The 57,671-nt window shown below is 40.7% G+C and carries 55 protein-coding genes and 1 other annotated feature (1 of these 56 running past the window's edge); of the genes, 35 read left to right on the forward strand and 20 right to left on the reverse strand.

Translation table 11 applies throughout. The features are described 5' to 3' along the window. Positions 1 to 210, forward strand: a 210-nt coding sequence (locus Q0E08_RS04720; RefSeq protein WP_294777510.1) for an SCP2 sterol-binding domain-containing protein, incomplete at its 5' end; no start/stop codon positions are given. Between the two features lie 505 nt (positions 211 to 715). On the opposite strand, the gene Q0E08_RS04725 is transcribed toward Q0E08_RS04720, so the two are convergent. The 7 genes from Q0E08_RS04725 to Q0E08_RS04755 all read right to left on the reverse strand — a co-directional run bounded on the left by Q0E08_RS04725 (position 716) and on the right by Q0E08_RS04755 (position 9,100). Further along, positions 716 to 1,516 carry a hypothetical protein gene (locus Q0E08_RS04725; protein WP_294777512.1) on the reverse strand — a complete coding sequence of 267 codons (801 nt, stop codon included), beginning with the start codon at positions 1,514 to 1,516 and terminating at the stop codon, positions 716 to 718. Positions 1,517 to 1,566: 50 nt separating this feature from the next. Next, on the reverse strand, positions 1,567 to 2,577 hold the full coding sequence (locus tag Q0E08_RS04730; RefSeq protein ID WP_177665539.1) for a transketolase family protein: 1,011 nt from the start codon (positions 2,575 to 2,577) through the stop codon (positions 1,567 to 1,569). 3 nt (positions 2,578 to 2,580) lie between these two features. Beyond that, positions 2,581 to 3,474: a transketolase gene (locus tag Q0E08_RS04735; protein ID WP_294777515.1), complete on the reverse strand. Its 894-nt coding sequence runs from the start codon at positions 3,472 to 3,474 to the stop codon at positions 2,581 to 2,583. A 47-nt stretch (positions 3,475 to 3,521) separates the two neighbouring features. Continuing rightward, positions 3,522 to 4,793, reverse strand: coding sequence for an aminotransferase class III-fold pyridoxal phosphate-dependent enzyme (locus Q0E08_RS04740; protein WP_294777517.1), 1,272 nt, complete (start codon positions 4,791 to 4,793; stop codon positions 3,522 to 3,524). Between the two features lie 15 nt (positions 4,794 to 4,808). After that, the gene (locus Q0E08_RS04745; protein ID WP_294777519.1) at positions 4,809 to 5,573 is read right to left on the reverse strand and encodes a hypothetical protein; all 765 of its coding nucleotides are present in this window, start codon (positions 5,571 to 5,573) and stop codon (positions 4,809 to 4,811) included. A 170-nt stretch (positions 5,574 to 5,743) separates the two neighbouring features. Then, on the reverse strand, positions 5,744 to 7,207 hold the full coding sequence (gene purF / locus Q0E08_RS04750; protein ID WP_294777521.1) for an amidophosphoribosyltransferase: 1,464 nt from the start codon (positions 7,205 to 7,207) through the stop codon (positions 5,744 to 5,746). Between the two features lie 177 nt (positions 7,208 to 7,384). Further along, entirely contained in the window at positions 7,385 to 9,100 is a 1,716-nt protein-coding gene (locus Q0E08_RS04755) for a phospho-sugar mutase (RefSeq protein WP_294777523.1), read from the reverse strand. Positions 9,101 to 9,224: 124 nt separating this feature from the next. Here Q0E08_RS04755 and Q0E08_RS04760 point away from each other — a divergent pair, with 124 nt between their 5' ends. Continuing rightward, entirely contained in the window at positions 9,225 to 10,229 is a 1,005-nt protein-coding gene (locus Q0E08_RS04760; RefSeq protein WP_294777525.1) for an acyltransferase family protein, read from the forward strand. A 3-nt stretch (positions 10,230 to 10,232) separates the two neighbouring features. Continuing rightward, the gene (locus Q0E08_RS04765; protein WP_294777528.1) at positions 10,233 to 11,759 is read left to right on the forward strand and encodes a YifB family Mg chelatase-like AAA ATPase; all 1,527 of its coding nucleotides are present in this window, start codon (positions 10,233 to 10,235) and stop codon (positions 11,757 to 11,759) included. Between the two features lie 30 nt (positions 11,760 to 11,789). Here Q0E08_RS04765 and Q0E08_RS04770 read toward each other — a convergent pair whose 3' ends face one another. Then, positions 11,790 to 12,686, reverse strand: a complete 897-nt coding sequence (locus Q0E08_RS04770; RefSeq protein WP_294777530.1) for a PHP domain-containing protein — start codon at positions 12,684 to 12,686, stop codon at positions 11,790 to 11,792. A 61-nt stretch (positions 12,687 to 12,747) separates the two neighbouring features. Next, complete coding sequence (locus Q0E08_RS04775; RefSeq protein ID WP_294777532.1) at positions 12,748 to 13,602, reverse strand: ABC transporter substrate-binding protein; 855 nt, start codon at positions 13,600 to 13,602, stop codon at positions 12,748 to 12,750. A gap of 172 nt (positions 13,603 to 13,774) precedes the next feature. Between Q0E08_RS04775 and ilvA the strand changes: the two genes are divergently transcribed. Both ilvA and Q0E08_RS04785 read left to right on the forward strand, forming a co-directional pair. Beyond that, positions 13,775 to 14,974, forward strand: a complete 1,200-nt coding sequence (gene ilvA / locus Q0E08_RS04780) for a threonine ammonia-lyase (protein WP_294777534.1) — start codon at positions 13,775 to 13,777, stop codon at positions 14,972 to 14,974. Between the two features lie 18 nt (positions 14,975 to 14,992). Further along, positions 14,993 to 15,364: a RidA family protein gene (locus tag Q0E08_RS04785; protein ID WP_177665560.1), complete on the forward strand. Its 372-nt coding sequence runs from the start codon at positions 14,993 to 14,995 to the stop codon at positions 15,362 to 15,364. 70 nt (positions 15,365 to 15,434) lie between these two features. Here Q0E08_RS04785 and Q0E08_RS04790 read toward each other — a convergent pair whose 3' ends face one another. Then, positions 15,435 to 15,671, reverse strand: a complete 237-nt coding sequence (locus Q0E08_RS04790) for a helix-turn-helix domain-containing protein (RefSeq protein ID WP_177665562.1) — start codon at positions 15,669 to 15,671, stop codon at positions 15,435 to 15,437. A gap of 117 nt (positions 15,672 to 15,788) precedes the next feature. Here Q0E08_RS04790 and Q0E08_RS04795 point away from each other — a divergent pair, with 117 nt between their 5' ends. Continuing rightward, complete coding sequence (locus Q0E08_RS04795; protein ID WP_294777537.1) at positions 15,789 to 16,391, forward strand: DUF5067 domain-containing protein; 603 nt, start codon at positions 15,789 to 15,791, stop codon at positions 16,389 to 16,391. Positions 16,392 to 16,435: 44 nt separating this feature from the next. Here the strand turns inward: Q0E08_RS04795 and Q0E08_RS04800 are convergent, their stop codons facing one another. The 5 genes from Q0E08_RS04800 to Q0E08_RS04820 are packed head-to-tail and all read right to left on the reverse strand — an operon-like array spanning position 16,436 to position 20,931. Beyond that, the gene (locus tag Q0E08_RS04800; protein WP_294777539.1) at positions 16,436 to 16,876 is read right to left on the reverse strand and encodes a hypothetical protein; all 441 of its coding nucleotides are present in this window, start codon (positions 16,874 to 16,876) and stop codon (positions 16,436 to 16,438) included. Further along, positions 16,873 to 17,955, reverse strand: a complete 1,083-nt coding sequence (locus tag Q0E08_RS04805; RefSeq protein WP_294777541.1) for an iron-containing alcohol dehydrogenase — start codon at positions 17,953 to 17,955, stop codon at positions 16,873 to 16,875. The genes Q0E08_RS04800 and Q0E08_RS04805 overlap by 4 nt, the downstream gene beginning before the upstream one ends. After that, positions 17,945 to 18,718, reverse strand: a complete 774-nt coding sequence (locus Q0E08_RS04810; protein WP_294777543.1) for a 5-deoxy-glucuronate isomerase — start codon at positions 18,716 to 18,718, stop codon at positions 17,945 to 17,947. The genes Q0E08_RS04805 and Q0E08_RS04810 overlap by 11 nt, the downstream gene beginning before the upstream one ends. A 58-nt stretch (positions 18,719 to 18,776) precedes the next feature. Continuing rightward, positions 18,777 to 19,634: a carboxylating nicotinate-nucleotide diphosphorylase gene (gene nadC / locus Q0E08_RS04815; protein ID WP_294777545.1), complete on the reverse strand. Its 858-nt coding sequence runs from the start codon at positions 19,632 to 19,634 to the stop codon at positions 18,777 to 18,779. After that, positions 19,606 to 20,931 (reverse strand): L-aspartate oxidase, encoded by a 1,326-nt coding sequence (locus tag Q0E08_RS04820; protein ID WP_294777547.1) that lies wholly within the window; start codon positions 20,929 to 20,931, stop codon positions 19,606 to 19,608. Before Q0E08_RS04820 ends, nadC begins: the two co-directional genes overlap by 29 nt. Before the next feature lie 200 nt (positions 20,932 to 21,131). Between Q0E08_RS04820 and Q0E08_RS04825 the strand changes: the two genes are divergently transcribed. Then, the gene (locus Q0E08_RS04825) at positions 21,132 to 22,013 is read left to right on the forward strand and encodes a LysR family transcriptional regulator (RefSeq protein WP_078768534.1); all 882 of its coding nucleotides are present in this window, start codon (positions 21,132 to 21,134) and stop codon (positions 22,011 to 22,013) included. A gap of 167 nt (positions 22,014 to 22,180) precedes the next feature. Continuing rightward, on the forward strand, positions 22,181 to 23,197 hold the full coding sequence (locus Q0E08_RS04830; protein ID WP_294777549.1) for an ABC transporter substrate-binding protein: 1,017 nt from the start codon (positions 22,181 to 22,183) through the stop codon (positions 23,195 to 23,197). A 46-nt stretch (positions 23,198 to 23,243) separates the two neighbouring features. On the opposite strand, the gene Q0E08_RS04835 is transcribed toward Q0E08_RS04830, so the two are convergent. The 3 genes from Q0E08_RS04835 to Q0E08_RS04845 form a co-directional block, all read right to left on the reverse strand. Next, positions 23,244 to 24,257, reverse strand: a complete 1,014-nt coding sequence (locus Q0E08_RS04835) for a hypothetical protein (protein ID WP_294777551.1) — start codon at positions 24,255 to 24,257, stop codon at positions 23,244 to 23,246. Next, positions 24,247 to 24,726 (reverse strand): RNA polymerase sigma factor, encoded by a 480-nt coding sequence (locus Q0E08_RS04840; protein ID WP_294777552.1) that lies wholly within the window; start codon positions 24,724 to 24,726, stop codon positions 24,247 to 24,249. The genes Q0E08_RS04835 and Q0E08_RS04840 overlap by 11 nt, the downstream gene beginning before the upstream one ends. Positions 24,727 to 24,987: 261 nt before the next feature. Then, the gene (locus Q0E08_RS04845; protein WP_294777554.1) at positions 24,988 to 26,301 is read right to left on the reverse strand and encodes a polysaccharide deacetylase family protein; all 1,314 of its coding nucleotides are present in this window, start codon (positions 26,299 to 26,301) and stop codon (positions 24,988 to 24,990) included. A 239-nt stretch (positions 26,302 to 26,540) separates the two neighbouring features. Here Q0E08_RS04845 and Q0E08_RS04850 point away from each other — a divergent pair, with 239 nt between their 5' ends. The 10 genes from Q0E08_RS04850 to hypE are packed head-to-tail and all read left to right on the forward strand — an operon-like array spanning position 26,541 to position 36,273. Then, entirely contained in the window at positions 26,541 to 28,520 is a 1,980-nt protein-coding gene (locus tag Q0E08_RS04850) for an NADH-quinone oxidoreductase subunit L (protein ID WP_294777556.1), read from the forward strand. After that, positions 28,520 to 29,413, forward strand: a complete 894-nt coding sequence (locus Q0E08_RS04855; protein ID WP_294777558.1) for a respiratory chain complex I subunit 1 family protein — start codon at positions 28,520 to 28,522, stop codon at positions 29,411 to 29,413. Before Q0E08_RS04850 ends, Q0E08_RS04855 begins: the two co-directional genes overlap by 1 nt. Beyond that, on the forward strand, positions 29,414 to 29,878 hold the full coding sequence (locus Q0E08_RS04860; RefSeq protein ID WP_294777560.1) for an NADH-quinone oxidoreductase subunit B family protein: 465 nt from the start codon (positions 29,414 to 29,416) through the stop codon (positions 29,876 to 29,878). It begins immediately after the preceding gene. Then, a complete protein-coding gene (locus Q0E08_RS04865; protein ID WP_294777562.1) occupies positions 29,871 to 30,257 on the forward strand; it encodes an NADH-quinone oxidoreductase subunit C in 387 nt (128 codons plus the stop codon). The genes Q0E08_RS04860 and Q0E08_RS04865 overlap by 8 nt, the downstream gene beginning before the upstream one ends. Further along, positions 30,250 to 31,329 (forward strand): nickel-dependent hydrogenase large subunit, encoded by a 1,080-nt coding sequence (locus tag Q0E08_RS04870; RefSeq protein ID WP_294777564.1) that lies wholly within the window; start codon positions 30,250 to 30,252, stop codon positions 31,327 to 31,329. The genes Q0E08_RS04865 and Q0E08_RS04870 overlap by 8 nt, the downstream gene beginning before the upstream one ends. A gap of 13 nt (positions 31,330 to 31,342) precedes the next feature. Then, positions 31,343 to 31,966, forward strand: coding sequence for a 4Fe-4S binding protein (locus Q0E08_RS04875; protein ID WP_294777566.1), 624 nt, complete (start codon positions 31,343 to 31,345; stop codon positions 31,964 to 31,966). A gap of 3 nt (positions 31,967 to 31,969) precedes the next feature. Further along, positions 31,970 to 34,036, forward strand: a complete 2,067-nt coding sequence (hypF, locus tag Q0E08_RS04880; RefSeq protein ID WP_294777747.1) for a carbamoyltransferase HypF — start codon at positions 31,970 to 31,972, stop codon at positions 34,034 to 34,036. A gap of 2 nt (positions 34,037 to 34,038) precedes the next feature. Next, positions 34,039 to 34,257, forward strand: a complete 219-nt coding sequence (locus Q0E08_RS04885; protein ID WP_276973556.1) for a HypC/HybG/HupF family hydrogenase formation chaperone — start codon at positions 34,039 to 34,041, stop codon at positions 34,255 to 34,257. Then, positions 34,254 to 35,291 carry a hydrogenase formation protein HypD gene (hypD, locus tag Q0E08_RS04890; protein WP_294777571.1) on the forward strand — a complete coding sequence of 346 codons (1,038 nt, stop codon included), beginning with the start codon at positions 34,254 to 34,256 and terminating at the stop codon, positions 35,289 to 35,291. The genes Q0E08_RS04885 and hypD overlap by 4 nt, the downstream gene beginning before the upstream one ends. Positions 35,292 to 35,295: 4 nt before the next feature. Further along, complete coding sequence (gene hypE, locus Q0E08_RS04895) at positions 35,296 to 36,273, forward strand: hydrogenase expression/formation protein HypE (RefSeq protein WP_294777572.1); 978 nt, start codon at positions 35,296 to 35,298, stop codon at positions 36,271 to 36,273. A gap of 72 nt (positions 36,274 to 36,345) precedes the next feature. Here the strand turns inward: hypE and Q0E08_RS04900 are convergent, their stop codons facing one another. Continuing rightward, a complete protein-coding gene (locus Q0E08_RS04900; protein WP_294777573.1) occupies positions 36,346 to 37,626 on the reverse strand; it encodes an O-acetylhomoserine aminocarboxypropyltransferase/cysteine synthase family protein in 1,281 nt (426 codons plus the stop codon). A 276-nt stretch (positions 37,627 to 37,902) separates the two neighbouring features. Between Q0E08_RS04900 and larB the strand changes: the two genes are divergently transcribed. Both larB and larC read left to right on the forward strand, forming a co-directional pair. Continuing rightward, entirely contained in the window at positions 37,903 to 38,652 is a 750-nt protein-coding gene (gene larB, locus Q0E08_RS04905) for a nickel pincer cofactor biosynthesis protein LarB (protein ID WP_294777574.1), read from the forward strand. Positions 38,653 to 38,655: 3 nt separating this feature from the next. Beyond that, positions 38,656 to 39,780 (forward strand): nickel pincer cofactor biosynthesis protein LarC, encoded by a 1,125-nt coding sequence (larC, locus tag Q0E08_RS04910; protein WP_294777575.1) that lies wholly within the window; start codon positions 38,656 to 38,658, stop codon positions 39,778 to 39,780. Positions 39,781 to 39,825: 45 nt separating this feature from the next. On the opposite strand, the gene thrS is transcribed toward larC, so the two are convergent. Next, positions 39,826 to 41,766, reverse strand: a complete 1,941-nt coding sequence (gene thrS / locus Q0E08_RS04915; RefSeq protein ID WP_294777749.1) for a threonine--tRNA ligase — start codon at positions 41,764 to 41,766, stop codon at positions 39,826 to 39,828. A 35-nt stretch (positions 41,767 to 41,801) separates the two neighbouring features. Next, positions 41,802 to 42,000 (reverse strand) — a binding site (T-box leader). A gap of 247 nt (positions 42,001 to 42,247) precedes the next feature. Here thrS and rny point away from each other — a divergent pair. The 15 genes from rny to Q0E08_RS04990 form a co-directional block, all read left to right on the forward strand. Next, positions 42,248 to 43,804: a ribonuclease Y gene (rny, locus tag Q0E08_RS04920; RefSeq protein WP_294777576.1), complete on the forward strand. Its 1,557-nt coding sequence runs from the start codon at positions 42,248 to 42,250 to the stop codon at positions 43,802 to 43,804. Between the two features lie 72 nt (positions 43,805 to 43,876). After that, positions 43,877 to 44,167, forward strand: coding sequence for a Dabb family protein (locus Q0E08_RS04925; RefSeq protein ID WP_294777577.1), 291 nt, complete (start codon positions 43,877 to 43,879; stop codon positions 44,165 to 44,167). Positions 44,168 to 44,225: 58 nt separating this feature from the next. Beyond that, positions 44,226 to 44,909: a response regulator transcription factor gene (locus Q0E08_RS04930; RefSeq protein ID WP_294777578.1), complete on the forward strand. Its 684-nt coding sequence runs from the start codon at positions 44,226 to 44,228 to the stop codon at positions 44,907 to 44,909. Then, complete coding sequence (locus Q0E08_RS04935) at positions 44,893 to 45,996, forward strand: HAMP domain-containing sensor histidine kinase (protein ID WP_294777580.1); 1,104 nt, start codon at positions 44,893 to 44,895, stop codon at positions 45,994 to 45,996. The genes Q0E08_RS04930 and Q0E08_RS04935 overlap by 17 nt, the downstream gene beginning before the upstream one ends. Before the next feature lie 176 nt (positions 45,997 to 46,172). Further along, positions 46,173 to 47,015, forward strand: coding sequence for a YveK family protein (locus Q0E08_RS04940; RefSeq protein ID WP_294777582.1), 843 nt, complete (start codon positions 46,173 to 46,175; stop codon positions 47,013 to 47,015). Then, positions 47,015 to 47,773 (forward strand): CpsD/CapB family tyrosine-protein kinase, encoded by a 759-nt coding sequence (locus tag Q0E08_RS04945; RefSeq protein WP_294777584.1) that lies wholly within the window; start codon positions 47,015 to 47,017, stop codon positions 47,771 to 47,773. Before Q0E08_RS04940 ends, Q0E08_RS04945 begins: the two co-directional genes overlap by 1 nt. Positions 47,774 to 47,794: 21 nt before the next feature. Beyond that, a complete protein-coding gene (locus Q0E08_RS04950) occupies positions 47,795 to 49,318 on the forward strand; it encodes a sugar transferase (protein WP_294777586.1) in 1,524 nt (507 codons plus the stop codon). A gap of 3 nt (positions 49,319 to 49,321) precedes the next feature. Beyond that, complete coding sequence (locus tag Q0E08_RS04955; protein WP_294777588.1) at positions 49,322 to 50,446, forward strand: glycosyltransferase family 4 protein; 1,125 nt, start codon at positions 49,322 to 49,324, stop codon at positions 50,444 to 50,446. Between the two features lie 12 nt (positions 50,447 to 50,458). Beyond that, complete coding sequence (locus Q0E08_RS04960) at positions 50,459 to 51,628, forward strand: radical SAM protein (protein WP_294777590.1); 1,170 nt, start codon at positions 50,459 to 50,461, stop codon at positions 51,626 to 51,628. A 27-nt stretch (positions 51,629 to 51,655) separates the two neighbouring features. After that, entirely contained in the window at positions 51,656 to 52,873 is a 1,218-nt protein-coding gene (locus Q0E08_RS04965; protein WP_294777592.1) for a nucleotide sugar dehydrogenase, read from the forward strand. Positions 52,874 to 52,881: 8 nt separating this feature from the next. Beyond that, entirely contained in the window at positions 52,882 to 54,039 is a 1,158-nt protein-coding gene (locus Q0E08_RS04970) for a glycosyltransferase family 4 protein (RefSeq protein ID WP_294777594.1), read from the forward strand. Next, on the forward strand, positions 54,020 to 55,222 hold the full coding sequence (locus Q0E08_RS04975; protein ID WP_294777596.1) for a glycosyltransferase family 4 protein: 1,203 nt from the start codon (positions 54,020 to 54,022) through the stop codon (positions 55,220 to 55,222). The genes Q0E08_RS04970 and Q0E08_RS04975 overlap by 20 nt, the downstream gene beginning before the upstream one ends. 16 nt (positions 55,223 to 55,238) lie before the next feature. After that, positions 55,239 to 56,447 carry a hypothetical protein gene (locus tag Q0E08_RS04980; RefSeq protein WP_294777597.1) on the forward strand — a complete coding sequence of 403 codons (1,209 nt, stop codon included), beginning with the start codon at positions 55,239 to 55,241 and terminating at the stop codon, positions 56,445 to 56,447. 1 nt (position 56,448) lies between these two features. Then, complete coding sequence (locus tag Q0E08_RS04985) at positions 56,449 to 57,036, forward strand: DapH/DapD/GlmU-related protein (RefSeq protein WP_294777599.1); 588 nt, start codon at positions 56,449 to 56,451, stop codon at positions 57,034 to 57,036. Positions 57,037 to 57,038: 2 nt separating this feature from the next. Then, on the forward strand, positions 57,039 to 57,671 hold the beginning of the coding sequence (locus Q0E08_RS04990; protein WP_294777601.1) for a flippase. It continues 813 nt past the right edge of the window; only the first 633 of its 1,446 coding nucleotides appear in the window; it begins with the start codon at positions 57,039 to 57,041; its stop codon lies off the right edge, out of view.

Consider the following 57,671-nt stretch of genomic DNA (forward strand, 5'->3'; position numbering starts at 1 on the left):
GGCATTTTTTACATAGAAATAAAAGACGGTCAGGTACATGTTGAGCCTTATGAATATTATGACAGAAATGCTATTATCCACATCAACGGTACAAACTGGATTAAGCTCATCAACGGCAAACTCAATCCTGTTGTAGCATTCACAACCGGCAAGCTCTCTGTTGACGGCGATGTAAATGCGGCACTTGAGATGACAAAGTTCTTGGGCTAAAATAAAAATTATATAAACCTACTAAGGCTCCAAATATAAATCAATAAACCGACCAAGGCTCCCCTTTTAATGTCATAAAGGGGAGCTGTCGCACTTTATGTGCGACTGAGGGGTTAAAAGGACTGCGACTGAGGGGTTAACATCGTAGGGGAAGATATTATCTTCCCGTATTCCCGCAGGCGAACACAGTTCGCCCCTACGGTTTTTTAAGCGATAATTTGACACTACATTCTGCAAACCACATCGAAAAATCGATGTGGTTTTTCGATTGTAACACTTCCGTGCGATTTTCATAGTATGAGTTAGAAAACACGAAAGGAGGTCGCACAATGGGTTGTTGCAATAACGGATGCGGTAACTGCAATTGGATTGTTATCCTTATCATCATCCTTCTTTTATGTGGCGGTTTCAACAACAACGACTGCGGTTGCGGTTGTAACTAACGGCTGAGTACACAAAGAGGCTACGGAAAACCGTAGCCTCGATTTTTGTTTTATAATTTGTGTTATGAAGCAAGTGCTCCGACAAGCATCATATAGTCGCCGATTTGAACGCCGAACTCAGGGCCGCCGTCCATAATGAGTTGCTTTTCAGCAGTCATCTTGAACATATCGCCTGTGCCGAGAAGAATCATAAGAGCAGATTTTGGGCAGTCGAACTTCATATTGAAGAACGGCTTTGCTCTCTTGTACTCGCCTCTGCCGGCTCTTGACTTGCCTGCCTTGATACGAATATACGCTGTACATTCAGGATGGCCGATAACCTCCCATTGATAGCAACGGTCAGGTGATTTAAGCGCCCATTCGTGAATGTCGGGATGTCCGAGCTTATTAAGCTGTGAAATACCCGATGAAAGCAAGTAGAAATAAAGCTTGCAAAGAAGAATTGCGGTTGGTTCATCAACGCTGTCAGGGTCCTTGATGCCCAAAAGTGATGACATCTTGAGGAGAACCTGCATAAATTTCAAGAACTTGCCGAAATTCTTAATTCTCAAAGCAGGGAGAAGGTTTGCAACCTTGCCCTTCATAAATTCATTCATCTTTTCCATTGACGGAAAAGCAAGCTCTGCATCAATATTCTTCTGTCCGAGATATTCACCGAGCTTAACAGTCCATTCACCGTTTTCAATAATAAAGTGAACAGCCTCTTTATCTTCCGCATTTACCTTTGCGGAAACCTGATATATTGCATCCACGCCCTCAAACTTCTTTTTAAGTTCCGGAACATCGTTTGCAATAGTCTTTAAGAGTGGCATTGCGCCCGCCATAAAGACTTTATTTGTGTAGCGAACTTCATCGCTTGGCATAATAATACACTCCTTTCGGTTAGATAACAATTGAGATTGGTGAAAATTCCTTAGAACTCATCATCCCAAGCATCGTCTGCCTCAAAGTCAGCGTGCATCATTTCCTGAATTGTTTCCGCGATACCGTTTGCATCAATCTTTGCCATAGCAAGAAGGTCTTCCTGCAAGCCGATTGTTGAGAATGCGTCTTGGTGACCGAGCATTTTGAATGCACAAGCCTTACCCGAAGAAGCAACAACTTCTGCAACAGCTGAGCCCAAACCGCCCATAACTTCGTGGTCCTCAACAGTGATAATACGGCGAGTATCCGAAATAGCCGAAAGTACAGCTTCTTTATCAATAGGCTTGATTGTGTGCATATTAAGAACACGAACCGAAAGACCGCCGTCTGATGCAGCGATACGAGCAGCCTGCATAGCCTCGAATACGCAAGAACCGCAAGCAATAACAGTAATATCTGTACCGTCATTCATAACAGAAGCCTTATCCCAAACGAAGTTGCACTCCTCAGGGCTCTTATAAATAACCTGGTCGAAACCTCTGTTGATACGGATATAAACAGGGCCTTCAATATCATAAGCAGCCTTAACCGCATTGTATGTTTCCGCACCGTCACAAGGGCAAATAACAGTCATATGAGGCAAAGTTCTCATACAAGCCATATCAATAAGTGCATGGTGAGTTGAACCTGCCTGACCGAATGATGTACCTGCGTGAGTTGCAATCATCTTTACAGGAACATTTTGATAGCAAATGTCTGTATGGATTTGGTCAAGAGATCTTGCTGCGGTGAAAATAGCAAATGTTGAAGCAAAAGGAATCAATCCGTTTTTAGCCATACCTGCTGCTACACCGAACATATTTTGCTCTGCGATACCTACATTGAAGAATCTGTCCGGGAACTTTTCACCGAACATACCGATTTTTGTTGATTTTGCAAGGTCGGCTGTAAGAGCGACAACATCTTTATGTTCTTCACCGAGCTCACAAAGAGCGATACCGTAGCATTCTGCTGTTGACAGCTTTGTTGTATCTGTCATTGTATAGGACATACCACCCATATCTTACGCCTCCTTTTCTGCACGAGCACAACGCTCTGCCAAGTATTTATCAAGTGATGCATATGCTTTTGCGAGTTTTTCATCATCAAGTGAACCGTAGTGCCACTTGTAATCGTCCTGCATAAAGTCAACGCCTGCACCCTTAAAGGTGTCCATAATAATAGCGGTTGGCTTGTCGCCGCCGTCCTGATGATTCTTGATAGCGGCTTCAATAGCGTCGTTGAGTTCTTTCATATTGTGACCGTCAACACGGAAAACATTGAAGCCGAAAGCCTCGAACTTCTTATCAAGAGGTTCAACCTTCATTTCATCGTCAACACGACCGTCAATCATACACTTGTTGTTATCGGCAAAAACAACGACATTTGAAAGTTTGAACTGTGCGGCACTCATAGCAGCCTCCCAGTTTGAACCCTCGTTAAGCTCGCCGTCGCCGGTAAGAACATAGTTCATATAGTCAATGCCGTTTACTCTGCCTGCAAGTGCAAAACCTACTGCAAGAGAAAGACCGTGACCGAGTGAACCGGTTGAGCAGTCTACACCTTTAACCTTGTTGCAGTCCATATGCATACCGATTTTTGCACCGGTAAGGTTGAAGATTTTAAGCTCTTCTTCCGGCATAAAGCCAAGGTCAACAAGAACAGGAGCGTAGCCTACTGCACAGTGACCCTTTGAGAGAACAAAACGGTCTCTGTCCGGCATATCCGGATTTTGCGGGTCAATCTTCATAAAACGATGGTAGAGAATTGTCATACAATCCATTGCAGATAACGAGCCGCCTACATGTCCCGAGCCGCCCCATACGGCTGTTTGCAAGCAATAGCGTCTTAATCTGTCTGCCTTTTTTTCAAGGCGGAGCCATTCTTCTTTATCGAATGGCACATAATTTGCTGGCATAAAAATACCCCTTTCAAATTTTAATAAAATAATTTACTCCAAAAAAATTATTTAAGGCCTAATTCAGGATGTCTTGCGGCAACTACGCCGAAAGCATCTTCCGCAATGTCAACAGCGAGTTTGATATCGTCATCGGTAACTGCGGCATTCATAAAGTGGTTGTGGTGAGAAGCAAGGAACAAACCTCTGCTTACGCACTCGGCAATCCATTCCTGATGAAGCATAAGGCTGTCATCATTTGCGATACGAAGATAGAAAAGTGCAGGTTCACCCGAAACTTTAAGGTTGAAGCCGTGTTCCTTACCTGCGGCAACAAGGCCGTCGCAAAGAAGTGTGCCCTTTTCTCTGAACATCTTAGGTGTGTCAAGTCTCTTCATCTTAGGAATACAAGCAAGACAAGCGGCGAACGGCTCGGCACTCATCCAATAAGAACCTGTATATACAACAGAAGAAGCTGTATTTTTCATATGTTCCTGACCGCATACGGCAGACATATTGTAGCCGTTTGCAAGTGCTTTACAGAAGCAGATAAGGTCTGCCTTAAAGCCGTAGTAATGGTCGGAACCTGCAATATCAAGACGGAAGCCTGTACGAACATCATCGATGATAAGAACCATACCGTGATCGTCGCAGAACTTACGAACCTTTGCCCACTGTTCTTTGGTTGCAGTTGTGTTATCAAAGAAGTTACCGTGATCATAAGGCTGTGCGATAAGACCTGCAAAATCGCCGTTTGCTTCGTCATAAGCCTTTTGCATAGCGTCCATATCAAACCACGGAACAACAACATTGTTTTCTACTTCTTCAGGGAGAATGCCCGGATAGTCGGCTTTTTGTGCCCACTGGAAGTCACCGTGATAATATCCCTTGAAGAACATCATCTTCTTTTTGCCGGTATGTGCTCTTGCACACATTACAGAAAATGTTGTGGCATCCGAGCCGTTTTTCATAAAGAATGCCCAATCGGCTGTTGCAACAGTGTCCTTGAGAAGTTCGGCACACTCTACCATCTTATATGACGGAGAAGTTGTGCAGTTGCCCTGCTTGAGCTGTGCCATAGCGGCTGCGTCTACATCCTCATCACAATAGCCGAGAACATTCGGACCGTAAGCACACATAAAGTCAAGATACTTATTGCCGTCTACATCCCAAAAATATGTTCCCTTTGCATGATCGGACATCAAAGGCCATTTTGTAATCGGAAGGAACAAACCTTCAGACGGACCGAGGTGACCGTAAACACCTGAAGGAATTGCGTTGAGGGCTCTGTTGAACCACTCTTGTGATTTTTCGTGTTTGTATTCCGGATATTTACTCATTATGTCGTGTCCTCCTTAGCCCAAATATACAGCAACTCTGTCAAGAATTCTGTTGATATTGTCAATCATATTAATCATACCGGACATATAGATGTTGCCTGCACAAAGTTCTGCCATAGTTGATGCAGTACCGTTGAAAAGTGCGTTTGCAAGTTCTACAGTCTTAAATTCCATTACCGCTCTCGGAGTGTCCGGCTTTTCTTTGATAAGTTCAAGATGATGATCTCTTACTCTGACAGTTACATAGCAAGCGTCTGTAATGCCCATCTGAATGTCACCGTCAGGGATATATGATGCCGAAAGTCTGCTGATTGAATCAACATTACCCAAAGCACAAATTGCACCGCCGATTGTATACATTGTAAGGATGGTTGACTTTTTGAAAAATTCCTTATCCTTCAAATCTTCTTCGCTCGGCATAAGATACTTTGTTAAAATGTTTGTAAGTTTGGTAAACGGACCCATAAGGAATGACAAAACCTGAGCAATGTTCTTTGTAGGAACACCCGGTTTGCTGTCATCGATAAGGGCATTGAATTTTTCAGGGGATGCAAACTTCATTTTGCATGTACAACCGTAATCACCCTCTGTCATTTTACATCCGTCTTGGGTAAAATGATAAGTTACACAAGGACCGTCTGTTACATCAAAGCACAGAGAAACAGGCTTTTTGAGTCCTCGGCAAACTGCTTTTGCTTCGTCAACCATATCGCAAAGATTCTCTAATGTTGCGAGAACACCGTATGCGTTGACAAATGCCATTGATTTTGCTTCTTTCAAAACAATTCCTCCTTTAATCTGTTTGTCGTTGTTAAAAATTAACATACGAACGGCTAATATACAAGAAAATTATAGCATAAATTAATATATTAAGCAACACAATATATTAAATAAATGTAAACTGCCGCAATTTTATACATTTATCACAAAATATGCCATAACTTTTTGTATCAATCTAATACATCATAGTAATTTGAAAAATTATTCATTTTTTCCTCAAACTTTGATTTGCCCGAATTTTCAGGCGGTTTAACAGGATAATTACCTGTAAAGCATCCGTCGCAAAACTTAATATCCGCTTCTTTTGCAAGCTGCTTTGTGGCGTCTACCGAAAGGTATCCGAGAGAATCAACACCGATTTCCTTTGCAATTTCATCAACGGAGTCAAAACGGCAGGCAATGAGATTTTCCTCGCTGTCAACATCGGTACCGAAATAACAAGGGTGCTTGAACGGAGGTGACGAAACACGCATATGTACCTCTTTTGCCCCCGCTTCACGAAGCAAGCTGACAATTCTCGCACAGGTTGTACCTCTTACTATAGAGTCATCTATCATAATAACCCGTTTGCCTTCGATATTTTCCTTGATAACATTAAGTTTGATTCTTACAGCGTCCTCTCTTTGACCTTGTGACGGTTGAATAAACGACCTGCCGATATATCTGTTTTTAATAAATCCGATGCCGTAAGGGATACCGCTTGCGTTTGCATAGCCGAGTGCCGCATCAAGTCCGCTGTCGGGAACACCGATAACAATGTCGGCATCCACAGGATGTTCCTTTGCAAGAAACTCGCCCGCTCTCATTCTCGCTTTTTCAACCGATACGCCGTCAATAACGGAATCCGGTCGAGCAAAGTAAATATACTCAAAAACGCAAAGGCTTGTCTTTGATTTTTCAACATCGTTGCAATGAGTTTTATTCGAATGAACACCGTCGGTATCAACAACAACAATTTCGCCCGGAAGAACATCACGGACAAATCGAGCACCGATTGTGTCAAGTGCACACGATTCACTGCTGACACACCACGCACCATCGGCAGTTTTGCCTATGCAAAGCGGTCTGAAGCCGTTGGGGTCACGAAAAGCAATAAGCTTTGTGGCAGTCATAACTATGCAGGAATACGCACCCTTTATATCGTTCATAGTCTTTTCAACCGCTTCTTCGGTACTCTTTGAACTCAAACGATATTTTACAATAGTATAAGCAATACTTTCGGTATCGGAAGTGCCGTGGAATATTCCGCCTTTAAGCTCCACGGTTTTTCTTATATCATTGGCGTTAACGAGATTGCCGTTGTGTGCAAGTGCAAGATTACCCTTGATATGGCGAATAACAAGCGGTTGAATGTTGTTGTGATTTTTGCCGCCCGTAGTTGAATAACGCACATGACCGATAGCCATATTGCCCATTCCCAAAACTTCAAGTCTTTCCTTTGAAAAAACATCGGGAACAAGGCCGTCACCCTTGTAATGAGTGAACACGCCGTCATCATTGACGGCAATGCCGCAAGATTCCTGACCTCTGTGCTGAAGTGCATAAAGGGCAAGATATGTTGACTGAGCAACATAGGTTGTTTTGTTTTCAAATATACCGAAAACGCCGCATTCTTCGTGTAAATTGTCAAACATTAAATTTCCTCCTAATCAATTATAAACAAAATAATCGGATAGCCGCAAAGCTACCCAATTATCCCATTGTCAGTTTATAAACGCAAAGACACCGGCAGTAAGGCCGCTGAGTCCCATAAGCACTGCCAATATAATTGCTGTAATTTTTATCCAAGTTCTGTTCATTTGATTTTCCTCTTATTTCATAAATTCGCCCGCTGCCGCAACCATAGTATCGGCAAGTGCGTGTGCACTTTCCTTGCTTGTGCCGATTGCGGTGATATAAGCCTTGATTTTAGGCTCCGTGCCCGACGGTCGAACGATAACTTTGTTGCCGTTTACAAGGTCAAAGGCAAGAACATTTGATTTTGGCAAATCTATTGTTTTGGAAGGAGAACCGTCTGCAAATGTTACGGTTGAAGTTTTGTAATCCGAAACGGCGGTTACAGGCATACCGGCAATTTCTTTTGGTGAATCGCTGCGTAAAGTGCCCATAATTGATGCCATTTTGTCCATACCTGCCGCACCCTCAAAGGTGTAAGACTCAACAACATTTGCATAGTAGCCGAATTCCTCATAAAGAGAATTCATAACATCAACAAGGTTCATATTTTTTGTTTTGTAATAAGCCGCCATTTCGCAAATAAGCATTGAAGCGACAACTGCGTCCTTATCCCTTGCGTGAGTACCTGCAAGATAACCGTAGCTTTCCTCAAAGCCCATAACAAAGTCACTTGCTCTGCCCTCTTCCTCAAGGTTGGTGATAAGCTCGCCGATATACTTAAATCCGGTAAGAAGATTTTTAAATGTACAGTTATACTTTTTTGCGATAACTTCTGCAAGGTCGGTTGAAACAAAGGATTTAACAGCAATTGCCGACGACGGCAATGTGCCCTTTGCCTTACGCTCGGAAAGAATATAATTGAGGAGCATCGCACCTACTTCATTACCGCTCAAAAGGACAGGCTCGCCCTTGTCATCGGGAACCGCAATACCCACTCTGTCGCAATCCGGGTCGGTTGCAAGGAGCAAATCGGCGTTGATGGTTTTATTCATCTCAAGTCCGAGTTCAAACACCTGCTTGATTTCGGGATTTGGAAACGGACAAGTCGGGAAGTTACCGTCCGGATTTTCCTGCTCGGGAACAACATAAACATTTTTAACACCGATTCTGTCAAGGATTCGGCGAACCGGCTTGTTGCCCGTACCGTTAAGCGGAGTGTAAATAACCTTCAAATCCGCATTCTTTACAATATCGGGATTGATGCACTGCTTTTGAACCTCATCAAGGAACAATTCGATAACATCCTGACCGATATATTCAATCATACCGTCGGCAACAGCCTTGTCAAAATCAACTTTTTTGATACCGGTAAAATAATCTACCTTTTGAATAAATCCATATGTTTCGGCAGCTTCCTCATCGGTCATCTGATAGCCCTTTGGATTGTAGCACTTATATCCGTTGTACTTGGCCGGGTTATGCGAAGCTGTTAAAATAATACCGCTTGAGGTGTGGAAGTGACGAATTGCAAATGACAGGCAAGGAGTAGGTTCAAGTTCGTCATAAATATACACCTTAATTCCGTTTGCAGCCAAAACGCTTGCCGCTTCCCTGCTGAAATATTCGGACTTAATTCTGCTGTCGTAACCGATAGCCACAGACGGCGACTCGTAATGAGCGTTTAAAAAATCCGCAAGTCCCTGAGTTGCTCTGCCAACAGTGTAAATGTTCATTCTGTTTGTGCCTGCACCGATTACTCCACGAAGACCGGCAGTACCGAATTCGAGCGAACGATAAAATCTGTCCAATATTTCATCATCGTTGCCCTTAATGCTTTCAAGTTCGGCGGTAAGGTCAGGGTCACCCGTTGCCTTTTGCAACCATTCATTATATAAAGCGTTAATATCCATAGCAAACTCCTTTGTATATTTTGGTGTCAATAAAACATAATCCTATTTTAAACTTATTATTGGGTGTTGTCAATATTTCAAATATAATGTATAATAATTATTAACAAAATTTTTGGTGAAGAAAATGAAAAAGAGAATTGCACTGTGGGACAATCTTAAGTTCCTGTTAATTATATTTGTTGTAATCGGGCATTATACCCAACAATTCAGAGCGGATAACGAAATATTACAAAGAATTTATGTATTCATCTATTCGTTTCATATGCCGATTTTTATATTTGTTACGGGTTTGTTTTCAAAAAAAGCCGTGGACGAAAAAAACATTAAAAAAGCTTTGCCGTATCTTACCTGTTTTTTTACGACAACGCTGATACTTTTTATAACAAAAGCATTGCTCGGTTGGGCACCGGTTTTTGAATTGTTCAGTCCGTCGGGAATTTCGTGGTACCTGATGTCAATGTTCTTTATGTTTTTGATAACAATGCTCATAAAGGATTACAAGCCTCAATACATATTTGTGCTGTCGCTCATTATAGGGGTTATGTGCGGATTTGTACAAACAGAAAATCCCGACTTCTTCACTTGGATGAGAACGCTTACATTTTATCCGTTTTTCTGTTTGGGCTACATATCCGACCGAGAGAAAATCGAAAAAGCGACAAACAAGATAAGTATAAAAATCACGGCTGTAATATTTTTTGTTGCAATTTATCTGCTGATATATTTCTATCCAAAGCAAGCAAACAAAATCAGCAGATTAAATACGGCAAGGCACACATATTCGGAATTGGGCAGATTTGCACCATACGGATGGGAGCTGCGGCTTTTGACATACGCAATTTCATTTGCCGCAATATTTTTGCTTATAAGCCTTATTCCGAGGAAAAAAATCAAAGGCTTCACCTCTTTGGGTGAACGCACCCTCGGAATATATATGTTCCATTATGTAATCATATACACTGCCGTATATGTATTAAAGATTCAAAATATATTCAAATCAACATCCGACATCGGATTTGCGTATTTTATTATTTTGATTGCAATATTGACCGCATATATTTGCTCAAACAAAGGATGTAATTATATTGCACAAAAATTATTTTCGGCAAAAGACAAACTGAAAGGATAAATTATGTTTGCTAAAGTAAAAAGCGAAGGACTATTGGGAATAGAAAGCTACGATGTTGAGGTTGAAGCCGACCTCAGCTCGGGCATGCCGAGATTTGACCTTGTAGGTTTGCCCGATGCGGCAGTAAAGGAAAGCCGTGAGCGTGTAAGAGCCTCAATCAAAAACTGCGGCTTTGACTTCCCCGTTTCTCGAATAACGGTTAACATTGCACCTGCAGACATCAAAAAAGCGGGTGCTGTGTACGACTTGCCTATACTTGTTTCAATACTGAAAGCAAGCGGTCAAATCAAAGCAAACTTGGATGATTTTGCATTTATCGGCGAACTGTCGCTTGACGGTGAAATACGCAAAGCAAACGGTGTTTTGCCTATGGTACTTCGTGCAAAAGAAAAAAACATCGGTGCGATATTTGTGCCGTATCAAAACGCATTTGAAGCAAGCGTTGTAAAAGGTATTGATATTTATCCGGCAAAGAGCATAAAAGAGATTGTTGCACACCTTGATTTTGGCAAGCTCATTGAGCCTGTTTCTCACGATATAAACGATAACGATATGCTTAAAGAAGAACTTGATTTTGCCGATGTGCGAGGTCAGGAAGCCGCAAAAAGAGCTATTGAGATTGCCGCGGCAGGCTCACATAACCTGATTATGATCGGACCTCCGGGCACGGGTAAATCAATGCTTGCAAAACGCATAGGCTCAATTCTTCCCGATATGACATTTGATGAAAAGATTGAAACCACAACAATTTATTCCGTTGCCGGAATGTTGCCTGAAAATGTAAAATTAATATCAAAACGGCCGTTCAGAAGTCCGCATCACACAATATCGGCACAAGGACTCACGGGAGGCGGAACAAACCTTCGCCCGGGAGAAATTTCGCTTGCACACAACGGCGTGCTGTTTATGGACGAATTCCCGGAATTTGACAGGCGAACAAAAGAGTCGCTCCGTCAACCGCTTGAAGATTCAAAGGTGACAATCAGCCGTGCCGGAGGCTCAATCAGCTATCCTGCAAACCTGATGGTAATTGCCGCAATGAACCCTTGTCCGTGCGGCTATCTCGGTCATCCCACAACACCGTGCAGATGCTCGGATGCGGCAAAACGAAAATATCAAAACAAAATATCGGGTCCGCTCCTTGACAGAATGGACATACATATAGAAGTGCAAAATGTGGAATACGAAACCATATCAAGCAAGGAAAAGGCGGAAAGCTCGGCTGAAATCAAAAAACGCGTTAACAAAGCGAGAGCGATTCAGCAAAAGCGTTTTGAGGGAACAGGTATTACATGCAATGCAAAAATGACTCCTGCCGCAACGCAAAAATACTGTACAATGTCGCCGCAAGCCGATGCAATGATGAAAAACAGCTTTGAAAAGCTCGGAATGTCGGGCAGAGCGTACGACAAAATTTTGCGTGTAGCAAGAACTATTGCCGACCTTGACGGAAGCGAAAACATTGAGGTTCAGCACATTGCGGAAGCATTGCAATACCGTGCACTCGACCGTAAATACTGGAGCATATAATTAAAGACGGAGATTTGATTTCTCCGTCTTTTATAATAACCCCTTATTTTTGAATATTGACATAGTTTTGCTCATTTGTTCCTCAAAGAACTTCCGCTCAATTTCGGTAAATCCGTCAGGAGATATTTCACCGATATTTTGCACCTTGTTTGCACCGTGGAAGTCAGAGCCTGCCGTGAAGCAGATATTAAGGTTGCTGTACTTTTTGCACCTATCGACAATCAGTTTGCGAAAATCGGCATTTTGTTTATAATGCCACAATTCAACACCGACCGTATCGGTAAAGCCTGCCGCAATTTTTGCAATTTCGTCTGTTTCTTCGTCATCAAAAGCATATTCAACAAAATGAGCAATGCTCGGCATACCACCGCAAAGGGTAATTGCGGCTATACCTTCTTCGTATGTCATTTCCCGTCTTTTAGAAAAATACTTTGATTTTGTATTAATCAAAGTTTTAAACGCATCGCTCACAGACGAAGTTATGCCTTTATCGGTTAAATAGCGTGCAATATGAACACGGTTAACAAAGCCGTCACCGTTCAAAGTTGAAAGAAATTCGCCGTAATCAACATCAAAATCCACAGACAAATTGTCTACAATCTGCTTGATTTGAACTGTTTTAGACTCATTTTCTCTGTCCAAAAGAGAGAGAAGCGGAGCAAATTTTTTACCCGCAAAATCATCGTTAACATTAAAATACCCGAGCAGATGCAGTTTTTTACCGTTATGCTTTGTTGACAATTCAATCCCGGCAATTTTATGTGGCAATTCACAGGTCATTTCTTTTAAAACATCGACACTTTGAATATTATTATGGTCGGTTATTGCAACATATTCAAAATTATTTTTTCTTGCATATTCAACAATTTGCGGCACGGTAAAAGTACCGTCGGAGAATGTTGAGTGCATATGCATATCGATTTTCATAACATCACCGTATCATCAAAAAACTGCCTTGCATTATTATTTGCAAAGCAGTTTGTTTTTATTAATCATCACCGTCTGTTTGATAGTTAAATGACGAAGCATTGTAGCCGAAATACTTTTCAACAAGCGGAGTGAATTCATCGCCGTCGCCGTACTTTTCAGACTTCATTTCACGAATAGCCTCGTTGATTGAATCTTTCCATCCGCTGTTTTTTGCACAGGCAATAACATATTCGATTGTATCAAGTTCACCGTCTATAATATCATAAGTATTTGCCTTTGCACTGTCGGTAGGACAATAAGTAAGTTCATCAATAACAACGGCATCATACTTTGTACCTAAGCTTTTAGTTGATTCATCCAATGTTATAGTTTCAACGGATGCACATCTGTTATAAATCGCAGTGTTTTTTTCAAGTGCCGATTTGGCAACAGTACCTACAACGCCAACCTTTGCACCGTCAATATCATTATAAGTTTTTATATTACTGCCCTTCGGCACAATAGTGATAACTCTGTTTGAAATAATAGGGTCTGTATATGAATAATCTTTGTTGAATGTTCCGCTGTCTTTTGCAACCTTACCGAAAAGAAGACATGCGCTGTACTCTCTTTCGGAGCTGTCATAAAAACCGCCATCCTCTTCAAGGGTATAGCCATCGTTTACCTTTTCAAAACGGTAATTTTTAAGGTCGCCCTTTACACTGTCAAAAATTGCCTCCCACAAGTCAGCCTCAAAGCCGCTTGCTTTGCCGTTTTTAACATTAGTAATAAACGGTGACGCCTCACTTATATATCCGATAATCGCAGTGCCACTGCTGTATTTTTCCGCATTTTGATTTGAACAGCCGGAAAAACACATTGCAATAACGGCAACGGCACAAAGCACTGCACCGATTTTTTTGATAAATTTCATAGGAAAGCCTCCAATCGTATAAAACAATTTTATATTATATTCGCTCCAAAGTCAAGAAATAATGTTCTTTTTTACCTATGTTTTACACTCAACTTTCTTGACAACCAAAATAAAAGGTTTATAATAGATATATCTTATTTCTATTATAAACAGATTAGTAAGGGGAAATATCATGCTATCATTAGACAGAGTATACAAAGCCTCCACCGTTCTCAAAGAAATTATCAGAGAAACGGATTTGATTGCGGCACCTAAGCTTCACCAAGGTTGCAATGTTTACCTTAAAACAGAAAACCTTCAGGTTACGGGTTCATTCAAAATCAGAGGTTCATACTTCAAAATCAGCCAGCTAACGGAAGAAGAAAAGCAAAAAGGCGTTATCGCCTGCTCTGCCGGCAACCATGCACAGGGTGTTGCACTTGCGGCTACCAAAAACGGAATTAAATCAATCATCTGCTTGCCGGACGGTGCTCCTATCAGCAAGGTAGAAGCCACAAAAAGATACGGCGCAGAGGTTTGCCTTGTAAAAGGCGTGTATGACGACGCATACAACAAAGCACTTGAACTCAAAGACGAAAAGGGCCTTACATTTATTCATCCGTTTAACGACCCCGATGTTATTGCAGGTCAAGGCACAATCGGTCTTGAAATTCTCAACCAACTCCCTAATGCCGATGTTGTTGTTGTACCTATCGGCGGCGGCGGACTTATCAGCGGCATTGCCTACACAATCAAACAATTAAAGCCAAACTGCAAGGTATACGGCGTTCAGGCTGCCGGTGCTCCGTCTATGGAACACTCAATCGCAGACGGCGAGATTGAAACCCTCGACACGGTTAACACCATTGCCGACGGTATTGCCGTTAAAACTCCGGGCTCGCTTACATATGATATTTGCAACGAATATGTTGACGGAATCGTTACCGTATCCGATGACGAAATAGCACTTGCAATTCTTACACTTCTTGAACAGCAAAAGCTCATTGCCGAAGGTGCCGGTGCAGTTCCCGTTGCCGCTGTTATGAACGGCAAAATCCCTGATATTGACGGCAAAAATGTTGTTTGCGTTGTATCGGGCGGCAACATTGATGTTACCATTCTTTCAAGAGTCATCGAGCGTGGTCTTAAAATGGGCGGCAGAACAGCCGACATTGTTATTGCCCTTTCGGACAAGCCGGGTCAGCTTTCGGGCGTAAGCCAGATTGTTGCCGAGCAAGGCGCAAATGTTGTTTCCGTTAACTATGACTCAACCGACCTTGATATGAACATTACAGACTGCTATCTTAAAATCGGCGTTGAAACAAGAAACTTTGAGCACATTGTATCTGTTAAAAAAGCTCTTACAGACGCAGGCTTTAAGGTATTGGAATAATCAAAAGGAGATATTAATATGGAATATGTAGCAACAAACAACGCACCAAACGCTATCGGACCTTATTCACAGGCTGTAAAAGCAAACGGTTTACTTTTCACCTCGGGTCAAATCGCTATCAACCCTGCAACCAACACAGTTGAGGCAAAAACAATCGAGGAGCAAACAACTCAGGTTTGCGAAAATCTCAAGGCTGTTGTTGAAGCCGCAGGTACAGATATGAGCAAGGTTGTAAAGACGGTTTGCTTTTTGGCAGACATCAACGACTTTGGCGCTTTCAACGAGATTTACGGCAAGTACTTCACTTCAAAGCCGGCAAGAAGCTGTGTAGCAGTTAAAGACCTTCCAAAGGGCGTTCTTTGCGAGGTTGAACTCATCGCCGAATTATAAAATAAAACACTGTTAACCTAAATAGCCGTCCTAAGTTAAAATGCTTAGGACGGTTTTTATACTTTATACTTTATTTTATTCTTTTCTCAATTTCTATAACAATATCACTCATATTAATATCAAGTGCAGTAGCAATTCTGTAAAGGGTTTCAAGAGTAGGCTTTCTTTCACCTCGTTCAATCGCAGACAAATGTGTTCTTCCTATATCGGCAAGACCACTTAAAACCTCTTGCGAAATCCCTTTCTTTTTTCTAAATTCATGTATAACCTCACCAACGATTTTTGCATCAAGAGTAGGCACAAACATAAAATCACCTCATAATGATTTTATGATAATACTTAATAATTTATGAACACATATGTTGACATTTTGTATACTTATGTGTTAATATAAGCTTATAAAATAAAAGGAGGAGATTTGCTGATGGCAAACAACAATTTTCAACAACAAAACAATCCTGAAGTTCAGCAAGCAGTAAACGCAGCACTGAATGAAGAAAAGAAGAAGAAAAAGAAGAAGAAAAAACTTATTATTTTAGGTGTTATAATTGCTGTAATTATTGTAATTGCAGTTGCCGCTTCCGGTTCAGAATCAAATGATGACACGAACACTTCTTCAAACGAAAACACTACCGTATCATCCGTGAATGCCGAAAAGAAAGAAACTGATGAAAATACTATCGGCGACTTTAAATGTATTGTTAAAGGTGCAAAATTAACAAAAGATTGGGAAGGCAAAGACGCTGTGCTTATCACATACGAATTTACAAATAATTCTGACAGTCCGATAAGCTTTGACGGTGCACTTGACGACAAACTTTATCAAGACGGAATTGAACTTGAAAGTGCAATTTTAAGCAATGACGAAGAAGCGAAGCTGATTGACGCAGTGGATTTAAAACCGGGAATTACAAAGGAAGTAAAGAAAGCATATTCTTTGCGTAACAAAAAATCCGAAATCGAAGTGGAAATTCAAGAAGTATTCTCATTCAGCGATGATATGATTAAAACAACAATTAATCTTTAAACATTAAAAGGGGCTGTAAAAACAGTCCCTTTTAATATTATTTATTAATTTTGATGTATTAATGTGCCGTCTTTATCCCAAGAAACGGTTGAAATATCGTAGTAAACATTTTTACTGTCATCATAGTATATTGACATACTGCCGTCTTTAAGCGAAAGCTTGTTATCCTCATCATAATAGAGATAGCCTTGCTCGGTAACATAGCACTGAAGCCCGTTTAAGCGTTCGCCCGTTGACTGATTGACATAATCGGGCATATAATCCTCTGCCGTTTCAAGCTTATAGGCGTTGCCGTCTTTGTCATAAAACAGAACATCAAGCGTTGAAGAATAAGAATTGCCCTTAGCATCATAATACTTTTCCTGCGATGCCGTGGTTTGTGCCTTTGATATGCCGTCTTTTGTATCGGCTGATTTTGAGCACGCCGAAAAAACGGACAACAATGTTAAAATTGCAAGCAAAAGAGCACCGATTTTTTTCATCATCTCGCAAATACCTCTTTGTAAATATTCATTACATCGGCGGAGGTGAATTTTATCGGATTATTGCCGAGCCTTGTAACATCAACCTTTGATGTAAAAATCGGAATATTCTTGCTGTCGGTTTTAGGATAAGGGAGCTCAAATTCTTTGAGAATATTATTAAAAATCTCAAGACCTTCTCTTGCGTTCTTACCGCCGAGAAGTATGCCGATTTCGTCAAATCTGTCATACGCACCTGCGTACGCTTCCTCGCCGTTATTATCAAGCATATACTCCCAAATAACGGACAGACCCGAAGCCACGGAATGACCGTGAGAAGTGCCGCAGTTCATAGTGATACAATAGCACATTGCGTGAGCCGAAGTTGTGCCCGTGATGTTGATAGCCTTGCCGGCGTAATAAGAAGCCCAAAGCATGCCCTCATTGCCGTCTGCGGTGTTATTGATATATCCGTCCTTATTTGCCATAAATCCGAGTATGCCTTTTTTTGCATATTCACGGCTTTCATCGGTTGCTTTGACGCTCCAGTAGCTTTCGATTGAATGGCAAAGTGCATCAAGGCAGGTACACTTACGCTGATAAAGCGGAAGCGTTGACAAAAGGCTTGAATCAAGAATTACATAATCCGGCAAAAAGTCAAGATTTGCAACGCTGATTTTGTCCACCTCGTTTACATAGAAAACGGACGACTTTGTAGCCTCCGCACCCGTACCTGCGGTTGTAGGGATATAAAGCGACTTTATATCGTTATTTTTCATAGGTTCTTCAAGGCATTTTGACACATCATTTGTTGCCATAAGTCTAATCATTTTGGCACTGTCAATCGGTGAACCGCCGCCTGCACCTATGATAAAATCACACTTTTCGTCATTAAAAATCTTTGCGGCATCAACCATATCCTCAAATCTCGGATTAGGTCTGATACAGTCAAACACTACTATATTAAACTGTTTTAAATATTCAAAAATCTCTGTCTTTTGAAAGCTTTTGCCACAACAAACAAAAGGCTTTTTGACATTGTTTTGTTCAAAAACATCCTTTATTTGGCGGTAGCTTTCAAGCGCCTTACCTTTAGTCTGCATTTGCAAGCCACTCATATTCCGGAACATAAATTCTTGTTTTATCCCACGGGTCACCGTCAAGATGACGAATCATCCATACATAGTACATCTCAAATCCCGGTGCGGTAACCTGCTGGTGAGCGTTGCCGCCACGGATACAAAGGCAAGAGCCGTTTTGAGTTTTGTATGGTGTATCGCCCTCAAATCCTGCACCGAAGCCTTCCTCGTGGTCAAACTGATAGTAATAAACCTCGGGTTGCGGATGATGATGAGGCGGATATGACGACCATCTGCCCGGTTGATTGAAAACTTCGCCCATTACCATATTTGAATACGGTGCATTATCAAGGTCAAACATTGTAGACACGATTCTATGACCTGTGCCGTTCCATTGACCTTTGCCGAATTCCTGATAAAGGCAATTGTCGGGATTGTAAAACACAGGTGCCCAAGTTCTGTCGTTATCGGTCATTTGAACGATAACTTCGCTCTCCTTTTTTGCTGTTACAACAGCCTTTGTACCGTGCGAAAAGTGAACGGCATACGGAGTTTTTTGAAACGGATTTGCACGCTCGCAATCCTCGTTGATGCTGTCGCCCACCGTAAAATTAACGGCACCTTTGAGCAAAAGAATCGCACACTCGTTTTTGTCCTCATCAACAGTCAAGGTTTCGCCCTCGGCTAATTTTTTTACATAAATATCCATCAGCATTTCGCTGTTTTCGCCGTTCATTCGGCAAAGATATTTTTTACCTTCTTCATTATACTTAGGATTGTAAAGCATAATAGCACCCCTTTAAATATCGGAGCGGGCAAGCCCGTCCCCTACAATTTTAATTAACTCATTCAATCGTTGTTAAGTTTTTAAGGCTGACATCCATAATCATTGCAGAGTGAGTAAGTGCACCGCAAGAAACAAAATCAACGCCGATTTCGGCAATTTCCTTGAGTCGTTCTTTTGTTACATTACCGCTGCACTCTGTTTGAGCCTTGTCGCCTATCATTTCAACAGCCTTACGCATTGTGTCGTTGTCCATATTATCAAGCATAATAATATCCGCACCTGCGTCAAGAGCTTCCTTAACCTGCTCAAGAGTTTCGGTTTCTATCTCAATTTTTCTTACAAACGGAGCATAAGCCTTTGCCATCTCAATAGCCTTTGTAACAGAACCTGCCGCACCGATGTGGTTATCTTTGAGAAGAACACCGTCGGAAAGATTATATCTGTGATTTGTTGCACCGCCGACCTTAACAGCGTGCTTTTCAAAAGGACGCATATTTGGTGTGGTTTTTCTTGTGTCAAGAAGCACGGTTTTGTAGCCTTTAAGTTCATTTACATATTCTCTTGTCATGGTGGCAATGCCGCTCATACGCTGAAGATAGTTAAGTGCAGTTCTTTCGCCTGACAAAATCGCTTTTACATCGCCGTAGATAACGCCGATTAAATCGCCTTTTTTAACAAAATCGCCATCCTTAAAATTAGCTTCAAAGCGGCTTGTATCATCAAGAATTTTGAATGTGCGTTCAAAAACATCAAGACCGCAAACAATACCGTCCTGCTTGCAGATAAGGTCTGCCTTGCCCTGCTTGTTTTCAGGCATAACAGCATTTGTGCTTACATCCTCGGAGGTAATGTCCTCCTTTAATGTGTTGATAATATAATCATCAACATTAATCTTCATCGTTACACCATTTAGCATAAAAATCCGGGTCCTTTCTCTTTATCTCGTCCATAATAATATGTTTAAACTCTTTTTGTATTTCTTCCTTTGAAGTATACTTTTCAAGGTCAACCTCCGGAACATCACTTGGTTTAACCGAAGTGTCGTTTGCAATTGTATCGGCTGCACGCTTTGCAAAAACAAGGCTTTCAAGAAGCGAATTTGATGCAAGACGGTTTTTGCCGTGAACACCGTTGCAAGCGGTTTCGCCTACGGCATAAAGATTTTTCATAGAAGTTACGCCGTTTGTGTCGGTCTTGACACCGCCCATCATATAGTGCTGTGCAGGGGTTACGGGAACATTGTCCTTTGTCATATCGTAGCCCTCTTCCATACAAGCCTCAAAAATGTTCGGAAATCTTTTCTTTGCTTCCTCGCTTGTCATAGTCGGGAGATTGAGATACACATGGTCTGTGCCGAACTTCTTCATTTCCTTAACAATAGCGTTTGTAACAACATCTCTCGGTTGAAGTTCGTCTGTAAAACGCTCGCCGTTTTCGTTGAGAAGCACTGCACCCTCGCCTCTTACACTCTCGCTGATAAGGAAGCGTCTGCCCTCTTTTTTGCTGTAAAGAGTGGTTGGGTGAATTTGAATGTAGTTCATATTTTGAAGTTCGATTCCGTGCTTGAGAGCAAGAGCAAACGAGTCGCCCGTAATATGCGGATAGTTGGTTGAATTCTTGAACAGACCGCCGATACCGCCCGTTGCAAGAATAACATTATCTGCAAGAATTGCACCTTTTTCGCCGTATTCATCATAGCAAACAATGCCGTAGCACACATTGTCCTTTTCAATAAGGTCAATCATTGTTGTGCGAGTAACAAATGTAATATTAGGCTTTGTTTTAGCAATGTCAAGAAGCGTTGCGGTGATTTCCTTGCCCGTTTCGTCCTTATGGTGAAGAATACGGTTGCGGCGATGTGCACCCTCACGGGTGTAGTCGTATTCGCCATCACCGTCGGTATCAAACTTTACACCCAAATCAATAAGTGTGCCGATGACATCCTGCGACGACTCAATCATAACACGAACAGACTCCGGATTATTCTCATAGTGTCCGGCTTTCATAGTGTCCTCAAAATAGCAGTCAAAGTCGTTTATGTCTTTAAGAACGCACACTCCGCCCTGTGCCAAAAACGAATCGCAGTCATCAAGATTTTCCTTGGTGATTACCAAAACATCCTGCTCTTTCGGCAGGCAAAGTGCGGCAAAAAGTCCGGCAACGCCGGAGCCGACAATTACTGTATCGGTTTTTATAAAATTATCCTTTTTCATACTCTTAAAATCCTATATTAAAAATTTTTTGTATTTTTAACTATACTTATTTAAATATATATCTTTATTAATAAAATGTCAATAGAACAGCGTCAGAAATTGTTACAATATAAAGAAAAATAATAAAACTTGAAAATTTAATAAAAATCATTTATAATGAAGAAAGTAATTGTGTTATTTGAGAGGAACATATTTTTACTATGGACATTAAAAATTTTGAAACCTTTATACAGGTTGCGGACCAAAACAGTTTTACAAAAGCGGCGAAAAAGCTCGGCTACACACAGTCAGCGGTTTCGGCACAAATCAAACAGCTTGAGCACGCATACGGAGTGCTCCTTTTTGAGCGTGTAAACCACACGGTAAAGTTGACTCCAAAGGGCGAACAGATACTTCAGCTTGCACAAAAATTACTTGCAACCGTTGAAGATATTGAAAACACGGCAAGCAGCAAAAAAGACATCAACGGCAAGGTTAGAATTGCGATGTGCGATTCCCTTTGTCACTGGCTGTTTTGGGATAATTTTGACCATTTTCACAATACATATCCAAACATTTCGCTCAAGATTTTTCCTGCAAGCACGGAGGAAATGTTCCGCCTTGCAAACCAAAACGATGTTGACCTTATCTTTACGCTCGACAAACATATTTACGACAGCAACTACACGATTGTAAAAGAGCACAAGGTGAAAACCCACTTCATTATGGGCAATGAAAATCCGCTGTTCAAAAAGGACAAAATCACCATTGAGGATGTGCTTGAACAGCCGTTCATACTCACCGAAAAGGGTATGAGTTATCGCCAAAGACTTGACGATTATCTTGCAAAAGAATCTATGGAAATCAATCCGTTTTTGGAAATCGGCGATACCGAACTCATTTGCCATTTGGTTGAAAAAAATATGGGAATCTCGTATCTTCCCGACTTCATCACAGATGAATATGTTGCCAAAGGCAAGGTTAAGCAATTTGAAGTTGACACCATCAGCGATGAAATTTGGATTCAGATGCTCTATCACAAAAGCAAATGGATTACTCCTGCAATGCAAACTGTTATGGACTACATCTGTTCAATATTATAACTGAAAAACCATTAAAAGCGTAAGACAACTCCTGCTATCTTACGCTTTTTATTATAGTTGAATTTAATTTCTACATACGATAAAAATCTTTTATGCCCAAACGCTTGAACATAAATTATTTTGGTGGTACACTGTTGTTGAAATAAAAAAATTAAAGGGGTATTAAAATGAAAAAGATAATCAAAAGAGCAGCCTGCGTGGCACTTTCTGTGCTTATGATAGGCGGAGCGTTTGCAGGATGCAGTACACAGGACAACAACAATGACGGCAAAAAGGTGTACAAGGTTGGCGTTTGTCAACTTGTTCAGCACGCTGCACTCGACAAAGCAACAGAAGGTTTCCAAGCTGCAATCAAGGAAAAGTTGGGCGACAAGGTTGATGTTGATGTTCAAAACGCCTCAGGCGACACGGCAAACTGCACAACAATCGCAAACAAGTTTGTATCATCGGGCTACGACCTTATTATGGCAGTTGCAACACCTGCACTTCAAGCTTGCACAACAGCAACCGCCGCATCACAAACACCGATTGTTGCAACCGCTGTTACACACTTTGGCACAGCACTCGACATTGATATGCCGGCTGACGGAGCAACAGGCATCAATGTAACAGGAACTACGGACCTTGCACCGCTTGATAAACAGGCAGAACAGCTTGCAACATTGTTCCCTGAGGCTAAAAAGGTTGGTATTCTCTACTGCTCAGCAGAGGCTAACTCAAAACTTCAAGCAGATGAAATGACAAGCATTATAAGCAAAATGGGTCTTGATGTTAAATCATACACATTCACAGATTCAAACGATATTCAATCAGCTGCACAAAAAGCCGCAACATCATCGGATGTTCTTTACATTCCGACCGACAATGTTGTTGCATCAAACGGTGCAATTGTTGACGAAGTTTGCCAAGCCGCAAACACACCGATTATCGGTGCCGAAGCAATGGCTTGCCTCAAATACAACGCTGTGGCTACATATTCAATCGATTATTATGAAATCGGCTACCAAGCAGGCTTGATGGCATACGATATTCTTGAAAACGGCAAAGACCCGGCAACAATGAATATCCAGTCACCGCAAAAACTCACATCACAGTACATTCCTGAAATGGCAAAGAAATACGGCGTTCTTGACAAGATTGAAAAGGACGGCACATACCAAGTTTTGGAAGCAGAAGAAGAATAAGCACTATACAAAACGACACCGCTTCGCTATGAAGTGGTGTCATCTTTTAGTTATGAATATATTGGAACGAAGCGGGTTTTGTTTCCATATTTCCGTTTTTATCAAACGAAATATCAACAACGCTTTTTGACACCGAATCATCATTAAAGACAACTTCAAATGTGAGGGTGTCTTTTATTTTTGTAAGGTCAACATCGGGATTTTCATCGAAAAGTTCGTAAAATTCGTTACTCATTTTCCAATTGATTCTGAAGCTTGCATCACCGATTTTTTCAAGTTTCATACATCTGCGAAACCTGTCACCCGACAGAGATGCGTACTTCGTGTTGCGATTTTTGATATAGATATTTTCTAATTCATCTGCATCGGCTAAAGTTTTACCGTCTATTCGCTTCAAATTTTCATCAAACAATGAATCTTCGGCAACAATTTCCATTTCGCCGTATTTTTGATTTGAATTTGTGACACGAATTTCTTTTACATTGGCGTAATCGTCCTCGCTCAAATCAAAGTCAAACGCACCGCAATAAGCAGAATAAACAAGAGCATTATCCATTCTTTCAATTTGCAAAGCTGTGGAAAAATAAACTTCGTTTCCATCGACAAAGCCCTCAACAAGCTTAAAATCCTTGTGAATTCCGTCTATCAAATCATTTATTTCCGCCTCGGATTTGCCTTTAATACTCCATGCACCGATTTGACAATACGGCGGTGATTCCACGCTTATATCGCTGACATCCATTGCATAAGTTTTTTCATCATTGGCATACACGATATTAACAAAACCCGGTGCAACCTTACTTGTTGCTGAATCCGATTGCGTTGGTGCCGAAACCGAATGTTCCGAAGTAAGAACATTGTCTGTACCGATTAAGTCATTTGCTCCCAAACCTGTCACAATAACTGCCAATGCCATAACCGATACCAAGCCCAAAACCACAGGCTTTTTTGACTTTTTCGTTTTATTTTGAGCACCCTCAACCTTTGCCTTTAGTCTTGTTTGCAAATGTGCATCGGGTTTTACAAAATCTAACGAATTTTTAAAATCATCATATTTCATTTTCGTAACCCTCCAATTCTAATTTCAGAATATCCCGTCCACGCTTCAATCGCATTTTTACACTCGACTGTGAAATTTTTAATGTATCGGCGATTTGCGACACGGAATAATCGTAATAGTAATAAAGGATGACAGCAGTTTTATATTTTGGCGAAAGTTTGACTATCTTTTGCAAAATATCAATTCTGCTTTCGTTATTGATGTTTTCGCACTCACCTGCAAGCACAACATCATCAATGCAAATATTTTTGTTTTCGCTTCTTTTAAGCATATCCTTGCACTGATTTTGCGTTACACGAATGAGCCACGCTTTTTGATGCTCGTCTGTACCGTCGGGGAGTTTTTGCAACGCTTTGACAAAAACCTCCTGCAAGGCATCCTCGGCATCGTGCGAATTGCCAAAATACAAAAAGGCTATTTTATAAAGCATTTCTCCGTATTTTTGATACAGTTCATCAAAATTTATCACTGCCATCATCTCCCTTCTCTACTATCAAAACGATTGTGAGGATAAAACGGTCACATAAAAATATTTCTGTAAATTAGGTAAATATTGAGAAAGGTTCTGAATTTCGTTTTCTTGCGAAGAAAGATGTATATAAATACCTCGACTGAGCAAAAAACGAAAAACGCCAAAAGCACCGCAAATTCGATACTTACGGTGCTTTTACAATCTCTCCGTCAACATTGGTTGATTTATTATCAGCGTGTTTCAGGAGCTTTATCAAATTTACGATGTTTTATTATTTATAGTTTTGCCGTCAACATACTGTGTGCCCGGTTCGGGTTTTTTGCCTGATTTGGCGGCAACAAGCTCATCACAGGTTACAAACTGATAACCCTTTTTGAGGAGAACGGGAACCATTCTTTCAAACGCATCGGCAGTTGATGTGTAAATCTCGTGCATAAGAATTATATCACCGTCCGATACATTCTTGACCACCGCATTGTACACCTTGTCGGCATTTCTGCTCTTCCAATCCTGTGTATCGAGTGACCAATAATAAAGCGGCATTTTTTCCTGCTTACAGGTGTTGCGAATAAGATCTGTTGTATTACCGCCCGGAGAACGGAACGCAGTAGGACGAACTCCGCAAGCCTTTTCAATAGCGTCCGATGCCTTTGTAATATCGGCAGGAGTAACATTTTTGCCGTAATGCTCGTGATTGTAGGTGTGGTTGCCGATTTGACAACCGAGAGCCACTTTACGCTTTACATTCTTTGTAAGATTTGAAGCGTTTGAGCCGAGCATAAAGAATGTTGCCTTGATGTGATATTTTTCGATAACATCAAGAATTTTATCCGAAGCGGAATTGTAACCCGGACCGTCATCAAATGTAACGGCAATCATAGGCTTTGTGGCATCAACAGCGGCAATTCCTGCTGCATCGAGCACCTTGGCTTTTTTGATTTCGCTCCACTTACCAGTGATTTTTTGCTCGTTAAAGTAAACATAAGAACGAACTCTGACATTATATTCGTCATTAACTTTAAGTTCCAAAACATCGGTAGAATCCGATTTTGCATTTTTGACATTAATGCTTTGCTTGTCGCTGAAATCGCTCGATTTGGCATATTGAACATCATATCCGCCGCATTTTGGATTTGCCTGCCAGCTGATTCTGAGGGCATTTGCCTGAACCGCCTCAACCTCGGCACTCTGTGCTTTAGGTACGGTGCAAGCCGAAACCTCGGTGTACTTTTCACTTTCTACAACCCTTTTTTTAGTTTGCTTAAAGGCTTTTACATAAAAAGTATACGGAGTTGAATCGTTGAGTTTTTTAACCGTACAATTAAGTTTTTGCGGATCCTTAACGGTCTTTACTTTTTTAAACTTATCGCCGTTTTTTTGATAAATAAAATATCCGTCGGACGAACCTACTCTTTTCCACGAAAGTTTGACGGAATCCGACGAGGTGCCGACAATCTCCGGTGATTTAACAGGTCCTATATTTTGCGAAGAAACACCGCAAATTGCGATTAATCCCGCAAGCAAAATAACTGCCGTAAGCACCAAACCCGTCAATCTGATTTTTCTGGACATAACTTCCTCCAATTAGTTAAGTTTGAATGTATTATACATCAAAAAAATTTTTTAATCAATAGAAAACACAAAATATTAATCAGTAAATATTTATAAATAAAATATACTAAATTTTTCCTAAAATATAACTTATTTTGTTGATTTTAAACAAAATATATGTTATTATCTTATGCGGTATAATTTAAATACAAAATAAAGAGGATTTTGGAGTAGATTCTCTTAGGAAAAGAGGCAAAAAAATGGAAATTATGATTGCATTTCTTGTCGGTTTCCCTTTCATCAGTGCATTGCTGCAAGGGCTTATAAAAAACAACAAGACAAGAAAAATCATAACCTATGTATCTGCAGGCGCAATTATTTTTGCGGCTCTGATGTTTACCGTAACCTATTACACATTAGGCGGCGGACAAATGACATTCAACGAAGAAGCGCTCATAGGCGGCGTACCTTTTGTTGAAATTGTTGACTACCTGATGGTTGCCGGCGAAGTATTTTTAGTGATACTCATCACCGTGCTTTCAATCAAGTACAAAAAATACTATGCGGCAATTTTGTCAATAGCACAAACAGGGCTTGAATTTTGGTATGAATTTTCGGGAATTAAGCCTGAAGTTCAAATCAACAACCTGTATTGTGACCAGCTAACAATCATTATGGTGATGATTGTTGCCGTAGTAGGCACGCTTATCACTGTATATGCGTGCGGATACATGGACGATTATCACCACCATCACGGTGACGAAGTTAAGGACAGACGAGGCTTTTTCTTTGCAATTATGTATGTGTTCATCGGTGCAATGTTTGGTCTTGTTTTTTCAAACAACCTCATTTGGCTGTACTTCTTCTGGGAAGTAACAAGCGTATGTTCCTTCCTCCTCATCGGTTACACAAAGACAGGCGAAGCAATCAACAACTGCTTTAAAGCTTTGTGGATGAACCTTCTCGGAGGTTTGGGAATGGCTGTGGGTATTGTAATCTTCGGCATTAACCACGGTGTTACCGACTTGCAGAGCATACTCACACAAGACAAGTCACTTATAGTTTTACCGGTAATTTGTCTTTCATTCGGTGCTCTTACAAAAAGTGCACAACTTCCGTTTTCAAAATGGTTGCTCGGTGCAATGGTTGCACCTACTCCGTCATCGGCACTTTTGCACAGTGCAACAATGGTTAAAGCAGGCGTTTATCTTTTAATCCGTCTTGCTCCGGCTATGAGCGGAGAATTCAGCGGATATATGGTAGGTCTTGTAGGCGGTCTTACCTTCCTTGCAATGTCTATGCTTGCAATCACGGCATATGACGGTAAAAAGGTTTTGGCTTACTCAACGCTTTCAAACCTCGGACTTATCACGGCTTGTGCCGGCATAGGTACGGAAGAAACCGTTTGGGCAGCAATTTTTCTTGTAATTTTCCACGCCGTATCAAAATCGCTTTTATTCCAAACAGTCGGTTCTATCGAGCATCAAACAGGTTCAAGAGATATAGAAACCATGCACGGCTTGGTAAGAAGATATCCATACCTCACATGGACTCTTGTTGTAGGTATCGCAGGTATGTTCCTTGCTCCGTTTGGTATGCTCGTTTCAAAATGGGCGGCACTCAAGGCATTTGTTGACACCGGTCTTGCAAGCGGCAGCACACTTGAAATCATCGTATCTACTCTTCTTGTGCTTTGCATTTGCTTCGGCTCGGCAACAACGCTTTTCTATTGGTCAAAGTGGCTTGCTACCGTGCTTTCATCAAATCCTGCCGACAAGCGACACAAAAACACAATCACGGCAAATCAGTGGGCTTCGCTCTTTACTCACGCAGGGCTTATGATTCTTATTGTATTTGTGTTCCCGCTCATTTCAAAATTTGTAGTTAAACCGTATACGGCAAAAATATTCAACAGTGAGTATGCTGTTATTTCAAGCGAAAACATTGTGCTTACAATCCTTATGGTTGTATTTATCTTTGTTATTCCTATTCTTACATATGTTCTTATTGCAAAGAACAGACCGTTCCCTAAAGCAGAAAGATACTTTAACGGTGCCGGTACTCCCGACCAAGTCGGCTTTATCGACTCGTTTGGCAACGAGAAAAAGGAATTCCTTACAAACTGGTATATGGAAGACATCTTCGGTGAAAGTCATATGTACAAACCGAGTGTTTATGTATCAATATTCTTAATTGCGGCATTTACCGTTGCAACAATAGTAACAGGAGGTTTGTGCTAATGAAAAATATTGTTTTACCTATCATCAGTGCAGTACTTTACTTGATACTTGCTCCGTTTTTGGGTGCACTCCTTGCCGGAATTGACAGAAAAATCACCGCAAGAATGCAAGGCAGACAGGGTCCTCCTGTTCTTCAGCCGCTTTACGATGTGGCAAAGCTTATGAAAAAGCAAACAAAGGTTATCAACAGAGTACAGATGCTTTATCTTCTCTCGTTCCTGTTTTTCATCATTGTAACCGGCTTGCTTTTCTTTGCAGGCTACGACATTATGCTTGTTCTCTTTACACTCACAACAGCAAACATTTTCCTTGTAATCGCTGCATCAAGCGGTCACTCGCCATACGCATTTATGGGTGCAAGCAGAGAACTTGTGCAGATGCTTGCATATGAGCCTATGGTTCTTATTGCGGCAATCGGATTTTACATTGTATCGGGAAGCTTCAGAGTGTCGGAAATCGCAACTCACGACAGTTTACCTGCAATCGTTCTTTTGCCGGGTATCTTCCTCGGATTTGTATTTATCCTTACAATCAAACTCCGCAAGCACCCGTTTGACCTTTCAACCTCGCACCACGCTCACCAAGAGATGGTAAAGGGTATCACAACTGAATTCAACGGTCAGATGTTTGCGATTGTTGAAGTTTCGCACTGGTACGAAAACATCTTTCTTTTGGGACTTTTGTCGCTCTTCTTCCTCAATTCAAAACCGTGGAGCGTGCTTCTTGCAATAGTTTGTATGGTTATCTGCTACTTTGCGGAAATTCTTATTGACAACACAAACGCAAGACTCAAATGGAAACAAATGCTTGACAACACCTGGATTGTTACCGCAGTTTTGGGTGCGCTCAACCTTATTGTTATTGAAGTGCTTAAAGGCAAGGGGGTAATATAAATGGCAGATGTAACAAAATCACCTTGGATTATGCACTATGACGGAAGCTCATGCAACGGATGCGACATCGAGGTTCTTGCGTGCCTAACTCCATTATATGACATAGAACGCTTTGGTATTATCAATACAGGAAATCCAAAGCATGCGGATATTTTGCTTATCACAGGCTCGGTCAACTCACAAAACGAAAGCGTTGTTAAGCAAATATACGAACAAATGACGGAACCGAAGGTTGTGTGTGCAATCGGAATCTGTGCGTGCAACGGCGGTGTATTCAAAGACTGCTACAATGTTCTCGGCGGTGTTGACAAGGCTATTCCTGTTGATATTTATGTGCCGGGCTGTGCCGCAAGACCGCAAGCCATCATTGACGGCGTTGTAAAATCACTTGACTTGCTCAAAGAAAAAAGCGAAAAGCTAAAAGAAAAGAGAAGGCAGGTAAAGGAGGCACTCAAGGATGAATAACTACAACGATTTTGCAATCACAAAGGTTACCAAAGACGAACTTTATGACATTATGCAAAAGAAATACGAGGACGGCTACCGTCTTTCACAAATTTGCTCCGTTGCCTTTGAGGGATATAACGAGGTAATTTACTCGGTCAACAAAGAATATCTTATGGAAAACTACAAGATTGACCTGCCGATTGACGAGGAAATTAAGAGTTTTTCGGACATCTTCCCTGCCGCAACCCTTTACGAAAACGAAATCAAAGAGCTTTGGGGCGTCAAAGTTGTCGGTATGAACATTGACTACCACGACAAGTTTTACAGAATAAAAGAAGACACACCGTTTAAAAAACAAATTACGGTAACAAGAAAGGAGGACAAAAAGGATGAGTAAACAATCGATTATTCCTTTCGGTCCTCAACACCCGGTTTTGCCGGAACCTATCCACATTGACCTTGTACTTGAAGACGAAAAGGTTGTGGAGGCTGTTCCGTCAATCGGATTTGTTCACAGAGGACTTGAAATGCTCGCAGAAAAAAGAGATTTTAACGACTACCAATATGTTGTTGAAAGAACCTGCGGCATCTGTTCATTCGGTCACGGGCTCGGCTACTGCGAAGCACTTGAAGCAATATTCAATGCCGAAGTTCCCGAAAGAGCAAAATTTCTCCGTACATTTTGGTTTGAAATGAGCCGTATACATTCTCATCTTTTGTGGCTCGGACTTCTTGCCGACGCATTCGGCTTTGACGCACTGTTTATGCAGGCATGGAGAATGAGAGAAAAAGTGCTTGATATGTTTGAAGAGTCGACAGGCGGCCGTGTTATCTTTTCGGTTAACAAAATCGGCGGTGTCCTCAAAGATATGGACAGCAGTATGATTAACAGCTTTGTTGACATACTGAACGGAATGGAAAAAGACATCAGAAAGATGACAAATGTTTTCCTCAACGACTATTCTGTTCAAAAAAGGCTCAAGGGTGTCGGTATTCTCACAAAAGAGGACGCACACAAACTGAGTGCCGCAGGTGCTATGGCAAGAGCAAGCGGCATTGAAATGGATATGAGAAAGACAGGATATGAAGCATACGACAAGATTGATTTTGATATTATCACATCAAACGACTGTGACGGCTATGCAAGATGTGCCGTAAGAATCGGCGAAATCTTCCAATCAATCGAAATCATCCGCCAATGTGCTCAAAAGATGCCGCAGGGTGCTATATGCAATCCGCAAAAGGGCAACCCAAACGGCGAAGCGTTTGTAAGAATAGAACAGCCTCGTGGCGAAGCGATTTACTATGCAAAAGCAAACGGAACAAAATTCCTTGAAAGATTCAGAATCCGTACTCCTACCTTTACAAACATTCAATCGCTCATACACATTTTGCCGGGCAGTGAGCTTGCCGATGTTCCTATGCAGGTACTCACCATTGACCCGTGCATCAGCTGTACGGAAAGATAAGGAGGAGTAGAATATGAAGCTTATGGACTTTACCGGTTTTGCTCTGAAAAACCTTTTTTCCAAACCGGCTACAAAGAATTATCCTGCCGAGCCTGCGGTTTATCCGGAGCGTTCAAGAGGTCACATTGAAATTGACATAGACGCTTGCGTTATGTGCGGAATGTGCCAAAGAAAGTGCCCATCCGGTGCTATCACGGTTGACCGTGCAACAAGAACTTGGTCTATTGAAAGAATGGGTTGTGTGCAATGCGAAAACTGTGTTTCGGGTTGTCCGAAAAAGTGCCTGCACATCAAACCGGGTTATACAGAGCCAAGCAGAACTATGACGGTTGACTCATATTCTCAACCGATTCCCGAACCGCCAAAGGCAGAAAAAGCCGAAGCAAAAGACGCATCTGCTTTGACATCGGGCAAGATTCAAAACGATATGAGCAAGTGTATTCTTTGCGGACTTTGTGCAAGGAAGTGCCCGTCAAACGCCATCACCGTTGACAGAAACGAGAAAACTTGGAGCATCAACCGTGACGAATGCGTGCAATGCGGTGCGTGCATTGAAGCTTGCTTGAAATTCCACAGCTTGAGCTATGCAAAAGATGACGGCGAAAGCGGACAAGTAACCTACAAAAAGGAAGCGTAAAGCATTACTAAAAAATACACCTTTTCAGGTATCGTTCAGGGTATCGGATTTCGCCCCACTGCCCTGAGGCTCGCACAAGAGCTTGACATAAAAGGCGAAGTAAAAAACACAGGCGGTAATGTTGAAATTATCGCACAGGCAGAAAATGAGGCGTTGGAGGAATTTATCCGACGCCTTATCGGCTTGTTTAACATAACATCATACAATGAAGAAGAAATAAACAACAAAAGCTGCACGGAATTTAAAATCATTCACTCGACAAACGACAATGAAATTCCGTTTATCACTCCCGATTTGGCAACCTGCCCGAATTGTGAGCGAGAACTTAAAGACGAAAACAACCGCAGATACAAACACCCGTTTATAAGTTGTATCAACTGCGGAGCAAGATATACAATAATAAACACTCTGCCGTATGACAGAGAAAACATCACAATGAGCGTGTTCCCTCTTTGTGACAAATGTAAAAAGGAATACATAACGCCGCAGAACATCAGGTGTCACGCACAGACCATTGCATGCAACGACTGCGGACCTGCAACAAATATCACAATCGGCGAAGCCGTGCAAACGCTAAAAAACGGTGAAATCCTTGCAATCAAGGACATAGGAGGACACCACCTATCGTGCCTATGCGAAACAAAGTGTGCCTTGAAACTCCGTGAAATCAAAGGCAGAGAAACAAAACCGTTTGCAGTTATGTTCAAGGACATTGACGAAATTGCCGAATACTGCGAAATATCCGACAAGGAGAGAGAACTCCTGCTATCCCCTGCACGGCCGATAGTTTTACTGAAAGCAAAAAAAGAATTCCCGCACGGTGTGTGTGACAATTCGGACTTTATAGGTGCGTTTTTGCCGTGCAATCCGATACAAATACTCATACTTGACAAGGTTTCTCCGCTCATTATGACAAGCGCAAACTTATCGGGCGAGCCGATAATAATCGATGATGAAGAAATAAAAAAATTCGGCGTGAAAATTTTATCTCACAACCGAGAAATACTCACACCGCTTGACGACAGCGTGGTGCAAATCAACGCAGGAAAGGTGCAATTCATCCGCCGTGCAAGAGGCTATGTTCCGCTTGCAATAGATGCGGGAATTAAGGCAAAAAGCAACATTCTTGCACTTGGCGGCGACCTAAAAAGCAGTTTTGCAATAATGCACGGCAACTATATTTATCCGTCGCAATACTTCGGCGATTTGGAAAATGCTAAATATTTTAAAGCATACAAAAGCAACATTAACCGTTTTTGCAAACTCCACAGCTTCACACCCGAAAAAACCGTTTGCGATATGCACCCGATGTATTATTCATCAACGGCAATGCAAACAAACGGCAAATATCAGCACCATTTGACACACGCATACAGCGTTATTGCCGAACACAAGCTAAAAGGTGATGTGTTAAGTTTTGTGTTTGACGGCACAGGCTACGGCACAGACGGTGCAATTTGGGGCGGTGAGGTGTTTTTCAATCAAAAAAGAGTTGAACACCTTAAATATACAAAGATGCTTGCAAGCGATGAAATATCAAAAAATGCAGATCTCTGCCTTGCCTGTTATGACGGAAGCAATCCGCTTGTCAAAAGTGCGATTGAGCACAACATAAACACGGTGAACTCATCAAGTATTGGCAGACTGTTTGACGCCGTGGCGGCTGTGCTTGACATTTGCCATTACAACTCATATGAGGGCGAATGTGCCATTGCACTTGAACGCACGGCACGAAAAGCAAGCACGGCTTTTGAGCTTACTCCTACCCTATCACCAAAAGCCATAATTGAAGAACTCAAAAACACAAACGCACCAAAGGAAGAAATTGCACTCGGATTTCATCATATGCTTGCAAGGTTGATACTGAATATTGCGAAGAAGTACAACGCAAATCAAGTCACGCTCAGCGGTGGTTGTTTCAACAACAGAATTCTGACAGAGAAAACATTTGAACTGCTAAAACAGAACAACATAAAAGTATACATAAACAACAAAGTGCCGTCAGGCGACCAAGGACTCTGCCTCGGTCAAGCATATCTTGCGGCACTTGATGAACGGGAAGAAGGATAAATATGTGTGTTGCGGCACCCGGAAAAATAATTGAAATAGACGGAAACACGGCAAAAATCGACTACTCATCAAACATCACAACGGTTAACAAAGGCATAGTTGACTGCAAGGTGGGAGATTGGGTTTTGGTTCACGCAGGGCTGATAATTCAGGTTTTGCCCGAAAACGAGGCGGAATATATGGTTGACCTATTCAAAGACCTTGAGGAACTTGGACAATGAACATAAACGATGTTATAAAAGCACTCAAAGAATATGACGGCGAAGAAATAACGCTTATGGAAGTTTGCGGAACTCACACCGCATCAATCAGCGAAAACGCTATTCCGTCACTTATAAGCGACAAAATTCATCTTATCAGCGGTCCGGGTTGCCCTGTATGCGTTACTGTTTCGGACTATGTTGACAAGTTGATTGAACTTGCACTTGACGGCAATGTAATAGTTACATTCGGTGATATGATTAGAGTTCCGGGCAGTAAAAAAGCCCTCAAAGACATAAAGTTTGAGGGTGCCGACATCAGAATGGTATATTCCCCGACGGAAACGATTGAACTTGCAAAAGCAGAACCGAACAAAAACTTTGTGTTTGCGGCAGTCGGATTTGAAACCACCACGCCGATATATGCACTGTTGCTTGACGAAATCATAAAACAAAAAATAGAAAATGTGCAACTTTTGACCGCACTGAAAACCATGCCGAATGTTATTGCCACGCTTTGCGAAAACGATAACAAGATTGACGGCTTTATTGCTCCGGGACATGTTGCGGTTATTACAGGAAGCGACGCATTTGTGCCTCTTGCCGAAAAATACAATTTGCCGTTTGCGGTCAGCGGATTTGAAGCGGAAGAAATACTTGCATCAATATATGCACTTATTAAACTTCGCAGACAAGGTAAAGTAATCAACCTTTACAAATCAGCGGTGACAAGCGAAAGAAACGAAAAAGCGTTTGAGATTGTGCACAAATATTTTGAAGAATACGATGCACCGTGGCGAGGATTGGGCATTATAAAAGGCTCGGGAATGGCATTAAAGAAAGAATTTGCAAAATATGATGCAGGTTCACGAGAACTTATTAATGATTATTCATACCAAAAAGGGTGCTTGTGCGGTGAGATTATCTCGGGCAACAAGAAGCCAAGCGAATGTCCTCTTTACGGCAAAATCTGCACACCCGAAAATCCAAAAGGCGCTTGTATGGTGAGCATTGAGGGCACTTGCCACAACTACATAACCAACAACAGGAAGTAAAAATATGAAAATCACATTATCACACGGAAGCGGCGGCAAGGCTACAAGCGAGCTGATAGACAAAATTTTTGCACGCAGCTTTTCAAACCCGATACTGAATATGATGGAGGACAGTGCGGTTGTTGACGGACACCGAAAAATCGCAATAACAACCGACAGCTTTGTTGTGACTCCCCTATTTTTCAAGGGCGGCGACATCGGCAGATTAGCCGTTTGCGGAACGGTAAACGACCTGCTTATGCGAGGTGCCGTGCCTAAATACATCACATCTGCATTCATCATCGAGGAGGGTGCAGACACCGAAACGCTTGAACGCATTGCAAAATCAATGGCTGAAACTGCGGCAGAAGCCGGAGTTTCCGTTGTTGCCGGCGACACAAAGGTTATCGAGGGCAACGGCGGCGTGTACATCAACACCGCAGGTGTAGGCTTTGTTGACAACGAAAACATCGTTTCAACAAACTTGCAAGACGGCGACTGCGTAATTGTAAGCGGAACTATGGGCGACCACCACGCAACAATTCTTTCTGCAAGAATGGAAATCGAAAACAGCATAAAATCGGACAATGCTCCGCTGACCGACATTGTAAAAAACCTGATTGACGGCGGAATTGACCTCCACTGTATGCGTGATGTTACAAGAGGCGGACTCGGAACGGTACTCAACGAACTTGCAAACGCCTCCTGCAAAGGGATTGAGATAGAAGAAAGTGCAATTCCGATCAGCGATGAAGTCAAGGCATTTTCAAAAATCCTGGGACTTAACATTTTGCATATGGGCAACGAGGGTAAGCTGGTTGCGATTGTACCGAGCGAGCAAGCCGACAAGGCGGTACAATTAATGAAACAGAGCAAATACGGCGAAAATGCCGCAATAATAGGCAAAGTAACAAACGGTGACGGCGTAACGCTTATTACTCCGCTCGGCGGACAAAGAAAAGTAAATGTGCTGATCGGTGAGGGATTGCCGAGAATTTGCTGATACACAAAACAAAAAGATGAGCCGCATTAAAAACACGGTTCATCTTTTTTATGCATAATATGCAGAGAGGATTTATTTAATTTTATCAAATGCCTGTTCAAGGTCGGCAATAATATCATCGATATGCTCTGTACCGATTGAAAGGCGGATTGTGTTTGGCTTGATATTTTGTTCTGCAAGTTCCTCAGGGCTGAGCTGTGAGTGAGTTGTTGTTGCAGGGTGAATAACAAGTGACTTAACATCTGCTACATTTGCAAGGATTGAGAAAATTTGAAGTGAGTCAATGAACTTCTTTGCTTCTGCTTCTCCGCCCTTGATTTCAAATGTAAAGATTGAGCCGGCACCGTTAGGGAAATATTCGTTATAAAGTGCCTGATACTTAGGGTTAAGTGACGGGTGATTTACTTTTTCAACAAGCGGATGATTGTTGAGGTATTTAATAACTTTCTTTGCATTTTCAACATGACGCTCTACACGAAGTGAGAGTGTTTCTGTGCCCTGAAGAAGAAGGAATGCGTTGAAAGGCGAAATTGTAGCACCTGTGTCACGAAGAATGATTGCACGAATGTAAGTTACAAATGCCGCAGGACCTACAGCGTCTACAAAGCTGATGCCGTGATAGCTTGGGTTTGAATCTGCGATTTGCGGGAACTTGCCCGAAGCTTTCCAATCAAACTTGCCGCTGTCTACGATGATACCGCCGAGAGTTGTACCGTGACCGCCGATGAACTTTGTTGCTGATGAAGCAATAATATCCGCACCGAGTTCGATTGGACGAAGAAGATAAGGAGTTGTGAATGTATCGTCAACTACAAGCGGAATGTTGTGCTTGTGAGCGATTTCGGCAACTGCCTTAATATCGATAATGTTTGAATTTGGATTGCCCAAAGTTTCAATAAAGATAGCCTTTGTGTTGTCCTGAATTGCATCTTCAAAATTTTGAACATCGTCAGGGTCAACAAATGTTGTTGTAACACCGCTGTGTGGAAAAGTGTGTGCAAGATAATTGTATGTGCCGCCGTAAATTGTCTTTGCGGCTACAATGTGGTCACCTGCGGAAGCAAGTGCCTGAAATACATAAGAAATTGCCGCTGCGCCCGAAGCTGTTGCCAAGCCTGCTACACCGCCCTCAAGAGCCGCAAGTCTTTGCTCAAGAACATCCTGTGTGCTGTTTGTAAGTCTGCCGTAAATATTACCTGCATCTGCAAGACCGAATCTTGCCTGAGCGTGATCGCTGTTGCGGAAAACATAAGATGTTGTTTGGTAAATCGGCACTGCTCTTGCGTCTGATGCCGGGTCCGGTGATTCCTGTCCTACATGAAGTTGTAATGTTTCAAATTTATAATTAGCCATGATAATAATTTCCTTTCAAGTTAAAAATGTTTTTGTAATAATCGGTTTTAATAAATCAACAGCAAAAACACATTCGCCCGAAACGGAAATTTTGGCGTAACAATCGTTCAAATAAATTGTTCATAACCAATCTCCTATTGCCTACTGCACAAGTAGGTTTTGTTGTTATGTTTGCATTATAACCTATAAAACCCACTATGTCAATAGGTTTTATGTATTTTTTTCAAAAAACTTGACAACACCCCTTTTATATGGATAATGATATTAGGTGATATAATGAATAAAGAACAGTTATTATATATATTAGAGAGTGTTAAAAACGGCGGATTATCTCCTGCCGAAGCACTGAACAAAATAAAACTTGCACCGTATGAAGATATAGGCTTTGCAAATGTTGACACTTCACGCTCACTCCGTCACGGGGTAGGAGAAGTGATATACGGCAAGAGCAAGACCGCCGAGCAAATAAAAGCAATAGCACAAAAACTGCTTGACAGCGGAGAAAAAACGGTGCTCATCACAAGAATTGACAAAGAAAAGGCAGAATATATAAACAAAACCATACCGCTTGACTATGACGAAGAAGCAAGGACGGCGGTTGCCGGAATTATACCAAGACCGAACGGAAAAGGCAAAATAGTTGTTTGCTGTGCAGGAACATCGGATTTGTACTGTGCAAAAGAGGCGGTAATCACGGCAAAAGCATTCGGCAACGAAGTTGTTGAAATGTATGATGTCGGCGTTGCGGGAATACACAGACTACTTGACAAAACAGAAATTTTAGCAAACGCAACGGCTGTTATTGCAATTGCCGGAATGGAGGGCGCACTTGCAAGTGTTGTAGGCGGGCTTGCCTCCTGCCCCGTTATCGCTGTGCCTACAAGTGTTGGCTACGGCGCAAGCTTTGGCGGAGTTTCGGCTCTTTTGGCTATGCTCAACAGTTGTGCAAGCAATGTCAGTGTTGTTAATATAGACAACGGCTTCGGTGCGGCATACATAGCAAGTATGATAAATCATCTGGAATAACATATGAAAAGTTTATATTTAGAATGTAATATGGGTGTGGCAGGCGATATGCTCTGTGCTTCTCTGCTCGACACTCTTAATGAAAAAGATAAAGAATATATAATAAATAAATTAAATACATTATTAAGCGATGTAACCGTAAGCCTAAATACTACAACAAAAAACGGTATCAAAGCATCAAAATTTGATGTTAATATAAAAAAAGACGGACACACTCACACGAGCATATCCGAAATATACAATATTATTGACAGTTTTGACCTGCCGCAACAAGTCAAGGAAAATGCAAAAGCTGTGTACAAACTTATTGCCGAGGCAGAAAGCAAGGTGCACGGCACAACGGTTGCCGATGTTCACTTGCACGAAGTCGGTGCAAAGGATGCCATAATCGACATCACCGCGTGCTGTTTGCTGATTGATTATTTGCAAATTGACAAAACCGTGTGCTCACCGATTGCAACAGGCTTTGGCGAAGTCAAAACAGCACACGGAATTATGCCTGTTCCTGCTCCTGCAACTGCGGAACTATTAAGTACGATACCGTGCTTTACGGGCGACATAAAAAGTGAGCTGACAACTCCGACAGGCGTGGCACTTGTCAAATTTTTTGCAAACGAGTTTTCCGCTTCAAACGGCGAATACGAAAAAGTCGGCTACGGTGCAGGCACAAAAGACTTTGAAAAGCCGAACATCATAAGAGCTTTTATCAAAGAAAGCGACACCGACACGGTGTTTGAACTTCGCTGTCAAATCGACGATATGACGGGAGAGGAACTTGGATATGCACTGAACAAAATGCTCGCCCTCGGTGCAAAAGACGCATACATCAAGCCGATTATTATGAAAAAGAGCAGACCCGCCTTTGAATTTACGGTTATCTGCTCCCCTGCCGACAAAGACGAACTTACAATCCAGATGTTCAAACACACAACAACGCTTGGCATAAGGCAAATTGAGTGTGTTCGTGCAATTCTCGACAGAAAAATATACGAAAAAAACGGTGTTCGCATCAAGCGTTCGCACGGCTACGGCACACAAACCGAAAAAATTGAATTTGACGATATTGTAAAAATTGCGGAAGAAAACGACATCTCGGTTTTTGAAGCAAGAAAAATGATTGAAAAATAAAAACGCCCCTGTAAAGATTTTCTCTTTACAGGGGTTTGTGCTGTATTATCTTGCTTTTGTTGCGATTTCGGTTACGATTCTTGAAAGGAATTCGTCAACAGAGGTTGCACCCTCGTCACCGTTCTTTCTTGAACGAACAGAAATTGTGTTTGCTTCAATGTCCTTATCACCAACAATAATCATATAAGGAACTTTCTCCATTTGTGCGGAACGAATCTTGAAACCTGTCTTTTCACTTCTGTCATCAAGTTCGCAGCGAACGCCTGCTGCCTGAAGTTTTGACATAACCTCACGGCAATAATCCTGATGTCTGTCTGCAACAGGAAGGAACTTAACCTGAACAGGAGAAAGCCAAGTCGGGAATGCACCTGCATACTTCTCGATAAGGAGAGCAAGAGTTCTCTCATAGCAACCGATTGAAGTTCTGTGAATGATATATGGATTTTTCTTTTGACCGTCCTTATCTACATATTCCATACCGAACTTTTCTGCAAGCATTTGGTCGATTTGAATAGTAACAAGGGTGTCTTCCTTGCCGAATACATTTTTGATTTGAATATCAAGCTTAGGTCCGTAGAAAGCAGCTTCGCCGATACCGATTTTATAATCAATGCCGAGGTCGTCAAGGATAGTTTTCATAACGCCCTGTGCTTCATCCCACTGCTCTTTTGTGCCGATATACTTTTCTGTATCTTCAGGGTCCCACTGTGAGAAACGATAGGTCAAATCCTCTTTGAGTCCCAAAACTTCCATCATATAGTTTGTGAGCTCAAGACAAGCCTTGAATTCGTCCTCAAGCTGATCGGGACGGCACATCAAGTGACCCTCTGAAATTGTGAACTGACGAACACGGATAAGACCGTGCATTTCGCCCGATGCCTCGTTACGGAAAAGAGTTGATGTTTCGTCATATCTGAGCGGAAGGTCACGGTATGATCTTGCTCTGTTGAGATATGCCTGATACTGGAACGGGCAAGTCATAGGACGAAGTGCGAATACTTCCTTGTCCTTTTCTTCATCACCGAGAACGAACATACCCTCCTTATAGTGGTCCCAGTGACCTGAAATCTTATAAAGGTCCGATTTTGCCATAAGAGGAGTTTTTGTAAGCAACCAACCTCTCTTTTCTTCCTCGTCCTCTACCCAACGCTGGAGAGTTTGGATAATCTTTGTACCCTTTGGAAGAAGAATAGGCAAGCCCTGACCGATGTAATCAACTGTTGTGAAGAGTTCAAGCTCTCTGCCGAGTTTGTTGTGGTCACGCTTTTTAGCCTCTTCAAGAGCGGCAAGATGTTCTTCAAGCATTGAAGCCTTAGGGAATGCGGTACCGTAAACACGGCAAAGCATCTTGTTTTTCTCATCGCCTCTCCAGTAAGCACCTGTGCACTGTGTAAGCTTAAATGCCTTTACAACCTTCATATCCATAAGGTGAGGGCCGGCACAAAGTTCTGTAAATTCGCCTTGCTCATAAAAACTGATCGGTTCGCCTTTTTCTGCGTGTTCCTTGATAAGTTCAATCTTATAAGGCTCATTCTTACTTTCCATAAGAGCAATTGCTTCGTCAACAGGAAGTTCAAATCTCTTAATTTCAGGATTTTCCTTAACAATTTTCTTCATTTCGGCTTCGATCTTTGCCAAATCTTCAGGTGAGAATGACTTTTCAACATCGAAGTCATAATAGAAACCGTTATCAATAGCAGGGCCGATAGTAAGTTTTGCTTCAGGATAAAGGCGTTTAACAGCCTGTGCCATAATATGAGAGGCGGTGTGGTTAAATGCCTTTCTGCCGTCCTCATCATCAAATGTGAGTATTTCGAGGCTTGCGTCGGTATCAATAACTGTTCTCAAATCTTTAACTTCGCCGTTGATTTTGCAACAGGTTGCGTTTCTGAAAAGTCCCATAGAAATGTCTTTTGTGATGTCGGCAGCCGTTTTTGCTTCGTTATACTCTAAAACAGAGCCGTCTTTTAATGTGATTTTCATAATCTCATTCCTCCTTAAAAATAAAAAAACACCCTGATAAACAGGGTGAATAAATATCCACGGTTCCACCTGAATTGCGATAAAAAATATCGCCGCTCAACGCTCTGTAACGGGAGCACCCGACCTGTATTAAAGGTACTCAGAGGTGGTAACAGACTATGTTTGATACATCCTTTCACCTGCCGGATGCTCTCTGAAATCTTGCAAAGAATGCCGTGTCCTCATCAAAGTTTTTGCTTTTAAAAGTATAATAGCACTGTTGATTTTGTTTGTCAAGTAACATTTTTTCAATCTCTAAACACAGTACCGTACTCAAAATATTTTCTTGACAAATACTATATATTGAAGTATTATATTTGTGACATTCTGTATATAAACCTATTGTATATGGGACTTACAAATGTCAAAATTGCATAAAACTGTACCTTTTCTGATGAAATTAACAATTATGTAAAAATTTAGAACAGAAGGAGGTGCTATTGATATGATAAGTATTGTTATTACTATAATTATTGCCGTTATATGTGCAGTGCTTTTTGCCGTACTCGGATTTTTGTTCGGATATACCAAAAGAGGAAAATCGGACACAGCAAAAATCGGTGATGCTACAGAACAGGCAACAAAAATTTTGAATAATGCTCTTTCAGAAGCGGAGAACACAAAGAAAACTCAGCTTTTGGAAACAAAAGACGAAATACACAAGCTTCGTTCGGACGCAGACAAAGAAATCCGCGAAAGAAGAAACGAAGTTCAAAAACAAGAAAAAAGACTTAACCAGCGTGAAGAATATCTTGATAAAAGAGCTGACACTCTGGAAAAGAAAAATGAAAGTTTAAGTGAAAAAATTAAGTCGGCAGATGACAAATTACTTGAAATCGATGGCATCAAGAAAAGTCAGTTTGATATGCTTGAAAGAATTTCGGGCTTATCACAAGAGGATGCAAAAGCTCAGCTTATGAGCTCGCTTGAATCCGAACTTGATATTGAAAAAAGCAAGAGAATTCTTGAGCACGAACAGATGATTAAGGACCAAAGCGATGTAATCGCAAGAGAAATCATCGGTACTGCTATTCAGCGTTGTGCGGCTGACCACACCGCCGAAACCACCGTATCGGTTGTTTCGCTTCCGTCAGACGAAATCAAGGGACGCATCATAGGCAGAGAGGGTCGTAACATCCGCTCTATCGAAAAAATCACCGGTGTTGAACTCATTATCGACGACACGCCGGAAGCTATCACAGTAAGTTCATTTGACCCTGTAAGACGAGAAATCGCCCGCCTTACACTTGAAAGATTGATTCAAGACGGTCGTATTCATCCTACAAGAATTGAAGAGATGTACGAAAAGTCAAAGAGAGAAATCAATCAAACAATCAAAGCAGAGGGTGAGAAAGCCGTTATCAGTGCCAACTGCGGTTCTGTCCATCCTGAGCTTGTAAAACTTTTAGGTAAACTCAAATACCGTACATCATACGGACAAAGCGTACTTAAACACTCACTTGAAGTATCGTACATTGCAGGTCTTATGGCTGCCGAACTCGGAGCCGATGAAAAGCTTGCAAGAAGAGCAGGTCTTCTTCACGATATAGGCAAGGCTCTTGACCACGAGATGGAAGGAAGCCACGTTGCCCTTGGTGTTGAATACGCAAGAAAATACAAAGAAAACGAAGCTGTTGTTCACGCAATTCAGGCTCACCACGGTGATGTTGAATGCAAGACAATAGTTGCCTGTCTTGTACAGGCTGCCGATGCGGTTTCCGCTTCAAGACCGGGTGCAAGAAGAGAAAACATCGAGCACTACATCAAGCGTTTGCAACAGCTTGAAGAAATATCCACAAGCTTTAACGGTGTTGAAAAAGCATATGCTATTCAAGCAGGCCGTGAAGTAAGAGTTATGGTTAAGCCGGATGTTATCTCTGACCAAAAAATGCCATACATTGCACATGAAATTGCAAAGAAAATTGAAGAGGAAATGGAATATCCGGGTCAAATCAAGGTTAATATCATCCGTGAAAGCCGACACTCAGATGTTGCAAAATAGTATAAATTAACTATTACATTCAATAGGGTTGCCGTGCGGTAACCCTATTTTACATTATGAAAGGAATTCATTATGATTAAACATATTGTTTGTTTTAAACTCAAAAACAACAGCGAAGAAGAATGTAACAAAGCCGCAGAGATTTTACGCTCAATGGAGGGCAAAGTAGACCTTATTCGTGACATTGAAGTCGGCGTTGACTTTTTACATTCGGAGCGTTCATACGATATTATTTTACAAGTTGTTTTGGACGACGAAGAAGCACTTGAAAAATATCAAAACGACGAATACCATTGCAATGTTGTAAAAAAACATATGCATGCCGTTCGTGAGTCATCGGTTGCAATAGACTACAATATTTAATTTACACTTATAATTATAAACCGCGGACACTCAACCTGAGGAAAAGAGAGGATAGGCTATGTTCAGAATTTTAGTGGTGGAAGACGATGCAGACCTTAACAGCGCCGTTTGCACATATTTAAGAAAAAACGGATTTGATGCAGAGGGCTGTTACAATACAACGCAGGCATACAGTGCCATGTACGATAATGTACACGATTTGATTATATCGGACATTATGATGCCGGGTGAAGACGGATTTGAATTTGCCAAAAACATCCGAAAACTAAGCACAAATATTCCTATTTTGTTTATGACTGCAAGGGATGACATTGCATCAAAGCAACTTGGATACAATTTGGGTATTGACGACTATATGGTTAAGCCTGTGAATTTGGATGAGCTTATTATGCGAATCAACGCCCTGCTCCGCCGTGCCAAAATAGCCGAAAGCAAAAAAATCAACATCGGTAAGCTCAGCATAAACGCAGATGAGAGAAGCGTAAGCTATGACGGTGAGGAAATCAATCTTACATCAAGAGAATTCAACATTATATACAAAATGCTTTCTTACCCGAAAAAAACATTTTCGCGTACACAGCTTATGGACGAGTTTTGGGGTGCGGAAACGACCTCGGGCACAAGAACGGTAGATGTTTATATGACAAAACTGCGTGACAAATTTTCAAAGTGCAAGGAATTTGAAATCGTAACGGTTCACGGCTTGGGCTACAAGGTGGTTATAAATGAAAACTGCGAATAAAACAAAGCGTACTGAAACAGCAGATTTAAAACGAAGAAAAGTTAATTACAAATATCACATCAGAAATGTCATAAACTCTTTTTTGTTTATGGCACTTCTTGTTTGTCTTGCAACACTCGGTACGGTCAGCGTTTTAAGAGCGACAAACGAACAAGTTCCGTTTTTTGAAAGCACAAATGACTTCAGCGAACTTCTTTATTTTTCAATAATTCTTGTGATTTTTTACACGGTTTGGCAATTAGTATTCACCCGACTTTTGATTGAAAAGCCCACAAAAGAATTTGCAAACGCAAGCGAAAAGGTTATTCACGGAGATTATTCGGTAAGAATAGATATGGACAATCTTCGACTCGGAAGTTTGGAATTTATAAACATTGCCGACAATTTTAACATAATGGTTGAACAACTCGGCAAGGTTGACAGCCTAAGCAACGACTTCATAGCAAATGTGTCGCACGAGATGAAAACACCGCTTGCTGTTATTCAATCCTATTCCACCCTGCTGCAAAATTCTGATTTGAGCGAAGAAGAACGCCGGGAATATTTAACCAAAATTTCTTCTTCAACTCAACAACTTTCAACTCTTGTTTCAAACATTTTAAAGCTGAATAAAATAGAAAACAATCATCCGAACATAAAAAAAGAAAGGTACAATCTTACCTCTCAACTTTCGCAATGCCTACTTGATTTGGAAAATCTTTGGGAAGAAAAAAATCTTAACATCGAATTTGATGTTGAAGATGATTTGTACATAAATTCGGATGAAGAATTGATGAAAATTGTGTGGTCAAACCTCTTTTCAAACGCAATAAAATTCACTCCCGCCGAAGGAACAATACGCGTAAAGTCTGAGCAAATCGGCAATAAAATCGATATTACGGTAAAAGATTCCGGTTGCGGAATGACCGAAGACACAAAAGAGCATATTTTTGAAAAATTTTATCAAGGTGACACATCCCATTCCGAAAAAGGCAACGGACTCGGTTTAGCTTTGGTAAAGAAGATAATTGACTTGACAGGAAGTGACATAGAAGTTCAAAGCGAGCTCAAAAAAGGCACAACCTTTACAATATCCTTATACAACTGAAAAACATATGTTATGACAGGAAGCGACAATGCCCGACGGTTTGTCGCTTTTTCTTTTATGTACTAATTTAATTAATTTATTTATATTATATAAATATTTATATATTAATTGACAATGCAGTAAATAGATGATATTATAAATAATGACATTTAAACTGAAAGCGGAGGTTACTCTTAATGGATCAAACAACAGAAAACAAAGATATTGAAATAGATCTCGGCAAAATCTTTTACAAGATGCGCGACAAGTTTATTTACATTATCATCATCACTATTATTGCCGCAATAGCGTCGGGACTTATTACACACTTTGCAATAAAGCCAAAATATTCGGCTACAACAACAATGTATGTATATTCAAACACCGACAGAATTTCAACAGATTCAACAATCACATCAACAGAACTCACCGCATCGCAGGACTTGGTAAATACATACATTTACATCCTTAAAAGCGATACTGTTCTTGAAGCTGTAATTAAGGATCTCAACCTTAATGTTTCCACAAACGCACTCAAAAGTGCAATCAGTGCAAGCCAGGCAGACAAAACCGTTGCATTTGAAGTTACGGTTACTGCCCGCTCGCCTAAAATGGCAGCAAAGGTTGCCAACTCAATCGCAAAAATTGCACCTAAAGAAATAGTAAGAGTTGTTAAAGCCGGCGGTGTTGAAATTATCGACTATGCAAAAATTCCTACAAAACCGTCATCGCCTAACCTTTCGCTCAATGTTACGGTTGCGGCTTTAGCAGGATTTTTCATCTCTTTCATTGCATTCTTCCTTTATGAATTGTTTGACACAACAATCACAAGCGAAAGAGATCTTGTAGGCGAATTTGATATTCCTGTTCTCGGTACCGTACCTAACCTTACCGGAAACAACGAACAAAGTCCGTATCAAAAAGACCCTAAAATCGTGGGAACAAAAACCGTTAACAAAAAATCGGACAGTGAATTTGTGCTGAAACCGAGTGATGAAATACTTGAAAACATCCAACATGCGAAAGGAGATGACAAATAATGTTTAAGAAGAATAAAAACGCCGCAAACCGTTCACTTTCGTCAAATGACCCGTCAAAACTTTTGAATACAAATTCTGTTTTTGCCGTTAAAGAAGCATATAATTCAATAAGAACAAACCTTCTTTTCACTCAGCAAGGCGAAAAATGCCCTATATTTGTCATCACAAGTCCAACCGCAAACAACGGCAAGACCATCAATTCCGCAAACTTGGCTATCAGCTTTGCTCAAATGGGCAAAAGAACCCTTATAATTGATGCCGATATGAGAAACCCTTCTTTGCACAAGCTTTTCTCATTAAGTTCAAGAAACGGTCTTTCGGAAATCCTTGCCGGACTTACCGACAACATCACTGTTACCAAAACAGAGATTGAAAACCTTTCAATCCTTACATCGGGCAAAATTCCGCCTAACCCTACAGAACTTCTTGCCTCTCCGAGAATGGACAAATTGCTCGGCTTTGTCAAGGAACATTACGATTGCGTATTTATCGATACTCCGCCTATCAACATTGTAACCGATGCTACGGTATTTGCACAAAAGGCAACGGGATACATTTTGATTGTCAAGACCGACACAACAAATGTCCCTGAGCTCAAAACAACCGTTGCAACATTGGAGAGCATCGATTCAAATATTTTGGGCTTTATTCTCAACGATACAAACAGCGAAAAGAAAAAATATTATTCTTACTACAGAAAATACAGCAGAAACTACTCATACAACTATAAATATACATACGGAAACAGCAAAAAATAATTATATTATCGGGTGTTAAAAATGGACAAAAGAGCAAAAACACTGTTTTGGTTGGAATTCGCTGTTGACTTTGCGTCACTTTCGATTTCCACCGGCATATCTTACATAATCGTTAGGTATGTCATAGGCAAAATAGACGAAACCAATACACCGTGCCAATGGCTGGGATATGTTTTGTGCCTGCTTGCAGCATTTTTAACAAGTTATTTTTTGTTCCACACAAATGTCAACCTAAAGTTCAGAAGCAAGATATCTGAGATTGTAAGCACATTAAAAAACAACATACTTGTTTTTTTGATTTTTGTTGCCCTGCTTGCTTTGGTAAGAGAGCCTCTCATTGCCAACAGAACTATGATAGGCTTGTCATTTATTATCTTTTCGTTTTTTACTGCCGTAGGAAGATATTTTCTTAAAAGATCTCTTACGGGCGGTTATACTCAATCAAAATCAAAGCTGACATCTTATGTCGGAGTACTGACAACAAAAGACAGAGCCGAAGAATTCATCGGCGGATTAAAAAAAGATTGGTCTATAAATATCACCGGTGTTGCCCTTCTTGACAATTTTGTTGAAAACGGCAGATTTACATATGACAAAAACTTTGAATTCGGCTCGGAATATACAAACGAAAAAATTCGCACAAGAAAAAAGATAAAGTTTCCGCACATTGTTGCCGATGATGTGCCTGTAATCGCAACCGACATCCGATTTATAGATTGGATAAGAAAGACAACGCTTGATGAAGTTTTCATCAACCTGCCTTATTGCGAAAGCAGTGATGTTTTTGAAATAGTTGAAGAACTTGAGGGCATGGGCGTAACCGTTCATCTTAACATTCCTTCACTTGACAATATGCTCAACGAAAGTACCTTTAACAACATTAACTGCAAGATTTATTCGGGCTATCCCCTTGCAACATTTTCAGCTGCCGTGCACGACGGCACACAACTTGCCATCAAAAGAATTATCGATATAATCGGTGCCCTTGTGGGAATCATTATTTCAATACCGATTATAGCAATAACGGCCGTGCCGCTCCTTATTGAATCACCGGGTCCGCTTTTCTTCAAGCAAGAGCGTGTGGGACAAAACGGCAGGCTGTTTAACATTTACAAATTGCGTTCTATGTACAAAGATGCCGAGGAGCGTAAAAAAGAACTTATGGCTCACAACAAAATGGACGGTCTTATGTTCAAAATGGACAACGACCCGAGAATTACAAAAGTCGGCAGAGTTATAAGAAAACTCAGCATAGACGAATTGCCGCAATTTTTTAATGTTCTTAAAGGCGATATGAGCCTGGTGGGAACAAGACCTCCTACGGTAAAAGAGTTTGAGCAGTACGAAAACCGCCACAAAAGACGCCTTTCTATGCGTCCGGGAATTACGGGAATGTGGCAGGTAAGCGGCAGATCAAACATCAATGACTTTGAAGAAGTTGTAAAACTCGACTGTGAATACATAGATAATTGGAATCTATGGCTTGATATACAAATTCTTTTAAAAACAGTAAAAGTTGTACTCACCCACGAAGGAGCGGAGTAATTTATGAAGATCGCAATGATTGGACACAAGCGAATTCCGTCAAGAGAAGGCGGGGTTGAAATTGTTGTATCCGAACTTTCAAAGCGTATGGTAAAAGACGGGCACACTGTTGTTGCATACAACAGAAAAAGTGAGCACATAGCCGGAAAAGAGCACGAAATTGCAAGCGACCTCAACACATGGGAAGGCGTAGAACTCAAGTGGATACCTACGCCGAACTCATCAAAACTGAATGCGATTGTATACAGTTTTTTATCAACCGTAAATGCAATTTTTCATAAATTCGATGTAATTCACTTTCATGCGGAAGGTCCAGCATCAATGGTTATACTTGCAAAACTTTTCAAAAAACGAAGCATTGTAACCATTCACGGACTCGACTGGCAAAGAAGCAAGTGGGGCGGATTTGCCACAAAATTTTTAAAATTCGGCGAAAAGGCAGCGGCAAAATATGCCGACGAGGTAATAGTTCTTTCGCAAAATGTAAAAGAATATTTTGCAAAAACATATAACAGAGAAACCGTGTTTATTCCAAACGGAATATCCCCTGCCGAAAATATCAAAGCAAACATTATAAAAAGCAAATACAATATTGACAAAGATGAATACATACTTTTTTTGGGCAGACTTGTTCCGGAAAAAGGCATACATTATCTTATTGACGCATATAACCGAATTGATACGGACAAAAAATTGGTTATTGCCGGCGGCTCAAGTCATACAAGCGAATATGAAACAGAACTCAAAAAAGCCGCAAAATCAAACCAAAATATTATTTTCACAGGCTTTGTCGAAGGCAAGGAACTCGAAGAACTTTATTCAAACGCATACATATATTGCCTGCCGAGTGATTTGGAAGGTATGCCGATAAGCCTGCTTGAAGCTATGAGCTACGGCAATTGTTGCCTGACATCAAACATTTGCGAATGTACCGAAGTGTGCGAGGACAAAGCCGCATATTTTGAAAAAAGCAATGTTGAAAGTCTTACACAAAAACTTGACGAACTTTGCCTCAACAGCGAGCTTGTAAAACAATATAAAAACAATTCGTCAGATTTTATTTTAAAAAAATACAACTGGGACAAAGTGACCGAAAGCACCCTGAGTTTGTATAGGAGAAACAAGTAAAGAAGGATTACAATGGCAAAAAAACTAAACGGAACAGTAATTGTTACATATCGATGCAATGCAAGATGCTCAATGTGCAACAGATACAAAGCACCTTCAAAACCGGATGAAGAAATAACCGTGGAAACGATAAAAAAGCTTCCGCCTATGTATTTTACGAACATAACGGGCGGCGAGCCGTTTATCAGAACGGATTTGAAAGATATAGTAAGAGAACTTTACAAAAAAAGTGACAGAATAGTTATATCCACAAACGGATTTTTTACGGACAGAATTGTTGATTTATGCAAGGAATTTCCGCAAATCGGCATTCGTATTTCCATTGAAGGTCTTGAACAGACAAACAACGAAATCCGCGGACTTGATGACGGCTTTAACAAGGGCTACAATACACTTAAAAAGCTGGTTGACATGGGAATGAAAGATGTCGGCTTCGGTATGACGGTGCAGGACAAAAACGCTCCCGACCTTGTTCCGCTTTATGAGCTTTCAAACAAAATGGGAATGGAATTTGCAACAGCTTCGCTCCACAACAGTTTTTACTTTGTTGAAGCAAAGAATAAAATCAACGACAGACCTATGGTTGCCGAAAATTTTGAAAAGCTCATAAATGAATTGTTGGCATCCAAAAGTCCTAAAAAGTGGTTTAGAGCATATTTTAATCACGGATTAATCAACTATATTTACGGTCAAAAAAGACTTTTGCCGTGTGATATGAGTTTTGATACTTTCTTTATCGACCCTTACGGAGATGTTATGCCGTGCAACGGAACAAAAGACAAGGAAGTAATGGGCAACCTAAACGAACAAAGCTGGGATGAACTTTGGAACAGCGAGCAGGCAGATAAAGTCAGAAATAAGGTAAGACATTGCGACCGAAACTGCTGGATGATAGGCTCGGTTTCTCCTGCAATGCACAAATACATTTGGGTGCCGGCACTTTGGGTAGTAAAGCACAAATTGAAGTTTTGGACAAAGAACAAATACTCAATGTATGAAAACAAAATTGTTTGCGACTACCGTGACGGAAAAGTCACAAAAGACGAACTTGACAGACTCTCCACCTGCGATATGAACGCCGTAATCAACAACGGACTTTCGGCGGCTTCTATGGAACAACTCAAGGACAAAACCGGCGAAGAAATTGTTGACGCCGACATTAAAGCTCAGCAAACAGTTTGACTTATTATCAAATAACAAGGTGATTATATGGATAAAAAATTAAAAATTGCAGTGGCAGGCACCGGATATGTAGGGCTTTCCATCGCAACTCTTCTCAGTCAACATCACGAAGTGTGGGCTGTTGACATTATCGAAGAAAAAGTTAATTTGATAAACAGCAAAAAATCACCTATACAAGATGAATATATAGAAAAATATCTTGCCGAAAAAGAACTTAGCTTAACGGCAACGACAAATCAGGAGCAGGCATACACAAATGCCGATTTTGTTGTAATTGCAACGCCGACAAATTACGACAGCGAAAAGAACTATTTTGACACTTCGGCTGTTGAAGCGGCTGTTGAAAGTGCAATGAAATATTCGCCCGATGCGGTAATTATTATAAAAAGCACAATTCCTGTTGGTTATACAGAAAGAATAAGATGCAAGTACAACAACGAAAACATCATATTCAGCCCTGAATTTTTAAGAGAATCAAAGGCTTTATATGACAATTTGTATCCGTCAAGAATAATTGTGGGCACAGACCTTGAAAACAAGGAACTGACACAAAAAGCAAACGAATTTGCCGCTTTGTTACAGGAGGGAGCAATAAAAGAAAACATCCCTACCTTGATTATCGGCTACACAGAAGCAGAAGCGGTTAAACTTTTTGCGAATACATATTTAGCTCTCAGAGTTTCGTACTTTAACGAACTTGACACATATGCCGAAATTAAGGGACTTAACACGCAGGAAATCATCAAAGGCGTATGCCTTGATGACAGAATCGGCGACCATTACAACAATCCGTCATTCGGCTATGGCGGATACTGTTTGCCTAAAGACAGCAAGCAGTTGCTTGCCAATTACAAAGATGTGCCGCAAAATCTTATAAAGGCGATCGTTGACAGCAATGACACAAGAAAAGATTTTATTGCAAATCAAGTGCTTGCGGCTGCCGGTTACTCAAAAGACAACGACAATGTTACAATAGGTATTTATCGCCTGACGATGAAAACAAACAGCGACAACTTCCGCCAAAGCTCAATTCAAGGCGTTATGAAACGACTTATAAACGCAGGAGCAAATGTAATAATTTACGAGCCGACGCTCAAAGAAAAAACATTTTTTGACTTGAAAGTCGTTAACGATTTAAACGAATTCAAAAAGCAAAGCGACACCGTTTTGGCAAACAGATACGACAGTTGCCTTGACGACATAAAATCAAAAGTTTACACAAGAGATATATTTAAAAGAGATTAGGTGACGGTATGAAAATACTGATTATTCGGTGTTTTCCGCAATATATGGAGGTTGAAAACGCCTCCTACAATATTCAGGAAATCGGTCTTGCACGGGCACTCGTAAAAAAAGGACATCAATGCGACATTGTTTTTTGGACCGATAAGGAAGAAAAAGAAGTGCATATTGATGTTGACGGCAAAACCGATATTACCGTATTTTACAGACAATCAAAAGTATTTTTGAAAAACGCATTTTTTGATATTGACGATTTGATTAAAAAATACGACATTATCGAGCCGAGCGAATACAACCAACTTGCGGCTTGGAAATTATCAAAGAAATATCCCGACAAAACTGTTATTTACCACGGTCCGTACTATTGCGAGTTTAACAAAAGATACAACGCAATGTGCAAAGTGTTTGACAAAATCGTTTTGCCCGCATACAAAAAAAACGGCACAACATTTTTGGTAAAAAGCGACCTTGCAAATAATTTTTTAACTTCCAAAGGTATAAAAAGTGAAAATGTCACTACCGTGGGAGTGGGTATTGACCTTGACGCATTTAAGCAAAGCGATATAAACGAAATTCCTGACGAAATTAAAGAAATTGAAAATATAAAGGCTGACATCAAGCTTCTTTACATCGGCAAAATCGAGGAAAGACGAAATATTCCGTTTTTGTTTGATATTCTAAATGAACTTAAAAACAGAAATGTAAACGCCAAGCTTGTAATGATAGGAAACGGCGACGAAGAATATTGCAAAAATTGTTTTGACTATGCAAAAAAATGCGGCGTTTTCGACAGCATTTACCATATAAAAAAGGCAGAGCAAAAATACTTGCAATACGCATACAAAAACACCGATATATTCCTTCTTCCGACAAGATACGAGATATTCGGTATGGTATTGTTGGAAGCAATGTACTTTGGCACACCTGCAATAACAACAAAAAACGGCGGAAGCCAAATGTTGATTGAAAACGGCATTGACGGTCAAATTATTAACGAATTTGACGCAAAAATATGGTGCGACAAAATCATTGAAACATCGCACAACTCAACCGAAATATCACAAAACGCCCATAAAAAGATTACCGAAAAATTTACATGGGATGTTTTGAGCGACAAATTCATAAGTACATATGAAAAGAAGATAAACAATGAAAATTCTACTTGTTAACAAATTTCACTATCTGCGTGGCGGAAGTGAAAAATACTACTTTGAACTTGCAAATTTACTGAAAAGCAAAGGACACACGGTTGCCTTTTTTTCAATGAAACATCCGGAAAACATAACAACCGGCGACAAGGAATATTTTGTTGACGAAATTGATATGAACACAGGCTCAAAGTTAAAAGCTTTTGATGTCATATATTCGGGCACAAATAAAAAGCTGATGACAAAAGCACTTGAAGAATTCAAGCCCGATATTGTACACATCAACAATTTTCAGCGTCAGCTTTCGGCTTCAATCATAGATGCAATTAAGGAAAAAAACATTCCGATTGTTATGACGGCACACGATTTGAACCCTATTTGCCCGGCAAGCATTATGCTGTATGACGGTAAAATATGCGAGGATTGCCTCACCAAAGGCTACACCGAATGTATAAAGAAAAAGTGCATAAAAGACTCCACACTCAAAAGCGTTTTGGGTTGTTTTGAAAAGAAATATTACGACGCTCACAAGATATTCAAGAAAATAGATTGTATTATCTCCCCGAGCGAATTCAGCAAAAAGCAATTTGAAAAAGGCAAACTTAATTGCAACGAAATAAAGGTTTTGCACAATTTTGTAAACGAAACCGAGCACAAAGATTATGTAACCGGAGATTACGCCTTTTATTTCGGCAGACTTTCAAAAGAAAAAGGAATCATAAATCTTATAAAAGCAATCAACCAAATTGACGATGCAAAACTCCTCATCGCAGGTGACGGACCTGAAAGAGAAAATATCGAAAACTACATCAAAGAACACAATCTCGGTGAACAAATTACTCTTTTGGGCTACCAAAACCAAGATAACATCAGAGAATACATAAGGAATTCGAGGTTTGTGGTTGTTCCATCAATTTGTTACGAAAACTGCCCTTATTCGATTTTGGAAACACTTGAGATAGGCAAGCCTGTTATCGGTAGCCGCATAGGCGGTATTCCGGAACTTATCAGCGATAATGTAAACGGTTATCTTTACGATTTTGACAGTGTATCTCAATTAAAGGACAAAATGCAGCAGCTTTTTGCCGATGATGAAAAAATCAAGGAATTTTCAAAAAATTCAAGAATACTCTTTGAAAAGAACTACTCTCCAAACGAATATTACAACAGTTTGATAAAAATATACGAGAGTTTAACAAAATAACAGGAAGACCAAAAGAATGAAATTAAATGTACTCAAAGCTTGGTATGCTGCTGTAATGGCGTTTTTTATGTTCAGCGAGCGTATGTGGTTTTTAAGAGCTATTGACAAAATGCACATAAAGCATTACATACTGATTATAACAATATTTTTAAGCATCATTATACTTAACGGGAGAAAAATCAAACAGATTAAAGAATTTTTCCCCATATTTATATCAACGGGGATATTATATATAATATCGCTGTATTTCCAATTAAAAGAAGGCAGATTTAAGCTTTACTCTCTTGAAGAAGTATATTATCTTATAATTCCGCTTGTTTTTATAATTATCGTTTACAACAGTACACAAAGGAACTATATGGACGATTACATAAATATGTTTTTTGCCATATGTATAGTATGCCTTATTATATCGTTTATAAGATCCGGAAAACTCAATGTTGCAAACTTTTTGTTGCTTTTCAACTTCAATACATTATTTATTGAATCCGAGTCCCCTATTATGGAATCGGACTTGAGTAACTTCTTTACACTGTTCTACCTGTATTACTTTTATAAAAAAGATAAAATCAGGCGTATTATTGCTCTGTTTTTCTGCTTTTTGGCATACAAAAGATTTGCCTTTTTGTATGTTTTGGTTGCCGCAGTTATACTCAGATTTGTCCAAAGGAACAAAAAAACTCCAAAAAGTTTGATGTATATTACAATGGCGGGCTTTATCATCGCTCCGTTTATCACATACTACATATGCGATGATACATTTGCAAGCTGGTTCTATCAAAAAACGGGACTTGACTTCAACGAATTTACTCAAACGAGATTTGAAATCATCAATGCCGTTATTGACCAACACCTTATAAATTACGGCTTGGGTACCGTTTCGGCTTTCCTTGAGCGTCGCGGTGTAGGCGGTCAGTACAATATGCACAACGACATTTTGAGAATATATATGGAAACAACGATTGTAGGAACAGTATCGCTTACATATTCTTTCTTCACCGTATGCAAAAACAACATTTATCAATACATTATTATGCTGTTTATCTTCTGTGAGCTTTATGTAAACCACTACTTGGGCACGGGTTCCGTTGCATTTTGGTTTGTAGCCTATTTGATGCTAGTACAACTCAATGTTTCGCAAAACGAATACAATCAAAGATTGGCAAAGCGTACGGAGGACGAAATAAAATCTCAACTCAACCCTATTGTAAAAGAGAGCAACTGATATGATAAAAAACAAAATATTTGATACCTACGACAAGCTCCGCAGAGTTTACAGGCAAATCAGAGTTATAACAATCCGAGACGGCTGGAAAAAAGCCGAATATCTAAAAAAACATCATATTTTTCACCATATAGGCGACAACTGCTTTTATTGCACAAACATTTTGCCGGCAGAACCGTTTTTGGTTTGTTTGCACAACAATGTTTCAATATCCGCAGGAGTAAGGCTGATTACACACAGTGCACTCAACGCAGTTCTCAACAACGAAGACAACTGCAAGGATTATTGTTGCAAGTATGACAAAGTTGAAATCAAAGACAATGTATATATCGGTGCCAACGCAGTTATCAATTATGGGGTAACCATCAACGAAAACTGCATTGTTGCCGCAGGTGCGGTTGTTACAAAAGATGTTCCGGCAGGAAGCGTTGTGGGCGGAGTTCCGGCAAAAGTCATCGGCTCATACGATGATGTAAAGCACAGACTCAAAGAGGACTCAAAAGAGTTTTTGGAGCTTGAACCGCCGAGAACCGTTTTGAGAATGATAAAAATTCATCCTATAGAATTTGATATAGACAAAGAGAGTTAACTATGAAACAAAGCGCAAAAAGCAACTATTTGTTTAATGTAAGCTATCAGGTTTTTGCATTGCTGGTGCCGCTTGTAACAACACCGTACATATCGCGTGTTTTGGGTGCCGACGGAATAGGAACCTACAGTTATACATATTCGATAGTCAGATACTTTTGGCTGTTGTCCGCTTTGGGAATAGCAACTTACGGCACAAAAGCCATAGGCATTTGGCAGGAATCAAAAGAAAAACGAAGCGAAATTTTTTGGGATATTTTTTCTTTAAAATTCATATTATCAACAGTAATGATTGCCGCATACTTTTTATATGTGGCATTTATTGCCAAAAACAAAAGCATAGCCGCAATTCAAAGCATTTACCTTTTCGGCGTGCTGTTTGATATTTCCTGGTTTTATCAGGGAATGGAAGATTTTAAAAAAATCAGCATACGAAATTTTATCACAAAAATATTGAGCGTAATATTTATATTTGCGTTTGTAAAAGAAAAAAGCGACCTCCCCGTTTACATTATCGGTCATGCAGGATTTTTGCTTTTGGGCGTTATTATTATATGGTTTCCGCTTAAAAAATACATAAACAAACCTAACATAAAACATTTGAAGCCGTTTAAATGCTTTATGCCGTCGCTTATG

This window comes from uncultured Eubacterium sp. (assembly GCF_934561735.1).
Lineage (GTDB): Bacteria > Bacillota > Clostridia > Oscillospirales > Acutalibacteraceae > Eubacterium_R.

Excerpts from the sequence above, each read along its gene's own strand:
- Q0E08_RS04810 (WP_294777543.1), bottom strand. The coding sequence starts at position 18,718 with ATGCTTTACAATCCTAAGTATAATGAAGAAGGTAAAAAATATCTTTGC.
- Q0E08_RS04955 (WP_294777588.1), top strand. The coding sequence starts at position 49,322 with ATGAAGATCGCAATGATTGGACACAAGCGAATTCCGTCAAGAGAAGGC.
- Q0E08_RS04770 (WP_294777530.1), bottom strand. The coding sequence starts at position 12,686 with ATGAAAATCGATATGCATATGCACTCAACATTCTCCGACGGTACTTTT.
- Q0E08_RS04845 (WP_294777554.1), bottom strand. The coding sequence starts at position 26,301 with ATGTCCAGAAAAATCAGATTGACGGGTTTGGTGCTTACGGCAGTTATT.
- Q0E08_RS04820 (WP_294777547.1), bottom strand. The coding sequence starts at position 20,931 with ATGAAAAAGGATAATTTTATAAAAACCGATACAGTAATTGTCGGCTCC.
- Q0E08_RS04730 (WP_177665539.1), bottom strand. The coding sequence starts at position 2,577 with ATGGGTGGTATGTCCTATACAATGACAGATACAACAAAGCTGTCAACA.
- Q0E08_RS04865 (WP_294777562.1), top strand. The coding sequence starts at position 29,871 with ATGAATAACTACAACGATTTTGCAATCACAAAGGTTACCAAAGACGAA.
- Q0E08_RS04790 (WP_177665562.1), bottom strand. The coding sequence starts at position 15,671 with ATGTTTGTGCCTACTCTTGATGCAAAAATCGTTGGTGAGGTTATACAT.
- Q0E08_RS04885 (WP_276973556.1), top strand. The coding sequence starts at position 34,039 with ATGTGTGTTGCGGCACCCGGAAAAATAATTGAAATAGACGGAAACACG.
- Q0E08_RS04795 (WP_294777537.1), top strand. The coding sequence starts at position 15,789 with ATGGCAAACAACAATTTTCAACAACAAAACAATCCTGAAGTTCAGCAA.
- Q0E08_RS04850 (WP_294777556.1), top strand. The coding sequence starts at position 26,541 with ATGGAAATTATGATTGCATTTCTTGTCGGTTTCCCTTTCATCAGTGCA.
- Q0E08_RS04900 (WP_294777573.1), bottom strand. The coding sequence starts at position 37,626 with ATGGCTAATTATAAATTTGAAACATTACAACTTCATGTAGGACAGGAA.
- Q0E08_RS04805 (WP_294777541.1), bottom strand. The coding sequence starts at position 17,955 with ATGCAGACTAAAGGTAAGGCGCTTGAAAGCTACCGCCAAATAAAGGAT.
- Q0E08_RS04835 (WP_294777551.1), bottom strand. The coding sequence starts at position 24,257 with ATGAAATATGATGATTTTAAAAATTCGTTAGATTTTGTAAAACCCGAT.
- Q0E08_RS04735 (WP_294777515.1), bottom strand. The coding sequence starts at position 3,474 with ATGCCAGCAAATTATGTGCCATTCGATAAAGAAGAATGGCTCCGCCTT.
- Q0E08_RS04765 (WP_294777528.1), top strand. The coding sequence starts at position 10,233 with ATGTTTGCTAAAGTAAAAAGCGAAGGACTATTGGGAATAGAAAGCTAC.
- Q0E08_RS04870 (WP_294777564.1), top strand. The coding sequence starts at position 30,250 with ATGAGTAAACAATCGATTATTCCTTTCGGTCCTCAACACCCGGTTTTG.
- hypE (WP_294777572.1), top strand. The coding sequence starts at position 35,296 with ATGAAAATCACATTATCACACGGAAGCGGCGGCAAGGCTACAAGCGAG.
- Q0E08_RS04725 (WP_294777512.1), bottom strand. The coding sequence starts at position 1,516 with ATGCCAAGCGATGAAGTTCGCTACACAAATAAAGTCTTTATGGCGGGC.
- Q0E08_RS04875 (WP_294777566.1), top strand. The coding sequence starts at position 31,343 with ATGAAGCTTATGGACTTTACCGGTTTTGCTCTGAAAAACCTTTTTTCC.
- larB (WP_294777574.1), top strand. The coding sequence starts at position 37,903 with ATGAATAAAGAACAGTTATTATATATATTAGAGAGTGTTAAAAACGGC.
- Q0E08_RS04800 (WP_294777539.1), bottom strand. The coding sequence starts at position 16,876 with ATGATGAAAAAAATCGGTGCTCTTTTGCTTGCAATTTTAACATTGTTG.
- Q0E08_RS04760 (WP_294777525.1), top strand. The coding sequence starts at position 9,225 with ATGAAAAAGAGAATTGCACTGTGGGACAATCTTAAGTTCCTGTTAATT.
- purF (WP_294777521.1), bottom strand. The coding sequence starts at position 7,207 with ATGTTTGACAATTTACACGAAGAATGCGGCGTTTTCGGTATATTTGAA.
- Q0E08_RS04940 (WP_294777582.1), top strand. The coding sequence starts at position 46,173 with ATGGATCAAACAACAGAAAACAAAGATATTGAAATAGATCTCGGCAAA.
- Q0E08_RS04960 (WP_294777590.1), top strand. The coding sequence starts at position 50,459 with ATGGCAAAAAAACTAAACGGAACAGTAATTGTTACATATCGATGCAAT.
- Q0E08_RS04975 (WP_294777596.1), top strand. The coding sequence starts at position 54,020 with ATGAAAATTCTACTTGTTAACAAATTTCACTATCTGCGTGGCGGAAGT.
- Q0E08_RS04980 (WP_294777597.1), top strand. The coding sequence starts at position 55,239 with ATGAAATTAAATGTACTCAAAGCTTGGTATGCTGCTGTAATGGCGTTT.
- Q0E08_RS04950 (WP_294777586.1), top strand. The coding sequence starts at position 47,795 with ATGGACAAAAGAGCAAAAACACTGTTTTGGTTGGAATTCGCTGTTGAC.
- Q0E08_RS04785 (WP_177665560.1), top strand. The coding sequence starts at position 14,993 with ATGGAATATGTAGCAACAAACAACGCACCAAACGCTATCGGACCTTAT.
- Q0E08_RS04945 (WP_294777584.1), top strand. The coding sequence starts at position 47,015 with ATGTTTAAGAAGAATAAAAACGCCGCAAACCGTTCACTTTCGTCAAAT.
- ilvA (WP_294777534.1), top strand. The coding sequence starts at position 13,775 with ATGCTATCATTAGACAGAGTATACAAAGCCTCCACCGTTCTCAAAGAA.
- Q0E08_RS04755 (WP_294777523.1), bottom strand. The coding sequence starts at position 9,100 with ATGGATATTAACGCTTTATATAATGAATGGTTGCAAAAGGCAACGGGT.
- Q0E08_RS04855 (WP_294777558.1), top strand. The coding sequence starts at position 28,520 with ATGAAAAATATTGTTTTACCTATCATCAGTGCAGTACTTTACTTGATA.
- Q0E08_RS04930 (WP_294777578.1), top strand. The coding sequence starts at position 44,226 with ATGTTCAGAATTTTAGTGGTGGAAGACGATGCAGACCTTAACAGCGCC.
- Q0E08_RS04925 (WP_294777577.1), top strand. The coding sequence starts at position 43,877 with ATGATTAAACATATTGTTTGTTTTAAACTCAAAAACAACAGCGAAGAA.
- rny (WP_294777576.1), top strand. The coding sequence starts at position 42,248 with ATGATAAGTATTGTTATTACTATAATTATTGCCGTTATATGTGCAGTG.
- Q0E08_RS04775 (WP_294777532.1), bottom strand. The coding sequence starts at position 13,602 with ATGAAATTTATCAAAAAAATCGGTGCAGTGCTTTGTGCCGTTGCCGTT.
- larC (WP_294777575.1), top strand. The coding sequence starts at position 38,656 with ATGAAAAGTTTATATTTAGAATGTAATATGGGTGTGGCAGGCGATATG.
- hypD (WP_294777571.1), top strand. The coding sequence starts at position 34,254 with ATGAACATAAACGATGTTATAAAAGCACTCAAAGAATATGACGGCGAA.
- Q0E08_RS04830 (WP_294777549.1), top strand. The coding sequence starts at position 22,181 with ATGAAAAAGATAATCAAAAGAGCAGCCTGCGTGGCACTTTCTGTGCTT.
- Q0E08_RS04935 (WP_294777580.1), top strand. The coding sequence starts at position 44,893 with ATGAAAACTGCGAATAAAACAAAGCGTACTGAAACAGCAGATTTAAAA.
- Q0E08_RS04965 (WP_294777592.1), top strand. The coding sequence starts at position 51,656 with ATGGATAAAAAATTAAAAATTGCAGTGGCAGGCACCGGATATGTAGGG.
- Q0E08_RS04860 (WP_294777560.1), top strand. The coding sequence starts at position 29,414 with ATGGCAGATGTAACAAAATCACCTTGGATTATGCACTATGACGGAAGC.
- nadC (WP_294777545.1), bottom strand. The coding sequence starts at position 19,634 with ATGCTAAATGGTGTAACGATGAAGATTAATGTTGATGATTATATTATC.
- Q0E08_RS04740 (WP_294777517.1), bottom strand. The coding sequence starts at position 4,793 with ATGAGTAAATATCCGGAATACAAACACGAAAAATCACAAGAGTGGTTC.
- Q0E08_RS04970 (WP_294777594.1), top strand. The coding sequence starts at position 52,882 with ATGAAAATACTGATTATTCGGTGTTTTCCGCAATATATGGAGGTTGAA.
- Q0E08_RS04825 (WP_078768534.1), top strand. The coding sequence starts at position 21,132 with ATGGACATTAAAAATTTTGAAACCTTTATACAGGTTGCGGACCAAAAC.
- Q0E08_RS04985 (WP_294777599.1), top strand. The coding sequence starts at position 56,449 with ATGATAAAAAACAAAATATTTGATACCTACGACAAGCTCCGCAGAGTT.